Origin of the sequence: Mumia sp. Pv4-285, from assembly GCF_041320275.1 — a bacterium.
Taxonomy (GTDB): domain Bacteria; phylum Actinomycetota; class Actinomycetes; order Propionibacteriales; family Nocardioidaceae; genus Mumia; species Mumia qirimensis.
Genome location: NZ_CP162023.1, coordinates 1,068,167 through 1,125,837, shown reverse-complemented (window position 1 = coordinate 1,125,837; position 57,671 = coordinate 1,068,167). Strand labels below are relative to the sequence as shown.

Genomic DNA, 57,671 nt, shown 5'->3' with positions numbered 1-57,671 from the left:
GATCGTCGAGATCTTCCCGCTCGGGCTGATCCGCTGGATGGTGTTCGCGCCCGCGTCGGCGACGAACGTGTAGCCGAACGGCCCGGGAACGGTCGCGTACGGGTGCGGGTTGAGATCGCCGGTGTACTTCGCCGGCGGGTACTCAGGCCCTTGCGGAACCTGGGCGAGGCACTCGTCGGAGATGTCGCGGAACCCGTACGACACCTTGCGGTCGGGGTTCTTCTTCAGCTCGTACGCCCCGGTGTCGGCCACGACCCGGACCTTGCCGCGCTTGTCGATGGACTTGATCCCGGTGAATCCGCCCGGGTTCTCCGGGTCACCGCTGAAGCCGGTCTCGGCGAAGAGGATCTTGTCGCCCGCGACCGACACGCCGCCGACCTCGGCACCGCCCGAGCTGTAGAGCGTCTTGGTCGCCCCGTTCTTCGACACCTTCGTCAGCTCCCCGGCGAAGTTCTGGGAGACGTACGTGGTGCCGTCGTGGCCGACGGCCAGGCTGAGCGGGCTGAGCAGCCCCTCCGCGATCGTGATCGGCGTCGGTGGCTTCGGCGGCTTGTAGCCGCCGTGCGCCTGGGCGGGCGAGATCGTCAGGGCGGCCGACAACGCTGCCGCAGCCCCGGCGACGAGGACAGGTACTCGTCTCATGGTGTGGTTCCCCCGAAGGTGTTTGGGTCGCCCGAGATCGACCAGTGCGTTGATCACAAACTGCACGACCACGAGGTCACTCCGCGGGACTTTTCACCCTTTGACGGACAACGCGATGAACGTATCGAGACAAAACAGTCCAACCGGCACCCGCAGCGCGGCAGCATGCTGGAGAGAGGTGAGACCCATGCCACGACTTCGTACGCTCATCAGCACGCTCGCTGCGGTCCTACTCGGCGCGACTCTCGTCGCTCCGCTGGGTGCGGCCGGTGCCGCCTCGGCTGCGACGCCCGCGGCCAGCCTGCAGGTCCCGTCATCGACCGGCACCATCGGCCGGTTCGACTCGAGCGCGATCGTCACGGTGAAGCAGAAGTGCGACACCGGACTGGTCGTCCAGGAGCTACAGGTCGACGTCACGCAAGGTGCCGTGACGGGCAGCCGGTCCGGCACCTTCGGCGCCGTGTGCGACGGCGCGTGGCACGCGCTGAAGGTCGAGGTCGGTTCGAGCACCGGCGACGAGTACGTCCCCGGCGCCGTGGCAGTGACGGCCCGGTTCACCGTGCTCGACCCGGTGACGATGGACCCGTTGCCGCAGGCGGTCGCCCAGGGCACCGTCACCCTCCTTCCCCAGGTCGAGCTCAAGCTCGGCGAGGAGGGCAGCGTCGGCCAGTTCGAGACGGTACGGATCCCGATCCTCTACCGGTGCGACAGCCCGTGGATCGTCTCCGAGCTCGCCCTCCACGTCCGCCAGGGCGACCTCCACGGTGACTTCTTCACCGACCAGGGGTTCCGCTGCGACGGCGCCTGGCACCACCGCACGATCGTGATGTCGTCCACCACCGGCGCACCGTTCGAGCCGGGCTATGCCGACATCGAGGCGAGCCTCAACATCCAGGACCCGCAGGAGTTCGACCCGGTCGGTCAGTCGCAGGTCTTCTCGAGGCTGTGGATCGCCCCGGCAGCCCGTGCCGTCGTGAACAGCGCCGTCCGCAATCCCGACTCGTCGGTGACCGTCACCATGTCGTTGCGCTGCCAGCGTCCGTGGATCGTCGGGGACTGGGGCGCCAGCGTCGCCCAGAACGAAGGACGCATCTACGGGTTCGCAGCGCGGACGACGGGTGTCGTCTGCGACCAGACGTGGAAGAAGGTCTCCATCCGGGTCATCGGCTCCAGCCCGTTCGTGAAGGGGCCGGCCGAGGTCAGCGCGAGCATCAGCCTCTACGATCCGGTGCACTTCGACCCGGTCGGAGCAGGTGGCGACACCGCCGTCATCCAGCTCAGATGAGGCCGAAGGCCAGCTGACGGCCGATCACCTGACGGACTGATCAGCTGACCGACTTCGGGAGAGCCGAGCCGTTCTCCTCGACCCACTCGCGGGTGCGGTCCTCCCGCACCGCGCCCCAGAGCTCGCGGCCCTTCGCCCGGTCGAGCCGCACGATGCTCTGCGCGCCCACGCGGCCCGTCCCCTTGACGGGCACGGTGGTGAAGGTGACGTCGCCTGCCCGGAGGTTGCGCAGCGAGAGCACCAGGCTCCGCATGTCGCCGGTGGACCACTCGGAGTCGACCGTCAGGTGCTTCGTGACGGCGCTGAGGACGCCGTACGCCTTGGTGGGGCTGCTCATGGTGTCTCCGGACAGCGTCTGCCGCATGAGGGCCCGGAGGAAGTTCTGCTGTCGCTTGATCCGGTCGAAGTCGCCTCCCGGAAGGCCGTAGCGCTGGCGCACGTAAAGCAGCGCCTCCTCGCCGTCCATCTGGTGCTCGCCGGCCTCCCACGTCTTGCCGCGGGCCGAGTCGCGCACGGTCTCCGGAACGTTGATCGTCACACCGCCGAGCTCGTCGGTGAGCTCCTGGAACCCGTCCCAGTCGACGATCGCGAGGTGGTCGATCCGTAGATCGGTCAGCTCTTCGACGGTCTGGACAGCCAGCGAGGGGCCGGCGAAGGAGAACGCCGCGTTGATCTTGTTGGGGCCGTAGCCCGGGATCGTCACCCACGAGTCACGGGGGATCGAGACGATCGAGGCGCTGTCGCGGTCGCTGTCGATGTGCAGGACCATCAACGAGTCGGAGCGCTGCTCGCCGGGGAGCCAGGTCGGTGCCTCCGCGTCCTCACCCGTCGTCGGCGCGTCGGAGCGACGGTCGGTGCCCATCAGCAGGATGTTGAGCCCGTCGCCGGAGGCCGGGGCGGGACGGTTCTCGAGGCCCGTGAAGGCGTCGTCGACCCGGTCGACCTGGCCGACGAGCCGATCCTGCAGGTACCAGGCGCCACCGGCCGCGACGAGCGCGAGAACGACGAAGCACGCAAGCAGCCCGACGAGCACCCTGCGCAGCGTCCGCCGCTTGCGAGGAGGGGTCGTCGACGCCGGCTCGTCGGTCTCGGTCTCGACCGGCTCGGTCGGCGTGGTGCTCTCGTTCATGGCCTCAACAGCGTACGCGGCCCGCCAAGCTCGACGGACGCGAACGTCAGGATTCGTCGGCGTGCTCGCGCACGAACGACGCCACCTCGTCGGCGTACTCGTGGCGGCACACCAGGAGGTCCGGGAGCCACGGGTTCGTGCGGTTGTAGACGAGCGGGCTGCCGTCGGCGCGACTCGTGAAGAGCCCCGCGCTGCGTGCGACGACGACCGGCGCGGCCGAGTCCCACTCGTACTGGCCGCCGGCGTGCACGTAGACGTCGGCCAGGTCGCGGACCACCGACATGACCTTCACGCCGGCCGATCCCATCGGGACCAGCTCCGCACCGACCTGGTCGGCGAGCGCGTTGACGAAGGCGGGCGGGCGGCTCCTGCTGACAGCGATGCGCATCGGCCCGTCGGTGCGCGGTGGCACTGACGCGGGCGCCGCCGTGCTGAACGTCTCACCGAGTGCGGGCTGAGCGACGGCTCCTGCGACCAGGTCGCCGTCCTCCCACAGCGCGACGTGGACTGCCCAGTCGTCGCGCGGCGGCTCGGAGAACTCCCGCGTCCCGTCGAGCGGGTCGATGATCCACACGCGTCCCGCGTCGACCCGGGCCGAGTCGTCGGCGGCCTCCTCGCTGAGCACGGCGTCGTCGGGGCGGTGCTCGGCGAGCAGGCGCGCCAGCACAGCCTGGCTCGCCTGGTCGCCGGCGTCCTTCAGCTCCTTGCCCTCGAGCCCGCCCTGGCGGACCTCCAGCAGCTCGGCACCGGCCTGCTCGGCCAGCCACACGGCGAGCTCGTGGTCATTCGTCGACGTCATGCCGTCCTTCGGGTCGAGTTCTGCGATCGCGCCGCCATTCTAGGCAGGGGCCTAGGACGCCGGGCGCAGCACGATCGACCAGCTGACGCTCCGGCCGCTGACGGTGTCCGTCGTCGCGGTCGCTCCGGGGACGGTGCCGGTGACCGGACCGCCGGTGTCGCCGACCAGTGTCGAGACGCGCGCGGTTCCCGTGGCGTACGCCGTCGCTCGCGTCGTGACTCCCGCTCCCGGGGCCCACGACGACGTGGCGGTCGACTTCTCCGACCAGAACCACACGACCCATGACCCGGACCCGACGGTCGCGTCCGGTGTCGTGTGCGTCGCCGTGGAGGCCGCCGTGTTCGCGGCGGTGGAGGCGATCGGGCTGGCAGTGTCCACACCGTCGTACGCGGTGATGGCCAGGCCGGTCTTCCCGGCGGCGCTCAGGCCGAGCGACACGGTTGCGCCGACGTCGGCTGCGGTCGCGGTGCGGGTCCAGGCGTACGTCGTGAGGTTGGTCGTCGACTCCGTCGTCACCGGCGTCCAGCCCGCCGGCGGCGTCACCGTCGGCGCGTTGTTCACCGTGGCCGTGAGCAGCATGACGTCGCCGGCCTCGATCCCGCCCGGCACCGGCACGCTCGGAGCGGCGTTGTTGGCCGACGCCGAGGACGCTCCGACGAAGCTGATCTCCTCGAGCGTGGCCGGCGGCCCCTCGACGGTGACGGAGACCGTCTTCGTGGTGGTCGCGCCGACGTTGTCGGTCACCGTGAGCGACACGTCGTACGTGCCGGGCTCGTCGAACGTGTGCGAGATCGACTGACCCGACTTCGCGGTCCCGGCGACGTCCCAGGCGTGCACGGCGATGCTGCCGTCCGGATCCGTGGAGCCGGCTCCGTCGAAGGTGCAGATCAGCTCGACGCAGCTGGACGCGATCGCTGCGGTAGGCAGCTCGTTCGGCGGCGGGTGGATGACGTTCGTGGCGAACAGCGCCCGGCTCCGCCAGTCGATGCCCGACATCGACGGGCCGTCGACGAGCGTCCGGGCACCCGTCGGCATCCCGTCCCCTCCGAGGTCGTAGCGACCGAGCTCACCGGTGCTGCGCGACGCCACGAAGAGCTTGGCGTCCGCGATGAACATGCCGCTCGTGTCGGACCACGTGCGCGTCGTGTCAGCGACGAACTCCTGGGCGCCGATGATGCCGCTGTCGGTGCTGAACCAGCGCCAGAAGAGCGTGTTGGAGCCCGACTTCGTGTAGTAGAGGCGGCCCTTCGCGTACGTCATGCCGGTCACGTTGCCGAGCTGCGCGTAGAGGTCGACCAGCTTGCCGTCGAAGTTGTTGCCGCTGCCGGTCGGGACACCCGCCCAGTTCGGGTCGTTGTACGGATCGACCGCGACCTCCGGACCGAGCTCGAGCCCGTCGACGAACGTCCGCGAGCTGAAGGTGCCGTTGTTCTTGCCGTAGTAGAGCTTGCCGCCCGCCACGAAGCTACCGCGGACCGTGTTCCAGTCGATGCCGGCACCGCTCACGGTGCCACCCGCCTCCGCGCCGTCTGCGTCGACCTCACCTGTCCGGAGGGAGCCGTCGTCGACCGGCGCCGGGATGTCGGTGCGGATGATCTCGATCGCATTGATGAGTGGGTTGTTGGTGCGGTTGACGAAGTCGATGTTGACGGTGCCGTCACTCGTGATGTCGTAGGCCCGCATCGTCCCGCGCTGGTGCCCGACGGACGCGACGATGTCGAAGCGGCTGAGCACCTCGGTGCCATCGATCTTCACGTCGAAGATGCGCTTGCCGGGCGTGTTGGTGGAGCTCGCGCGGTTGGCGAAGTAGAGACGCACCTGGAGCGGTCGACCCTGCTGCACCGGGAACGTCCACTTCATCGAAGTGAGCGAGGAGGACGGTCGGCGCTCGCTGTCGAACACCCCGACCGGGGTCCCGGCCGGCACGGTGGCGTCGACGGTCGCGGAGGGCGAGTACGTCGAGGCGCTCGTGAAGATGCCTCGGTACGGGCTCGACGTGCTGGTGTCGCCTTCCCACGAGGGCCCGCTGTCGATCGACGAGACCGCCGATCCGCCGGCGTTCACCCGGTAGAGCACGTTCTGGGAGGGCGTCTGGTTGCCGCCCAGGAAGGCGGTCGCGCCCAACGACGCCACCGAGTCGGATGCCTTGGCCTTGCCGGTCGCCAGCGGGAAGAACGCGAGGCGCGGACGGCGGTAGCGGTAGTTCGGCCCGACGTACTCGGTGTCGCTGCCCATCCAGAGTCCGTCGGTGGTCGGGTACAGCGCGTAGACCGCGGCGCCACGCGGGTTGCGGCCCGGGTTCCAGGCGAGCGGGACGCCCGTGGTCGGATCGAGCGCGGACAGCCCCGGCCGCGGCACCGAGCCGGCGCCGGAGGAGTCGCTGCCGAGCGAGTTGTTCATCCAGCGCTGGTGACCGCCGACGTACACGGCCTGCTCCGTGACTGCGACTCCCCAGAGGGTGTCGCCGCCGGAGTGGTCGACCCAGGTGGGCTGGATCTCGGCGCCGGTCGCGGCGACCTCGAAACGCGCGGCGGTGTCGCACAGCGTGCCGCCGTTGGGTCCGCCGGTCGTCGCGACGACGAAGTAGGAGCCGTCCGGTGAGACGCTGACCCCGCGCATGTAGGAGTCGAAGGCCCAGTTGTAGCAGTAGGGCTCGTAGCGGCGCGTACGCCAGTCAGCGGTCACCGTCGAGGCGCTCTCGCCGAGGCTGAGCATCACGATCTGGTCGCGCGGGAGCCCGTCGGCGTTCTTGAAGTTGCCGATGGCCACCAGGCGCGAGCCGTCGGGCGTGATGTCCATGTCGCGGACGCCGACCGGTCCGACCGCACCGCTGCCGGAGTCGTTGTGGCGGTCGGTGAGCTGGTGGTTCAGGTACGGCGAGAGAGCGCCTGTCGTCGCGTCGACCGCAGCGATGCCGCCGCGCGGCTCGGTCGCGGCCGTGGTGAAGAAGCCGCCGACGACGAGCTGGTTGCCTCGCAGGAGAAGGCTGTTGACGACACCGTTCGTCGGGGCGGCACGGAAGCCCGACGCGAGGGCGCCGGTGCTCACGTCGAGGAGTGCGACGTGGCTCGCGGGCGAGCCGTTGACGCGCGTGAAGCGACCGGCGATGTAGACCGACGTCGGAGTCGGGCCGGCGATCACCTCGGTGACGTCGCCGTTGAGCTCCGGCGCGAACCCGGGGACGAGCTGCCCGGTCGCCTTGTCGAACGCCATGACGTAGTTGCGGGTCGTTGCCGCCCCACCCACCGGCGTGACGCTCGTGAAGTCACCACCGACGATCACGGTGCTGCCGACCTGCGCGATCGCCTGGACGCTGCCGTCGTTGACGGCGGGAGTCATCGGCAACGCGTCGGAGACGACCTTGTCGTGCTGCGGAGCGGCCGCCGTTGCGGTGGTCTGCGCCGCCTCGACACCGACGGCGATCACGGCTGCGGAGACCAGCAGGCTCAGCACGAGGCGGAGACGACGTGGGGCAGGCATCGAAGCACTCCAAGGAGGTTGGGCGGTGGGGACCGAGCGGCCCGCGAGGACCATCGAATCGCACCCCGTCACGGGATGCAGGAGATTGCGGAACTCTATCGGCGCAGCGTCATCACGAAGCACCCCGAGTCCGGACCGGCGGACACCCGGAAGGTCCAGGCACCGGGATCACGCAGAACCATGTTGGTCGCGTAGTACTTCCACTGCTCGGCCTCGCCGAACGGCTCGCGGTTGACCTTCACGGTTGCCCCCGTCGCCGCGTTCTTGGCCGTCACCGTCACGCCCTTCATGTCGTCGGCGTGCAAGGGGACCCAGTAGAGCATCACGTTGCGCTTCGGCTGACCCGGCTGCGTCGTGCCCCAAGTCGCCGCCGCGGTGTCGAACGGGCCACCGACGATCGAGCCGGACCGCACGTCGCGCTGCTTGCCGACGCGGACGCACTCCCCCGACGCGTTGCCGGGGACGCGGCTGAACACAGCGGTCTGCTTGCCCTTCTTGGTCGGCTGCGACGACTCGGCGGTGCCGTCGGTGGGCTCGGCCGCAGGGTTCGTCGACGGCTCCGGCGTCGGCTCGCTGGCGTCTCCGTCAGCGGTGCCCGAGTCGCCGGACCCGTCCCCCGCGTCGGACGACGCACCGTCGTCCGACGCCGGGGACTCCGAGCTCGTCGCCGTGGTCGACCCGGCCGATGGTTCGTCGTCGCTGCTGCATCCCCCGAGTACGAGCGCTGCGGCAGCGAGCGCGACCAGAGTCGGCGCGAGTCGATTCCTCACGGCGAGCATCTTACGAGCTCGGTTCGAGGACGATCGACCAGCTCACGCCCCGGCTGCTCGCGACGTCGGTCACCGACGTCGTACCGGCGACGTTGCCGCTCCTGGGACCGGCCGTGTCGCCGACGAACGTCGACACCCGACCCGAGCCCGAGGACACGACCTCGGCGCGCTGCGTCACGCCGGCACCCGGCGTCCAGTCGGCGGTGTTCGGGGACTTGTCGGCCCAGAACCAGACGACCCACGACCCGGTGGGCACGGCGATCGACGGAGTCGTGTGCGACGCCGTCGCGGCGTCCGAGCTCGTCGCCGTCGCGCCGACGCCGCCGGCACCTCGGTACGCGGTGATCGCGAGGGTGGTCTTGGCGATGGCGCTGAGTCCGACGGTCACGTTGTTGCCGGCGTCCGAGGCGGTCGCCTCACGGGTCCACACCGACGTCGTGAGTCCGGTGGTCGCCGCGCTGTCGACCAGCGTCCAGCCCGCAGGAGTGCTGATGGCGGGCGCGTTGTTGACGCTCGCCGTGAGCAGCAACGTGTCGCCTGCCTGGACACCCGCCGGAATCGCGACAGACGGGCTGGCCGTGTTGACGGCAGCTGTCGACTCGTTCACGAAGGTGATCGGCCCGGACGGGTTCGGAGTGTCGGTCACCTGGACCTGCCTGGTCCGCTCACCCGTCCCTCCACGGTTGTCGGTGGCGACGACCTTGACGGAGTACGTGCCGGGATCGTCGAAGGTGTGGTTCGCGACCTCGCCGGTCGCGACGTCACCGTCACCGAAGTCCCACGCGTAGCCGGCGATCGTCCCGTCGGAGTCCGTAGCGGCCCCCGTGAAGGTGCAGGTCAGGTCGACGCAGGACGACGTGAAGTCGGCCGTCGGGTTGACGTTCGGCGGGAGCGCGGTCGCACCCGTCAGGTACACCGCACGGCCACGCCAGTTGTTGCCGCTCATCCCCGGACCGTCGACCACGGTGACCGCGCCGCTCGGAGTGCCCGCGGACACCCCGATGCGGTTGAGGTTGCCGTTGGTCGAGACGAAGTAGAGCGCGTCGTTCGCGAAGAACATCCCGCTCGTGCCGTTCCACGACCGGCCGCCGTTGGCCGTGAACGTGTCGGAGCCGATGATCCCGCTGTCGGTGCTGAACCAGCGCCAGTAGAGGTTCGCGTCGCCCGAGCGTGTGTAGTAGAGGCGACCCTGGCTGTAGGCCATGCTCGTCACGCCCGGCAGCTGTGAGTACAGCCCGACCCGGTTGCCGTCGTACGTTCCCGTGTTGTTGCCCGCGGAGACACCGGCCCACAGGGGGTCGTTGTACGGGTCGATCGTGACCTCCGGACCGAGCGTCCCGTTCGCGCTGATGGTGCGGGAGTAGAACAGCGAGTTGGTGCGGCCGTACCAGAGCTTGCCGCCGGCGACGAACGCGCCGCGGACCGCTGACCAGTCCATGCCTTGCGTCGACACCTCGACCGCTGGGCTGGCACCACTCGTCGTCAGCGGGATCGACCTCAGCGAGTTGCCCGCCGGGACCGGCGGTGCCTGGTCGGTGCGGACGATCTCGATCGCGTTGATCAGCGGGTTCTCGACCTCGTGGGAGAAGTCGATGTTGACCGTCCCGTCGCTGGTGATGTTGAAGGCCCGCATCGTGCCGCGCTGGTCACCGACCGCCGCGACGATGTCGAAGTTGTCGAGACGCTTGGTCCCGTCGATCGACACGTCGAAGGCACGCTGCCCTGCACCCGAGGTGCAGCTGCAACGGTTCGAGAAGAACAGCCGGACCTGCAGCGGAGCGCCGTTGGGAGCTGCGAACGCCCAGTTCATCGCCGGATCGTCGGAGGGTGACCACCGCTCCGAGTCGAAGACGGCGTTCGGGGTGGTCGTCGGCACGGTGTTGTCCGTGGTCGAGCCGCTGCCCCAGCCGGCGGCGTTGCTGCCCTCGTTGCGGTACGGGCTCGAGCCCTGGTCGTCGGCTTCCCAGTCGGGCCCGGCGTCGACCGTGCCGACCGTGCTGCCGCCCGCGTTCACGCGGTAGAGAATGTTGCCGTTGGACGTCGCCGTGGAGCCACCGACGTAGGCCGTGCCGGGCAGACCGGCGATCGAGTCCGACGCCTTGACGGCACCGGTCGCATGCGGGAAGAACGCGAGCCGGGGACGACGGTAGGCGTAGTTCGCCCCGACGTACTCGGTGTCGCTGCCCATCCAGAGACCCGCAGGGGTCGCTTCCAACGCGTAGACCGCGGCGCCGCGCGGATTGCGTGCGGCGTTCCACTTCAACGGTGCACCCGTCTCGGTGTCCAGGGCCGCCAGGCCGGGACGCGGCACGGCACCGGGTCCGGCGGAGTCGCCGGCGAGGCTGTTGTTCATCCAGCGCTGGTGGCCGCCGACGTAGACCGCTGACTCGGTGACCTCGACGCCCCAGAGCGTGTCTCCACCGGAGTAGTTGATCCAGGTGGGCTGGATGTCGTCGCCGGTCGAGGCGAACTCGAAGCGTGCTGCGGTGTCGCAGAGCGTGCCGCCACTCGGCCCGCCGGTCGAGGCGACGACGAAGTAGGAGCCGTCCGGCGAGATGCTCACGCCGCGCACGTACGTGTCGAAGGCCCAGTTGAAGCAGTACGGCTCGTAGCGGCGGGTGCGCCAGTCGGGGGCGACCTGCGATGCCGCGCCAGTGGTGTTGATGACGACCGCCTGGTCACGGTTGAGCCCGTCGACCTTCTTGAAGTTGCCGATCGCGACCAGCTTCGACCCGTCGGGCGTGACCTCCAGGTCACGGACTCCGATCGCTCCCTGCGCGCCGCTGCCTGTGTCGTTGTGGCGTTCGGCCACGTCATTGCCGAACGACTGGTCGATGGCGCCCGTCGTGGCGTTGATCATCGCGAGGCCGCCGTGCGTCGTGTTCGCGGCGGCCGTGAAGTTGCCGCCGACGTAGATGCGGTTGCCGTTCTTGGCGATGCTGTTGACGGCACCGTTGATGTTGGGGGGCACGAACGAGGCGACCAGAGATCCGTTGCTGAGGTTCAGGAGTGCGATGCGGCTGCGCGCGGTGCCGTTCACCTGGGTGAAGGACCCGGCGACGTAGACCGTGGTGTCGGTCGGTCCGGGGATCACATCGTTGACAGCGCCGTTGAAGCTGGGGTTGAAGCCGCCCACGAGTCCGCCGGCGGTCGCGTTGAAGGCGACGGCGCCGTTGCGGGCGACGCTGGACCCGCCCGACGGGGTGACACTGGTGAAGTCGCCGATCGCCACCGTCGTCGCCCCGACCTGCGCGATGCCACGGACGGACCCGTTGTTGATCGCCGGGGTCCAGGAAGGAGGCACCTCCGAGACGACTCGCGTGTGGTTCGGGGCGGCAGTCGTTGCCGATCCGAGAGCGAGCTGGACGGTGGCAGCAGCAAGAACTGCGCTGATCACCACGACGGAGGTCCGTCGGAAGGTCGCGAGCATGGCATCTCCAGGAGCTACGGGCGGTGCCCCCGTGGCACCCCGTCCGACCATTCAAACGGCCGCGGGGTCACGCTGTCCGCGAATTGCGGTAGTCCGATCAGATTCCGCGTCCGCGCCGGTTCAGCTGGTCCACGATCCACTGGCCCTTGGCCAGTCGAGCGACCACGAGAAGAGCCAGGACCGTACGCGGTTCGCGCCAGTTGGCACGCACCGCGCGGCGGCTCCAGCCGAGCGCGTCGCGGCGTCGACCCAGCATCGCCGAGCCGAACGCGAGCTTGCCGTACGTCAGTCCGGCACCGACGCGGTCCTCGAGCAGCTCGGGGTGGTGCTCGAGCATCCAGAGGCGTGCCTCGTTGCGGGTCTGCCACTGGTCGGCGAAGTACGAGGTGGGGCCCCACCGCACCCGCACGAGCGGCTCGTCGAGGTGCACGATCGGGTGCTGGCGAGCGGCACGGAGCAGGATGTCCCAGTCCTCGGCCATGCTGCGCGGGATGGTCTCGTCGATCAGCCCGATCGGACCGACGAGAGCATCGCGTCGTGCCACGAACGACGACGAGTGCAGCATCGCGAGCCGCGAGCGCACCAGGTCGGGATGGGTGACCCGCGTCTTGCCGGCGAGACGGACGATCGTCGAGTCCTCGTACTCGATCGCCATGGCGGTCGTCGCGAACTGCGCGGTGGGCTCGGCGGCGAGTGCGCGCACCTGCCGTGACAGCTTGTCGGCGACCCAGTGGTCGTCGTCGTCGAGGAAGGCCACCAGCTCGGACCGGGAGCCGAGGATCCCTGTGTTGCGGGCGCCCGCGAGGCCGGGTGTCCGCGAGTTGCGCACCACCGACACCGGGCGGTCGGCCGCGTCGCTGACGAGCGAGGTGTCCGGATCGGCCTTGTCGAAGACCACCACCACGTCGATGCGGCCCGGGTAGTCCTGCTCGACGACGGAGCGCACGGCCCGCCGCATCATCTCCGGCCGGTCGTGGGTGGGGACGACGACTGTCACCGACGGCCAGACGTCGAGCTCGGCGAGCGCAGACGGACCCGTCGGCGTCGGCTCCGGCACGGGCGCCGGGGGGCGGAGGCGGTAGCCGTACGCCAGGGCCAGCGGTGCGGTGAGCGCGCTGACGACCAGCTGCTGACGCCGCGGCATCGCCCGGCGCCACGACTCGTCGCGGCGTACGGCGACCTCGCCGGTCTGGAACCGGGACGGGTTGCCGCTCGCCGTGTGGACCGTGCCGAGGTCGAGCGTGTGGTCGTCGGCACCGAACACGGCATCGCGGTCCCAGGTCAGCCCGGCGAACTCGGCCACGGCCCGCACCGCCGGCAGCGGCTCGTCGGCGAAGTCCTCGTAGCGCAGGTTCATGGTGGGGACGCCGCGCAGGCGCAGCGCCTCGAGGAGGACGTGGTGGCCGCTGTAGAGGCAGCCCATGTACGCCGGCGAGTAGCGCGGCATGTACGCGGTGGAGCCGGTGATCTCCGGGCGCCTGACGACCTTCGTCCACGCGTACGCGACCGCCCTCGGGTCACGCAGGATGTGGACCATGCGCAGGTCGACGCGCTGGGAACGGTTGAGCAGGTACGCCAAGGAGGTGATCTTGGACGAGTCCACGATCACCTCGCAGCCCGTCACGTCGCGAACACCGGCGTACAGGCGTTCGTAGAAGGAGACGTACTCCTCGGCCGCCTCGGCGAACTGACGACCACCACGGCCGAGGAACATCCTCGGGACGTGCTTCACGTCGTCCACCGTCCGGGCGAGGGTCGCGAGGCGCTCGGCGTCGACGTTCTCCCAGCCACCGAACGCGGCGTCGCCCACCGCGGTCCAGAACCCGCACGCGGAGAACGGCTGGCCGCACCCGCAACGCTCGTCGTTGACGAGGCCGCGCTCCCACATGTAGACGGTCTCCCCGAGGCCGCAGACACCGGGAAGCTGGGCCACCGACCGCTCGAGAAGTGTGGATCCGCTCCTGCCGAGGCCGCCGACGTAGAGCACGGGGATCCGCCCGCCGCCGGTCCTGCGGTCGGCTCGTCGTGAGAACGTCATCGCGCCTCGAGGCGATCCGCTCGAGTCGTCGAGGCGGTCCGTCCGGAGGCGGGGTGCCAGAGGCGACCGAGGACGTAGGCGAAGTAGGCGTGCACGAGGATCCAGCCCCAGTACGCCTCGGACGCGCGCTGGCCGTAGTCGATGCCGTACCGGAACCAGCCCTCCAGGTCCTCTCGCGCCCACGGGGCGGAGGCCATGAAGGCCAGGCCGACGACGGCGAGCACTCCGATCCAGACCACCCTCAGCACCGGGCGGTCGGGCTGGTCCGGCTCGAGGATCGTCCGGTCGAACACGTCCAGGGCGAGCGGCGCGATGAGGAACGGCACGAGGCTCTCGGCCTGGTCGAGGACGAACGCCGTGTCGAAGAAGATCACGATGAACGCCAAGATGGCGAGCGAGACGAGCGGCGCGAACCGGAACGGCCGCGGGATCATGATGTAGAGGAGCACGAAGCCTGCGCCAACGATGGGCTCGTTGAGCGTCACCACCGACGACGTCCAGCCCGTCTGGAGCAGCCCGTACGCTGCCGCGAACAGGATCCCGGCTCCGAGCACCGTCCACAGCCACGCCAATCGACGGCCGAGCGCCCACGGCCGGAAGAACTGGATCTCGGCGCACACGAGCAGGGCGAAGGCGAGTGCTTCGCTGTTGTGCCCGATCTGCGAGGCGATGCCGCTGGGGAGGGCCATCGCGTGCACCTTGGTGACCAGGATGAGCAGCGCGAGACCGACGAGCGAGTACGAGAGAGCTGAGCGGGTGGCGCGACTGGACATGCGCGTCAGCGTAACGAGACGACCGACCACGCCGCTGAAGAATGCGGCAACTCCCCGTCTAGACCCGCCGTGGCCGCAGCCGCCCCGCGATCGACCCGACGAGGCCGTCCAGCTCGAGCACGCCGCGGAGGAACCAGAGCCCGACCGCGTAGAGGACGCCCCCCACCACCGTGAGTCCGACCAGGAGGACCGGATCACCGCCGAGCAGCCATCCGAGGCCGGGCACGGCCGCGAAGCAGAGTGTCGCGAGGCCGGCCACGGCGACCGAACCGCGACCGAACGGGTCGAGACCGAGCGCCCGTCTCACCTGGAACAGCGGGAGCGCGTTGCTCAACGCGATCGCGACCGACCACGCCACCGCCGAGCCGAAGATGCCCCAGACCGGGATCAGGGTGAGGTTGAGCACCAGGTTCGCCGTGAGCGCCACCAGCACGTTGAGAAGGTTCCAGGTCGTCTTCCCCGCCATCACCAGGAGCATCGTCACCATGCCGCAGGACGTCGCGAAGAGCATCGTCAGTGCGAGGACGACGACGACCGACCAGCCGCTGTCGTACCCGGGACCGAAGATCCTGAGGACCACCGGAGCGAGGACGGCGACGACGAGGTGCACCGGCCACGTCACGGCCATCACCCACGCCGTGGTCGTCCGGTAGACCTGTCGGGCGCTGACGCGGTCGTCGTGAGCGAGGAGCTCCGCGAACTTCGGCTGGACCGCGAGCGCGACGGCCTGGCTGCCGAGCTGGCCGAGCACGACGAACCGCGTCGCTGCCGTGTAGATCGCGGCCTCCGCCGGACCGAGGTAGAGCGCGACGAGGACGATGTCGAGCCTCTGCAGGCTCAGCTGGGCGGCGCTCGCGATGCCGCGCGGGGCCGTGTAGCGCCAGAACGCCCCCGTGGTGACGGCTCGGTCGCTCGTGGCGTTCTCGGCGGCAGCGTCGTGGCGGACGAGACGCGCCAGCCAGACAGCGACCAGCACCAGCGCGACGAGGTACGGCGCAGCCCAGGCGTACGGGAGGAGCCAGGCGAGACCGAAGGCTCCCGCGACGGCCAGTGCCCCGAGCTGGATGACAGGGCGGCCCACCTTCTCGAGCGCGACGGTCGGCGTCATCGTGTGGAAGCCCTGCGTGGCCGCGATGAAGACGTCGTAGCAGGTCGCGAACGGGAGGAACACGGCGACGACCCTGATGAACTGGGTGGCCTGCGCTGTCGAGCCACCCGAGCCCAGCTGTTCGGCGAGGGCGGGAGCAGCGAGGAAGAGGCCTGTCCCGGCCAGGACCGAGGCGATCGCGACCGGTCGCACCGCGACCCCGATGAGGGCCCTCACCGCGTCGCCGCGCCCGAGCGCGCGCAGCCGAGCGATGAAGTAGACCATGCCGGTCGCCGTCCCGAGCGCGCACAGGCTCTCGGCGATCACGAACAGCGACGTCGCCGAGAAGAGGTAGCCCGCCGTCTCCTTCCCGAAGCTGCGGGTGACGACGACGATGAGCACGAAGCTGGCGACTGCGCTGACACCGGCGCCGCCGAGGCTCAGCAGACCGCGACGAGCGAGACCGGAGATGTCGGAGCCACCGGACGATGCCTCTTTCGATCCCTGGTCGGTCAGCGGTCGTTCGGTCATCGGCGCCAGCTCGGCGTGCGCCCCCACCACTGCGCCAGCCGACGGTCGTACGGCTCGAAGTGCGCCTCGAGCCGCTCGCGCAGCTCACCCTCCAGCCCGCGGCGCGGCCGAGCGTTGCGCTGCTGGAACGACTCCGGCAGCCAGGCGTTCAACCCGAGGAACTCGGTCACCTCACGGAACTGCGGGGCGAAGTCCGCGAACAGGTCGTCGCTGTCCACCACCAGCATCCGGTCACGTCCGAGCGCCTTCTCGAGTGCTTCCAGCTGGTCGACGTACTGGCCCCGGGCGACGTACGCGTTGTGCTGGTGCGCGAGCGAGTGGTGGAGCGGGTCGCGCTCGAACGCGAGCTCGACCCCGGCCAGGCGCTGGCTCTCGAGGGCGAGGGCCTTCTCGAAGGTCTCGGGCTCGAACCCGCGGGCACGCTCGTGGGTGTACGCCGAGTACGCACGCTCCACCGGGTCGCGGAGCATCACGATCACCCGCGCTTCAGGGAGGTCCTGCGCGATCCGGGCCGGCGCGAGCGGGTGGAACATGTAGTACGGGCTGGCCTCCCCCGTGATGGGCGGAGTGCCGGTGCGACGCTCCTTGCGCCGGGCGGCGTACGTCGTCGGGAAATGGCCGCGGTACCACGACCAGCCTTTGCCGTACGCGGTGTCGAAGTAGTGGATCCCCTTGTGCAGTCCCGCGGGCATGACGTCGGGGTGCTGGACCAGCGTCTTGTACAGCGAGGTGGTGCCGCACCGCTGGGCGCCGACGACGAGGAACTGCGGCGTCATGCGGACGGAGGACGTCATCCTCCCCGCGACGGCGCTGGCGCTGCGCGCACGTCCGTGGATCCACTGGGCGATCGGTCCGCGTTCAGCCATGGGTGGCCTTCCTTCGGTCGAGCAGGTCGATGACGGGGCGGAGCCACTCGACGACGTCGCCGCCCGCGGTCCCCGTCCGGGCCTGGCCGTCGACGGCGAACCGGCCGCCGATCTCGAGCAGATAGAGGAGCGCGACGGTGCGGGCGTCCTCCGGGTCGTCGACGACCCCGCGCAGGAGGCCGGGCGAGTCGTCGAGGAGCGCGGCTCCGGCTCCGGCGCGCGCGGACGGCTCGCCCTTGAGCGACGGGAGGAAGTGGTGGTGCAGGAGATCGAACCCGACCGGGACCCCTGTCGAGAAGCGCTCCCAGTCCCAGACCAGCACCTGGTCGCCGGCGCAGGCGAGGTTCCAGGCGGTCAGGTCGCCGTGCCAGGCCCCGAGGTCGACCTGGCGAGCGCTCTCGAGCACGTGGTCGGCGCCCCGACGGATCAGACCCGCGACCACAGGCTCTGTGATGCGCTCGATGGTCAGGTCGACCGCACGCCGGTGCTCGGAGTCGGACCAGGGAAGCCGGGTCACGCCCTGCGAGGTCGCGATCTCGAGCATCGCCCGCCGTCGCAGTGCGGGGTCGTCCCGCATGCCCTGCTCCCAGATCGGGAGCGGCGACTGGACCATCACGACGAGGTCGTGCCAGGTGTGCAGGCCCAGCAGGGTCGGGACGACGGTGTGGCGCAGCGGTGCCGCTGCCAGGAGTCGGAGCGCCTCGGCCTCTGCCGTCGCCAGCCTCGCCGTGAGCGGGTTGGTGCCGACCTTGGCGATGGCGAGCAGCTCACCGTCGGGGCTGAGGACCTGCAGGACCGGCTTGCGGTTCGCTCGCGGAGGCCCGAGGAAGATCCCGATCCTCACGGGCGATCTGACGACGTCGGCGAGGAGGGTCTCGATCGAGTCCGTGCCGTCGGCCTGGATCCGACCGGGAAGCAGTCTGCCGGCGCCGAGCCTCAGGAGTGCGCTCACGGCCGTGGTCGTGACCCGGCTCCGACGGTTGACCGGGCGACGCGCGCGGTGGAGCGCCACCGCGGCGAGGCGCGGGTCCGCCGGCAGGATCAGGCGGGCGTTCGCCTCGCTCGGGATCGCGACGAAGGACCGGCTCTCCGGGCCACCGGAGGCGGACGCGGGGTCAGTCGCGAGACGGTGCGGGAAGAGTCGCTCGACCGTCGCCCTGCCGCCGGACGGGGACGCCTTCGACTCCACCACGGACACCCTCGACTCCCTCGGAAACGGCTACTGCTGCTGCCCGCTCCTCACGCCACAGGATTCCGAGCGTCGCGAACGGGACCAGCAGCCACGTCGCACCATCGTAGAAGAAGGCATAGAAGCCAGTCATGAGAATGACTGTGCTGCCCGCCACCACGACGGGCGACCATATCGATCGGGTGCGCCACACCTGGAGGGCGCCGAAACCGAAGAACAGAGCCGCACCGACGTACCCGGTCGTCACGATCAGCATGTAGAAGTAGCCGTTCATGCCGATGGAGGCGTTGCCGCATGCCGGACACTGTGCGGACTTGCCGACCGCGATCGACGAGGACGACCCGAACGTCGAACGCGTGGTGCCGAAGCCGGCCACCGGGGACTGCGCCGAGAGCTCGAACGCCTTCTCGGTCGTGAACGCACGGATGTTGTCGCTCTTGCCGTTCTCGAGCCGCGCACTCACCACCTCGCCGAGCGGCGTGGCCAGCACGGCACCACCGGCGATCGCGCCGATGAACACCAGCGAGGCGACCATCACCAGGCGTCCGCGGAGCGCGAGCCTGATGGCGACGTACGCGACGGCGACCGCGACCCCCATCCACGCCGCACGGTTCAGCGAGTAGACGAGGACGACCAAGCCCGCCACGAGCACGAACAGCGAGAACAGCTTGGCCCGGGAACCCTTCAGGAAGAACCTCGCCACCACGAACCAGACGCCGAGCAGCGTGAGGTGGAAACCCCACGCGTTCGTGTAGCTGAACGGCGCGGCAGGGCGCGGGGTCGCGTCGGTCAGGAGCTCCTGAACCTGCGCCGCGCGCGGATGGACGAGGCTCTGGACGAAGTCGTTGGAACGGATCGACCCTGGCAGGAACATCTCGAAGAGCGACGTGAACTGGAGCTGGGGCACCAGCATCCCCAGGAGACCACCGGCCACGACCGTCACGAAGAACACCCCGAGGAGGCGTACGAGCCTGCTCTGCGGAAGCTCCTTCTCGGACAGGTTCCCGATGAAGAGCAGCAGGATGGTGACCGAGAAGTAGGAGAGCTCGCGCATCCCGAACCCGAACAGCCGCCCGCCCGCGGCGCCAGGCACGAAACCCTGGGGATTGATCCCCAGGAGGAACACTCCGAACACGCTCCAGACGAGGAAGAGCGCCCACAGGGCGAAGCCGCGCGGGAGCTTGAGCGGGCGCCGACGATAGAGGATGACCGCCATGGGGACAGCCATCACCGGGAGCGCGAAGGCCGACAGCCCGGCCACCCAGAACAATGGGTAGCCGGCGAGAAGCACGATCAGCGGCCAGGCGGGGCCCAGCCGGCGCGGCCGTGGGGGCGGGAGCGCCGCGGTCTGCCCCGCGGGAACGGCCCCGGTCACGCTCATGTCGGTGAGGTCAGCCGTTGTCGCGCCCCGGCGGGGACGCTGCGCCCGACCGTGACAACGAGTAGCGGCTCTTCTTGGTCGGGCGCTCGGCGTCCGTGCGGTGGATGTACACGGGACGCTGCTCGTCCTCGTCGTCCTCGAGCTCGTCGTCGACCCCGTCCGCCCCCTCGACCGCAGGGGCACCGGTCGCCACAGGGTCGCCCAGGTCGGTCTCGCGGATCGCGGGTACGTCGACCAGCGTCGTCACGAGCAGCGACTCGTCGGCTCCCTCGTCCTCCCGCTCGACGCGCTCGTGCGCGCCGTGCGCGTGGTCGTCCTCGTCGACGGTGATCGTCGCGAGGCCACCGACGCTGGCCTCTCGCTCGGGCTGGACAGCCGCGACGACGGCACCCAGCATCGACGCCGAGACGTGCCGGAGCTGATCGATCGCGTCGACGACCTCGGCGCGGTTCGTGCGCTGAGCGCTCGCCACCACCAGCACACCTGCGCCCATCGCGGCGAGCGACTGTGCGTCGGCGTTGGCTCCGGTCGGTGCGACGTCGACCACCAGAACCGACGCCTGGTCTGCCAGGTCGCCGAGGACGGTCTTGACGTGGTGGCTCTGCAGGAGCTCGGAGTACAAGGAGCCGTCGGAACCCGCGGACATCGCCCGCAGACCCGGGACCTGCGGCACGTCGACGATCGCGCTCGGCGCGTCGACCCTGCCGTGCAGGATGTCGGCGAGGCCGGGACGATCGGTGTCTCCGAGGACGTCGGTGACCGCGCAGTGGACGGAGTTGGCGGAGACGAGCAGCGCGTCGACGCCGCTGCGCGCGAGCGTCGCAGCGAGGCTCACGGCCACGGCTGACCCGGTCGAGTCGTTGGACGCTCCCGCGACGAGGACGACGGCTCGTTGCTCCGGGATGCGTGCGAGCAGCGCGTTGCGGAGCTGGCGGAGCGACTCCGTGCCGCGGCCGGTCCCGACCACGCCCCCGACGTCGCGCGCGGCAGGCACCTCGACGAGGGCGACCAGCGAGTCGAGGCCGAGACGCTCGAGGTCACGACGGTCACGGACCCGCTTGTCGGCCCGGTCGACCACCACGGCGATCAGCAGGCCGGCGAGCAACCCGGCGAGCACTCCGCTCGCGCCCAGGATCTTGATGTTGGGACTCGTCGGCGTCGTCGGTGTCTGCGCCTCGGTGATCACGTCGCCAGGCATGATCTCGGTCGACGTGAGCCGGACCAGCTCGGAGTTGAGTGCCGCGATCTGGTCGACCAGCAGGTCGCGCTGGGAGATCTCGTACACGCGCTCGGGAGAGTTCTCGGGCAGTCGCGCGATCCGCTGGGACTGCGCCTTGAGCCTCGCCTGCAAGGTGTCGAGCTGGGCCTGGATCGACCGGGCCTCGGCATCGATGCGGCTCTCCGCCTCAGCCTTGCGGCTCGCGAGGTACGTCTCGGCGTACTGCTCGGCGCCCGCCTGGGCGTCCTCCGGCGTGGACGCCGAGAACGAGATGTTGAGGACGGACGTGTTCGGAGGCACGGTGACCATGACGTGCTTGGCGAGGGCACGCGGGTCGGTCTCGATCGGGTTCTCCTGCGCGTCGATCACCTGCTGCGAGACGACCGTCGACTTGACGATCTGTGCCTCGGTGTCGAGGTTGATCGGGGTGGACGTGCGCCCGTTGGCCACGGTGCCGTCCTGGCCGGTGGGCTGCACCATGACGGACGCGGTCGACGTGTAGGTCTTCGGGATGAGGGCGATCGCGAGAACCGCGACAGCCACACCGGCGACCAGGCCGAGAACCACGAGAACCCACCGACGACGGATGATGGATCCGTAGTCGGAGAACTCGACGTCGGCGTCGGTGCGGGGAACGCTCACGCTGGAACCTTCCTGGTGTGAGGCCAGCTCTCAGGATAGACCCCGGGTGGTCATCCCGAGGTTTCCCGGCTCGATTGCCGGTCAGGCCGCCGTGCCGCCGTCGAGGGCGGCGTCGACGGCAGCCGAGGTCGGTACGACGCCCACGCCGCGGAGCCCGACGCCGGTGTAGAGAAGACCCGCGGCTGCCGCGGCGGGCGCGTCGAGGACGTTGCGGCAGTCGACGACGACGTCCCCTGCCAGGGCGCTGGCGACCTCGCTGAGGTCGACTTCGGAGAACTCCGGCCACTCCGTGCCGATCGCCAGGACGTCCGCGTCCTCGCACGCCGCGAGCGCGGAACGAGCGACGTCGATCCCGTCGACGTCGGTCGTGACCGTCGGGTCGTACGCACGGACCTGGGCGCCGAGGGCGACGAGGTCGTGAGCCAGCTCGAGCGCGGGCGAGTCGCGGAGGTCGTCGGTGCCCGCCTTGAAGGTGAGTCCCCACAGGGCCACCCGCCTGCCGCGCACGTCGCCTCCGACGGCCCCCACGATCTTGCCGAGCAGCCAGCGCCGGTGCTGTGCGTTCGCGTCGACCGCCGCGCGGAGCAGGCTGAAGTCGAAGCCGTGCTCCTCCGAGGTTCGTACGAGGGCGGCCGTGTCCTTGGGGAAGCACGAGCCACCCCAGCCGGGACCCGGCTTGAGGAACGCGGTGCCGATCCGGCGGTCGGCACCCATCCCCTCGGTGACCGCGCGGATGTCCGCCCCGGACGCCTCGCACACGGCGGCCATCGAGTTGACGAAGGTCAGTCGGATGGCGAGGTAGGCGTTGGACGCGTACTTGATCGTCTCGGCACTGGCGACGTCGGTCACGACGGTGCGCGCGTCGAGCGGGGCGTACAGCGCGGCGACGCGCTCCGCCGCGGAGGCGTCGTCAGACCCCACGACCACGCGGTCGGGGTTGAGGAAGTCACGCACGGCCGATCCCTCGGCGAGGAACTCCGGGTTCGACACGACATGGACGTCAGGTCGCCCGAGCGCCTCCGCCACCCGGGCTGCCGTACCGACCGGGACCGTCGACTTGTTGACGACGACGGCGCCCTCCTTGAGGGAGGCGCCGATCTCTGCGGCAACAGCCAGGACTCGGCTGAGGTCGGCGCTGCCGTCGGCGTCCTGCGGGGTGGGGAGGCACAGGAAGACCACGTCGGCGTCGTGGACCGCGTCGAGGTTGCTGGTCACGAACGACAGCCGACCTGATGACGCGCCAGCCTCGACGAGCTCGTCGAGCCCCGCCTCGTAGATCGGGATCGTCCCGCGCCGCAGCGCCGCGACACGGTCCGCCGACGCGTCGGCGCACGTGACGCGGTGGCCGAGGTACGCGAGGCAGGCGCCGGCGGTGAGACCGACGTAGCCGGTGCCGATGACACAGACCTGGACACCCGAGTCGGGGTGGTCTGACGAGGTGCGACTCATGATGGACTCCTGTGGCCCGTCAGTCGACGAGCGCGAACGGTTCTGGACGGGTGCCGACGCGGACACGCCCGCGTGCGGCGGTACGGAGATCGTCGGCGGTGAGCTCGTCCGCCTCGCGCGAGATCGCGAGGTCGCGCGCTCCCAGCTCGCCGGCGATCAAGGCCTGGTGGTCGTCGACGTGCTCGCCGAAGGCAGGGCGGCGGGGCACGAGGACCGGTCGCTTGCCGAGCTCGAGCGCGGTGATCGCCGAGCCGATGCCCGAGTGCGCCACGACGAGGTCCGCGTCCTCGATCGCTGCGCGAAGATCGGCGTTGGGGACGTTGGCGTGGACCTCGCCGAACGGCGGCTTCGCGTCGGTGACGCCGACCTGCCAGAGGACCTGGGCGTCACCGTCGACGACCTCGGGCAGCACCGTCACGAGCCGGTCGACGAGGCGGCGGAACTCGTACGTCCTCATGGTGCCGAGCGTCACGACGACCTTGCTGATGGGCTCGTCTGCCTTCTCGACCACCTCGAAGGCGTCGAACAACGAGCCGCGGTAGTTCCAGCGGCCCCCGGACCAGCTTTCGTACTGGCTGTAGAGACGCACCCCCGGGAGGCGGGACACGAGGCGTCCGGTCAGGCTCGGCCCGTCCGCGCGCGCTGCGCTCTCGATGTAGTGGCACGGGACGCCCTGGGCGCGGGCGGCGAGGAAGAACGGCAGCGCGACGCCGGCCCCGGTCGAGACGACGCGGTCGAAGCGGCCGCGCCTGATGATCGACCACGCGTGCGGGGCGATCCGGGCGATCGTGGCGTAGCCGCGCGGCGGGACGTAGTCGACCAGCTCCACCTGCCGGCCAGCCAGCAGCGATCGCGACTGAGGATCGTCGTGCGTGACCCAGGTGACGTCCCCCGACTCCGGCACGATCCGCTCGTGGATCCGGTAGAGCTGTTCGAGGTGGCCGCCGGTCGCAGCGACGAGCAACGTGCGCGGCTTCGCCATCGACCTCGCCCTCCTCTGGTCAGCGGGCTCCGCTCGGCGACGCCCCGATTCGTCTCTGACCAGCATTGAAGCAGAGCAGAAGGCCCCGGGAGACCGATTCTCGATCTTTCCCGGGGCCCTCTCAGCCACGGTCCGTCAGGAGACGGGCAGCAGCGGTGTCCCGCGGAGCACGTCGACGAACTGGTCCTGCCGGTCCGACGTGTCGAGCAGCCAGTCGCCGGTCGCGTTCAGCGAGCTGCTGAAGTACGACATCGCGATGCCGTCGAGATCGACGAGCTGGTCGTACGTCTTCTGGAGCCAGTCCGAGTCGGCCTTCGCCGTGGCGTCCGTGTAGCCGGTCTCACCGATGGCCCACGGGATCCCGTTCGCCTTCGACCACTTCGCGAGGGGTTCGAAGAACTCCTTGCCGAGGTCGTACGGAGCGTCTCGGTTCGAGCGGTCGGTGCCGAACCGGTTGTAGACGTCGAAACCGACCACGTCGATCTTGGTCCCCGTGGGCCAGATGCGGTCGAGGCCGTACGACGCGGTGTCGCCCTGCCCCTCGACCTGGTGCCAGCCGGTGAGGATGATCGTGTAGGCGACGTTCGGTGCGGTGCTGCGCACGATCGGCGCGAGCCGGCGCTGGATCTGCGTCCACTGGGCCATGTCGCCGTCGGTCTCGGGCTCGTGGTGGAACGCCACCCACACGGGGCCGTCCAGTCCGCCGAGGCGATCGGCGATGTCGCGGGCCCAGGCGTCACCCGCGCCGGAGGCCATGGCCTCCCACGACGTCGGCAGCTTGAAGCTGATCCAGGGCAGCCGTCCGAGGGCGAGGTCCTGCTCGGCCGTCCTGACGGCGGCGTCGACCTGCGAGGCCTGCCAGAAGGTGCGGTGGATGCCGAACCGCTGGCCCGCCTTCTTCTCGAGCGGGGTCGGGTCGTCGTTGCTCCCGAGCGCCGCGCCGAAGTAGGCACCGCACTCGGGGATGCCGCGTGCGGAGTACTTGCAGCCGTTCGTCAGGACGCCGCCGCCCGGCTCCGGCTTCGGAGGCTCGGTCGTCGGCGGAGGCGTCGTGGGTGCCGTCGTCGGCGTGGGCGTCGGCGGCGTGCCCTCGGGATCCGTGGGCGTCGTCGGCTCAGCCGTGGGGGTGGGCTCGGGCGACGGAGTCGGGGCCGTGGTGGGGTCCGTCGTCGGAGTCGGCTCCGGGGTGGGTTCCGTGGTGGGCTCGGTCGGCGGCGGGTTCGTGCCCTCCTGGATCATCTGCACCATCGAGACGTCCTCGACGTACAGGTTCTCGCCGGGGCGCGCGTCCCACGTGATGACGTTCAGGTCGAGGCTCGAGCCGTTGCGTTCCACGGTCAGCTCCAGGCTGACGCGCTGCCAGTCGGCGCCCGCTTCGAGGCGGAAGCGCTCGCGGTTGAGCGTCACGACCTTCTGGGTCACCTCGCGGACGCGGAGCTCACCCGAGGTCACGTTGTCCGACCGCACGAGCGCCGAGACGCGGAAGCGCGTCTCAGCATCGGTGTCGCGAACCGTGTTCTTGGCGTCGTTCAGCACGAGGTTGCGACGAGCGGAGGCCGAGATGAGCGCGGAGTTCGCGCTGTCGACACCGGGACGGGCCTGGACGAGCGGGGTCTCACGACCACCGTTCGTCTTCCAACCCGTCGTGCCGTCCTCGAACGATCCGTTGACGACGAGCTCGGGACCGGGGATCCATTCTCCGGAAGCAGGCGTCGAGGTCGTGAGGACGACGAATCCTGCGACGAGCGAAGCCGCGCCGGCTGCGGCGATCGTCGAGCGCCGGCGGCGGGGCCCTCGATGGTCGCCTCCACGGCGCGGTGTTCGGTTCTTGGGGGAGGTGGACTGGTGGCTGCTGAAAGGATCAGTCATCAGTATCAGTGCGGCGGCAAGAGAGGGTGCGTACCGAGAATCCGCCGCGAACGGCACGCGTCTTTACCCGAGGTGGGGAACGGTATCCGAGGCCCTAGGTGAAGACCAGAGATCGTCAGAACTCGGACAACTGACGCAAACCTGCCAGGTATCGCGGTGGCCCTCGCGCATCCGAGCGCCATGCTCTCGTCAGCGTCTCATCGTCGGAGTTCCGGAGACCACGTCGGCGAACTGCCGGGCCTTCCGCGCGTCGTCGAGGAGCCAGTCGCCGGTGGCGCTCGCGGGAGCGCTGTCGAAGTACGCCAGCGCCACGCCGCCCCTGGCGACGAGCCCCGCGTACGTCCGGCGCAGCCACGTCGGATCCTTGGCGGCGGTGGCGTCGGTGTAGCCGGTCTCGGCGATCCCCCACGCCACCCCTCGTGAGCGGGCCCAGGCCGAGAGAGGGTCGAAGTACTCGGACACGAGATCGGCGGGCTTGGTCTGGCTGGAGTCCGGTGTGCCGTACCGGTTGTAGACGTCGAACCCGACGACGTCCACTGCGGTGCGCCTGGGCCAGATCGCGGGGAGCGAGTACGCAGCGCTCCCGTAGAGCTGGTTCCAGCCGGTCAGGATGATGGTGAAGGCGACGTTGGACGCCGTACGCCGCACGATCGGGGAGAGTCGCTCCTGGATGGCTCTCCAGCTCGCGATGGCGCCGTCCTTCTCCGGCTCGTGGTGGAAGGCGATCCAGACCGGCCCGTCGAGCTTGCTCAGCCGGGCCGCGATGTCACGGGCCCACGCATCGCCTGCGCCGGCCGCCATGGCCGTCCACGAGTAGGGGAGCTTGAAGCTCATCCACGGCACCCGTCGTCGGGCGAGGTCGGCGCGCGCCGTCGCGACCGCAGCCGCGACGTCGTCGGCCTTCCAGAACGTGCGGTGCACGCCGAGCGGTTGACCGGCGCGTGACTCGTGCCCCGCCGGGCTCGCGTTGTCGCCCACGGCAGCACCGGCGTACGCGCCGCACTCCGGGACCCCACGGGCGGAGTAGTGGCACCCGTTGGTCAGGGTCCCGCCTCCCTCGGGAACCCCACGGACGGGAACCCGGACCGACCTCAGTCGCCGCAGCGAGACCTGGTCCACGTACAGGACCTGCCCAGGGCGGGCGTTCCAGGCCACGACGTTCAGGTCGAGCGCCGACCGCTTCCGCTTCACCTTGAAGGTGAGGCTCACGTGGACCCAGTGTCGGTGGGTCAGCCGGTAGCGCGCGCGATGGATCGACACGCGCGTCCTCCTTGGCTTGCCACGCACGGTGCGAACGACCCGCACGCGCAGGTCACCTGCGAGCCGGTCGGGGGACCTGACGTAGGCGCTCAGCCGGTAGCGCGCGCCCTTCGGGGCCTTGCGAACCGTGTTCTTGCGGTCGTTGAGCACGATGTTGCGGCGGCCCTTCACAGCACGCAGCCGTACGGCGCGCTTGCCCTTGATCGCGCGACGGACCTGGCGGAGCTTCGTCATCCGGCGGTCGTTCGTACGCCATCCGCGGAGGCCGCGCTCGAACGACCCGTTCTTGACCAGCTCGGCACCCGCTGCGTCACGGACGCGGACCTCGCCCGACGCGGGCGCCGTGAAGGCACCGAGGAGCAGCGCCGCCGCGACGGTGGCGACACTCGACGCACGCCTTCCGCCGGCCCACGGCCGTGCTGACGATGCGGTCTCGTGCGAGGCCCCCATGTTCCCCCTGTGCTCGCCAGGCCCTCCACCGCGTGTCGCCGCCGAGCGGCGCTCGTGAAGGCCCGAGAGCTTCAACGTAAGCGAGCCCTACGGAGCGCGCACCACGAAGGCCGCGACACGGTCGTGGTCGTCAGTCCGGAAGGTGGGGCCGTCGGGCCGCGCTCAGTGCGCTCCGTCGCCCTTGATCACTGCGCGAGCCGTCTTGGCGGCGATCGCGAAGTCGCTGCGGATCGTCCAGTTGTCGACGTAGTCGATGTCGAGGCGGACCGAGTCCTGCCAGCTGAGGTTCGAGCGTCCACTGACCTGCCACAGGCCAGTGATGCCGGGCTTCACGTGGAGCCGCCGGCGGATCCAGTCGTCGTACGTCTCGACCTCCGACGGCAGGCCGGGTCGCGGCCCGATCATGGACATCTCACCGAGCAGCACGTTGATCAGCTGGGGAAGCTCGTCGAGCGACGTCTTGCGGAGGAACTTGCCGATCGGTGTCACACGGGGGTCGTCGCGGAGCTTGAACAACGGACCCGACCCCTCGTTGAGGTCCATCAGTGCCCCGAGGCGGTCCTCGGCATCCACCACCATGGTCCGGAACTTGAGCATGTCGAACGGTGAACCGCCGATCCCGGTCCTGGTCTGACGGAAGAAGACCGGCCCTGTCGTCGTGAGCTTCACCCCGAGGGCGATCGCCACGAACACCGGCGAGAGGAGCAGCAGCAGGACGAGGGCTCCGACGCGGTCGATCGCGCCCTTCAGCCACAGCGCCAGCGCGGGGCGGCGCGGCGAGCGCACAGACAGCATCAGCCTGCGACCCAGGACGCGCGGCTGGACACGGCGCGGCATCGCACCGTGGACCTCGGTCGCCACGGTCAGCTCGACGAGCGAGTGGTCGAGCGCCCAGGTGAGCCGACGGACGTCGTACGCGCTGAGGCTCGGGCCGGGAGACACGACGACCTCGTCGACGGCGAGCTGCTCGGCCGCGGCCGTCACGTCGGCCAGCGCGCCCACCACCGGGACACCTCCGAGCGCGCGCGGCACGACCTCGTCAGCTGCGAGGCCGACGAGACAGATGCCCTTCATCTCGATGTCGGTGCGCCCACCCCACTGGGCGATGAAGTGGCCGACGCCCGTGCGGTCGCCGACGAGCAGGGTGGACCGCGGGGCGGCGACGAAGTGGCGAAGGACCACGGCGGCGGCACACAGGAACGCCGCCGTGAGGATCAGGATCATGCTGGTGCGCGCGGTGCTCGGCCGGATCACCTCGACGATCGTCAGCGCGAGCACCACGATGCTGCCGGCGACGACGAGGTGCTTGGACGGACGAAGGGACCGGGTGCGCTCGTAGGCAGGGATCGTGAAGTATTCGACGACGAGCGTGACAGCGATGGCACCCACGACGAGCCACACGTAGTGTCCGACCTGGGGTGCGATCACCGCCGCAACCAGGGCTGAGCCCAGCGTCGACAGCAGGAACGCGAGGGCAGCCATCCTGGAGCGGTTGCGCATCTTGCGTGCGAGGTTCGAGGAGACTCGATCCGTCAGCACCGGGACGGTCCGCCCGAGCGCCGGCTCCCTCGCGATGTCCATCTCCGTCAAGCCTTTCACCCCGATTGATCGATACATCAGCCATGAGTGAAGCACGGTGGAAGGGTCGCTCGTGCCGCTTTTCCACAAAGCAGCCGAAAGGTTAACGAATGGGGTGTGGGCTCCCCCACACCGCCTCAGGAATTGAACTCGCGCTGGGCGATCTCGAGCCCACGAGCCACGAGTGTGTGGACGGCGTCGGCCGCGGTCTCCACGACCAGCGGGAGCTCTTTCCGCTCGGTGCTGCTGAACGGTTTGAGCACGTAGTCGGCGGGGTCCTGACGTCCCGGCGGCCGCCCGATGCCGACCCGGACCTTGAAGTAGTCGCCGGTGCCCAGAGACGACCGGATGGACTTCAGTCCGTTGTGGCCGTTGTCTCCGCCGCCGAACTTCACGCGCATGGTCTCGTACGGGAGGTCCAGCTCGTCGTAGACCACGACGAGCTGCGTGGGCGGGACCTTGTAGAACGTCGAGAGCGCTCGGACACCGCCGCCGCTCTCGTTCATGTAGCCGCGGGAGCGCCCGAGCACGACACGGACGCCGGAAGGACCGCCGAGGCGGCCCTCCACGACGTCCGTGCGCGTGGGCTTGTGCGACTTCCAGCGGCCACCGACCATCTCAGCGAGACGGTCGGCGACCAGGTAGCCGATGTTGTGACGCGTCGAGGCATAGGCGGGGCCGGGGTTGCCCAGGCCCACCACGAGCCACGGCGACTCCGTCATGGCGTCGTTCTCCTGATCGCGTCGTCAGCGGGAGCCGGCGGTCCAGGAGGACCGCCGGAGATCACTCGGAGTCGGTGTCCTCGGACTCGGCGTCAGCCTCGGTGGCCTCGACCTGCGGCTCGTCACGCTCGACGCCGGCCTCGGCCTCGGCCGTCTCGAGCTCGGCCTCCACCTGCTCGGCGGTCGGCGCCGCAACGATGTTCACGATCAGCGTCTCGGCATCGATGGCGAGCGACGAGCCCTTGGCGAGCTTGAGGTCGGACGCGTGGATCTGCGCGCCGGCGTCGAGACCCTCGACGTCGACCTCGATCGTCTCGGGCAGGTGCGTCGCCTCGGCCTCGATCGCGACGGAGGCGTTCTCGGTGACGATCATCGCGCCGCTGATGACCTCACCGGTCACGACGATCGGGATGTCGACGGTGACCTTCTCGCCGCGCCGCACGACCAGGAGGTCGGCGTGCTCGATGAAGCCCTTGATGGGGTCGCGCTGGACCTGCTTGGGAAGCACGAGCTGCGCGTCGCCCTCGACATCGACCGACAGCAGAGCGTTGGGCTGCTTGAGGGCGAGCATCAGGTCGTGGCCCGGCAGCATGACGTGGATGGGGTCGATGCCGTGACCGTAGAGAACCGCGGGAACCTTGTTCTCGCGACGGATACGGCGAGCGGCGCCCTTGCCGAACTCGGTACGCGCCTCAGCCTTGATCTTGATCTCGGACACGGGGTACTGCTCCTTCTGGATTCTGGACGATCATTCAGAGGTCGCACCCCGACGACGGTGGTCTTTCGGACGGCCGCATCGCGCATGCTGTCGAAGACACCGAGCGTCCCAGACACCAAGTCGATCACGGCTGACGGAAAGCCAACCCTCGCCGAGGCAACTTCCCCATCCTACAAGGCGGGGCGAAGGCTGTCGAAACCGGCTCTACGCCTTGCCGTCGAACAGGCTCGTGACCGAGCCGTCCTCGAAGACCTCACGGATCGCGCGGGCCAGGAGCGGAGCGATCGAGAGCTCGGTGAGCTTGTCGAAGCGCTTCTCGTCGGGCAGCGGCAGGGTGTTCGTGATGATGACCTCGGTCGCCGAGCACGAGTCGAGACGCTCGATGGCCGGCCCGGAGAAGACGGCGTGGGTCGCGGCGATGATGACGTCGGCGGCGCCGGCCTCCATGAGCGCCTCGCACGCCTGCACGATCGTGCCGCCGGTGTCGATGAGGTCGTCGACCAGGACGCAGGTACGACCGGCGATCTCGCCGACGACGCGGTTCGCGACCGACTCGTTGGGCCGGTCGATGTCGCGGGTCTTGTGGATGAACGCCAGCGGCACGCCGCCGAGCTTCTCGGCCCAGTTCTCGGCGACCTTGATCCGGCCGGCGTCCGGCGAGACGACGGCGAGCCGCTTGTCGCCGTACCGCTCGAGCACGTGGTCGGTGAGGATCGGCATCGCCATCAGGTGGTCGACGGGTCCGTCGAAGAACCCCTGGATCTGCGCGGTGTGGAGGTCGACGACCATGAGCCGGTCGGCGCCCGCCGTGAGGAAGAGGTCAGCCATGAGCCGCGCCGAGATGGGCTCCCGACCACGGTGCTTCTTGTCCTGGCGGGCGTATCCGTAGAACGGCTGGATCACGGTGATCCGCTTCGCCGAGGCCCGCTTCAGCGCGTCGACCATGAGCAGCTGCTCCATGATCGCCTCGTTGATGGGTGCGGCGTGGCTCTGGATCACGAAGGCGTCGGAGCCGCGTACCGACTCCTGGTAGCGCACGTAGATCTCGCCGTTCGCGAAGTCGTAGACCGAGGTCGGCACGAGCGCCGTCCCGACCTCCTTCGCGACTTCCTCGGCGAGCGCAGGATGGGCTCGACCCGAGAAGAGCATGAGGTTCTTCTCGGTGGTCCGCTTGATTCCGGTCACGGCGTGGTCTCCTGGACGTCGTCGTCGCTGTCGTGCTCTGCGAGGGCGCGTGCGGCGGCCTCCGCCGACGGGGTGCCCGGACGTTTCCGGGCGACCCACCCTTCCATGGTGCGCTGTGATCCGGCCGACACCGCGAGCGCCCCTGGCGGGACGTCCTCGCGGATCGTGGCGCCGGCACCGGTGAAGGCTCCGTCGCCGACCGACACAGGGGCCACGAAGGTGTTGTTGGACGAGGTGCGCGCGTGCGCGCCGATCCTCGTACGGTTCTTGTTCACGCCGTCGTAGTTGGCGAAGATCGTGCCTGCGCCCACGTTGGCGCCGTCGCCGATGTCGCCGTCGCCCACGTAGGAGAGGTGGGGCACCTTCGCGCCGGCGCCGAGGCGGGTGTTCTTCGCCTCCACGAACGCGCCGAGCTTGCCGCCGGACCCCACGGTGGTGCCGGGTCGCAGGTAGGTGAAGGGGCCGGTCGTGGCCCCGGCCTCGATCACCGACAGCGACGCGTGCGTGCGTACGACGCTGGCACCGTCGCCGACCTCCATGTCGAGCAGCGTCGAGTCGGGGCCGATCACGGCGTCCTCGCCGATGGTGGTCGCTCCCAGGATCTGGGTGCCCGGAAGCAGGGTGGTGTCCGCACCGATCGAGACGTCTGCGTCGATCCACGTCGTGGCCGGGTCGACGACCGTCACACCGGCGAGCATGTGCCGCTCGACGATGCGACGGTTGGCCTCGGTCGCCAGTCGCGCGAGCTGGACGCGGGTGTTGACGCCCTCGGTCTGCAGGGCGTCGTCGACCTGGAAGGCGCCGACGGCCCGCCCCTCGGCGACCGCCACGCCGACGAGGTCGGTGAGGTAGTACTCGCCCTGGGCGTTGTCGTTGCCGATGCCGCGCAACGCCTCCTGGGCCCAGGCGAGGTCGAACGCCAGGATCCCCGAGTTGATCTCGTCGACCGCGCGCTGCTCGTCGGTCGCGTCGCGCTCCTCGACGATCGCGGTCACCGAGCCGTCCGTGCCGCGCAGGACGCGGCCGTAGCCGGTGGGCTGCTCCACCCGTGCCGTGAGGACGCTGAGCGTACGACCGTGCTCGCGGTGGTCGGCCACGAACGCCGCCAGGGTCTCGGGCTCGAGCAACGGGACGTCGCCGTACAGGACGACCGCGGTCCCGCCGGCGCTGTCGCCGAGCGCTGCGAGGCCGACCGCGACCGCGTGCCCGGTGCCGAGCTGCTCGTCCTGCACCGCCTGGACGACGTCGGGGTCGACCTGAGCGAGGTGCTCGGCGACCTGCTCCCGCTGGTTGCCGATCACCGCGACGACGTGCTCGGGCGAGATGCCTCGCGCGGCGTGCAGCGCGTGCCCGAGCAACGTGCGCCCCGCCAGCGGGTGCAGCACCTTCATGGTCTTGGACCGCATCCGTGTGCCGCCTCCGGCGGCCAGCACGATCACGGTGGTCGCAGCCTGCTCGCTCACGCGTCCCTCTCTGCAGCCGTCAAGGTCGGACGAGCTCCCCGGGTAGGAGTCGAACCTACGTCGCTTTATCCGCATTCAAAGTGCGGCGGGCCCTGCCGACAGACCAACCGGGGATCATCCGCCCCCAGCGTACGGAATCCGCGACCGCGCGCCTACATCGCGTCCATGCCACCTGGACCGTGACGCGGGACGCGCCAGCAAGGCTTGCCGCGTCGCGACCGACCGGAGACACTGAACCTACGCAACCGTAGGTCTTGGATACTTCTGAGGTCGCCCGAGGAAGAGGAGATCCCGATGTCCACCCGAGTCGAGGCCCCGATGCGCAACGAAGCCGGCTACGGCGCCGAGGGGGCGCCACCCGGCAAGGCGGAGCAGCTGATGCTCGCTGTCTTCGTCGGCGTCCCCTTCATCGCGCTGCTGGCTGCGATCCCCGTGGCGTGGGGCGGCTGGCTCGGCCCCGTCGACCTCGCCCTCCTGGTCGTCTTCTACCTGATCGGCTCGCTCGGTGTGACGGTCGGCCTGCACCGCTACTTCACCCACAAGTCGTTCAAGCCCAACCGGCCGGTCAAGATCGCGCTCGGCGTCGCCGGCAGTCTCGCGATCCAGGGCCCCGTCACCCGCTGGGTCGCCGACCACCGCAAGCACCACAAGTTCTCCGACCGCGAGGGCGACCCGCACTCGCCGTGGCGGTACGGCGAGACGATCCCGGCGCTGACCAAGGGCTTCGCGTACGCGCACCTCGGCTGGATGTTCAACGCCGAGCAGACCCCGCAGCGCCAGTACGCGCCCGATCTCCTGAAGGACCGCGACATCGTCCGGCTGTCGAAGCAGTTCCCCCTCTGGGTCTTCGTCTCGCTCGCCGCACCGGCGGTCATCGGCGGGCTCGCCACCTGGTCGTGGCAGGGCGCGGTGACCGGCTTCTTCTGGGGCTCGCTGGTGCGCGTCTTCCTCGTGCACCACGTGACGTGGTCGATCAACTCGATCTGCCACACGATGGGCGAGGCGCCGTTCAAGTCGCGCGACCGCTCCGGCAACGTGTGGTGGCTGGCGATCCCTTCGATGGGCGAGTCGTGGCACAACCTCCACCACGCCGACCCGACCTGCGCTCGCCACGGCGTGCTGCCCGGTCAGGTCGACATCTCGGCACGCCTGATCTGGCTCATGGAGAAGGCCGGCTGGGTTCGCGACGTCCGCTGGCCCGTCGCGTCGCGGCTCGAGTCCAAGCGGGTCGAAGCCCCCTCCGCCGCGTGAGGCGGTACGCCCTCTCTGCCGTCATCGCGGCCGCTCTGCTGCTCTGCCTCCTCGAGATCTGGCTGCACTGGGACTGGATCATCCACTCCGAGGACCAGTGCGACTTCCCCGAGGCGTGCCTCGGAGACTTCTACCCGAAGGCCTTCACGGCGGCGCGTTGGCTGTGGTTCTTCGGGGTGCTGACTGCGGGCGCCGGCCTTGTGATCGCCGCGCTGGTGTCCGCGAGACGATCGACCGTGCTGCAGCTGGGGGTCGCCGGTGCGGCAACCTTCGTCTTCCACTTCCTGACGCCGGTGCACCGCGGCCGCAACGCCTTCGGCCGGCTGAACGGCGGGCAGCCGATCGGCGTCGACGGGCAGTACGCCGTGGCGCTCCTGCTGCTCGCGCTGGCCGCGGCGCTCTACGCCCTGGCGCTGCGCGCCGTGGTCCGCGACGCACGAGCGGCACTCGCGTCGGCGTCAGCGCCGATCGCGGGCATGCCGGGTTCCTGACTCAGCGCGGGGCAGCGTCCCGCTTGGTCTTGTGGGTGCCGATGTCGGCCTCGGCGATCCCGACGATCAGCGCGGTGACCGCACCGAAGATGGCGAGCGCGGTACCCACCGGCTCCCACGGCTCACCGTCGAGCACACCGCTGCGCGCGAGCGACAGGATGGTCAGGCCTGAGATCACGAAGCTCGCGACGACCACGACGACCGCGGTCCATTTGGCGAGTGGGCTGATGTGCATGGCGACCTCCTCGGAGTTGGTCTCCTCCCAGAGTCGACCCGGTCGGCCAGTCGCGCAATCACGACCTGTGCTTGTACGTGATTGCGTAATTCCGTAATCTCGTTCACATGGAATCTTCCACGGACGCTCGGCTCGAGGCGCTCGAACAGCGTGTGGCCGCCCTCGAAGCAGCACGCCCGGGTGGGGAGGCACAGCCCGCGGCGCCATCGGCGCACGACCCCGAGGTCTTCTGGGTGCTCGAAGGGCTCGCGGCGCGCAGGCCGGGCGCGGGAACGGTCGTGTACGCCGGCTCGCTCACCGTGCCTGATGGCGGAGAGGTCGTCTGGCAGTACGGCGCCGACACCGACGAGCTGCTCGACCGGCCGTGGGACGATGTCGCCCCCACCCTCGCGGCGCTGGGCAGCCCGGTCCGGATGCAGATCCTTCGTGCCGTCCTCAACGGGGCGCGCACCGCCTCCGACCTGCTGACCGAGCTCGGTGGAGGAACGACCGGCCAGATCTACCACCACCTCAACCAGCTCACGGCCGGCGGGTGGCTCACCACGGCGGCACGCGGCCAGTACGTGGTCCCTGCCGATCGCGTCGTCCCGCTGCTGGCGGTGGTGACCGCCGCAGGAGGGACGCGATGACCCGCGCGACAACAATCGCCGGGGCGGTCACGGCGGCGGTCGTCGTCGCCCTTGGCGCACTGCTCGCTCCACATCCCGCAACGCTCGGGGACGCGTCCGGCGACGACGCCCTCGCCGCCAGGACACGTGACGCGTTGGGGCGCGGCCACCACGCGGTGAGCGTGGCGCTCGTCGAGCCCGACGGCGTCCGCTACGCCGGCTTCGGCGCGAACGAGCACACCCCGTACGAGATCGGTTCCGTCGCCAAGGTGATGACGTCGATGCTGCTCTCCGACGCGGTCGCCCGCGGGGAGGTGACGCTCGAGGAACCGCTCGGCGACCACCTGGATCTCGGAGACAGCCCGGCGGCCGACGTGACCCTCGCCGAGCTCGCAAGCCACCGCAGCGGACTCCCCCGCATGGGTGGCGGGCTCTGGGGCACGGCCGGCGCCGCCGTCGCGACGTTGCGGCACCGCAATCCGTACTACGAGAGCGTCGACGACCTTGTCGCCGAAGCCCGCGAGGCGTCGGTGGGCGATGAGCGAGGTTCCGTGTCGTACTCCAACCTCGGCGGCGCCCTGCTCGGCCAGGCGCTCGCGGCACGCAGCGGGCTCGACTACGCAGCGCTCCTGCGCACCCGTCTGCTCGAACCACTCGGACTGACCGACACGACCGTCCCCGAGGACGACGCGGACGCTACGACCCACGGCCGGGCGGCGAGCGGCCTGGCAGAGGAGCCCTGGGTGCAGGACGGCTACGCGCCGGCCGGCGGCATCCGGTCCACCACCGCCGACCTCGCCGTCCTGATCGGCGCCGTGCTCGACAGGAGCGCACCGGGCGCCGACGCCGTCGAACCGCGCTGGGACGCCGCGGACGGCGACCGGATCGGACTCGCCTGGTTCACGTCCGCCGATGGGACGACCTGGCACAACGGAGGCACCGGCGGATACCGCGCGATGGTCGCGCTCGACCGCACCCGAGGACGAGGCGTGGTCGTCCTCGCGGACACCGCGATCGACGTGGACGACGCCGCGCTCGACATCTTGGAGGGCACCCGATGACCGACCTCGCCCGCTATCTCGTGCTTCCCGTCGCCCTGGTGCTCCTCGCGGCGGGGGCGTACACGGCCTGGCGGCGTCCACCGAACAAGCCAGGCGCAGACCGGCTCGCGCTGCTCTCGGCGACCGCTCAGGGCATCGCGCTGCTGGCCGTCGCTCGATCCTTGGTCCCCTGGAGCGAGCTGCCCGCCGTTGTCGCCTACGGGGCGTGGGGCACGTGCGTCGCGCTGCTGGCGGCAGGCGTGGCCGGCGTCGTCGTGCGCTGGCCGGAGCTGCGCATCCTCCCCGACCAGCACCCGCGCCGCTCGGCAGTCGGTTCGGGCCTGGGGATCGGGGTGTCCGTGGTCGCCGTCGCCCTGCTGGTCTGAGGTCGTACGGCACAATGCCCAGAGTGGCCAAGAACCCGGATCCGGAGACGAAGCGCAGCAGCAAGCGGATGACGGCGGCCGAGCGGCGTGAGCAGCTCATCGCGACCGCCCGGACCCTCTTCGCGGACCGCGGGGTCGACGGCACCACCGTCGAGGAGATCGCGGCCCGTGCCTCCGTCTCGAAACCGGTCGTCTACGAGCACTTCGGCGGCAAGGAAGGCCTGTACGCCGTGGTGGTCGACCGCGAGGTCCGCACGCTGCTCGACATGATGCGCGGCGCCCTCACCAGCGGCGGCCCGCGCGAGCTCCTGCAGCAGGCCGCGTTCGCGCTGCTCACCTACGTCGAGACCAGCTCGGACGGGTTCCGGATCCTGGTCCGCGACGCCCCCGTCGGCGGCTCCCCCAACGGTTCGTACGTCAGCATCATCGGCGACGTCGCCAGCCGCGTCGAGGACATCCTCGTCGGGGAGTTCAAACGACGCGGCTACGAGTCGAAGCTTGCACCGATGTACGCCCAGATGCTCGTCGGCATGGTCTCGACCACCGGCCAGTGGTGGCTGCACGCCCGCAAGCCCAGCAAGGACGTCGTCACCGCCCACCTCGTCAACCTCGCGTGGAACGGCCTCTCCAACCTCGAGGTCAAGCCCGTCCTGACACCGCCGCACGACGAAGACTGACGCGCCGCTTCGCGACTCCGTCAGACGCGCCGCTTCGCGACTCCGTCAGACGCGCCGCTTCGCGACGACGAACGTCCTCGGAAACGGCAGCACCGTCCCGTACTCCCGCCGGGGGTACGCCTCGCGGAGCGCCGCCTTGTAGTTCTCGACGAACTCGGCCCGCAGCTCGTGCGGCAGCGCCTGGAGGACCGGACGGGCACCCGTGCCCGAGATCCACCGGAAGACGGGGTCGTCTCCCGGGAGCACATGGAAGTACGTCGTTCCCCAAACGTCGAGGTCCCACCCGTCGTCGACCAGGACGTCGAGGTACGCCGCCGGCGAGACCCCGCGCGCCGTCGCGAGGCCAGCAGCGTGCTCGGCGTACGGCGCACGTCCCGCGAGCTCTCGGAGCAGCACGTGGTTCGGCTCGTCGTGGTTGTCCGGCACCTGGAAGGCGAGCACGCCCCCCGGCGCGACGTGGCGACGCAGTCGGGGCACGACCTCCAGCTGCTCCGGGACCCACTGGAACGCCGCGTTGGACACGACCAGGTCGACCGGCGCCGGCGGACTCCACGACGCGATGTCACCGAGCTCGTACGAGATCCCCTCGCCGTCGCCCTCACGGCGAGCCTGCTCGATCATCTCCGGTGACGAGTCGACACCGGTGATGCGTGCCTGCGGCCAGCGCTGGCGGAGCACTGCACTGAGGTGACCCGGCCCGCACCCGAGATCGACGATCGTGCGCGGCTCCGTCGGCACGCGGACCACCAGGTCGAGGAACGGGCGCGCTCGCTCGGACTCGTAGGTGAGATAGAGCCCCGGGTCCCAGGACGGCACTCAGGCCGCCTCTCCCGAGACCGCCCGCGCGACCTCGGCCCGCAGCGTGTCGGGGTCGTCGCACACGGCACCGAGCACGGCCGCCGTTCGCGCGTCGTCGACGGCGAGGACACCGGCGAGGAGCTGTGGCGCGCCGATCTCCCGGCCCGGGCCCGCGACCGTGACGCGGAGCGCCTGCTCGAGCGCAGCCTTGCTCGCGCGCACGAACCGGAGGTGCCCCCGGCGGCGCCCCGCCCGGTCGAGGGCGCCAGGCCCGAACGTCGCGTCGGCCTGCTCACGGACGCTCTCGAGGTCGACACCCAGCGAGGCGAGAGCCGCGGCGTCGAGAGCACCGTCCCCGCTGCGTACGATCTCCGCACGCAGCGCCTCGTACGTGATGCCGTGCCGCGCGAGCACTCCGCCGGACGGCTCCTGCTTCGAGAGCGCACCCAGAACATGGACCGGCTCGATCCGCCGGTCTCCCGCGTCACGGGCCTCTGCCTGCGCCTCGACGACCGCGGCGCGCGCGGTCGCGGTGAACTTCTCGAACATGTCAGTCCTCTCCTCGTCGCTCGGACCCGCCGTGCTTCTTGTGGGCGGCCTGGCGCGACACCCCGAGCGCGTCGGCGATCTGCTGCCACGACCATCCGAGCTCTCGAGCGCGTTCGACCTGGAGCCGCTCGAGGCGCTCGGCGAGATCGCCGAGTGCGCGAACGGCACGGAGGCCGATGGCGGGGTCCCGGTCCGTGGTGTCTGTCAGATCGGCCATGCCGTCAACGATAGTTGACACATGCGAAGTCGTCAACATCTATTGACAGCGGATCGCCGACTGCGGAGTCTCGACGTCGAGAATCTTGACGGTACGCTGGCGAGGTGCGAGAGGCTGAGTGGGAACGAGACGAGGTGGACCGCTTGGTCGCCGCGTGGCGTCGTGAGCGCCCCGACCTCGACGTCGACCCGATGGAGATCCTGAGCCGGGTCTCACGGCTGTCGAGGCATCTCGACCTCGCTCGGCGCGAAGCCTTCGCCGACCAGCATCTCGACGGCTGGGAGTTCGACGTGCTGTCCGCCCTGCGGCGTGCGGGAGAGCCGTACCAGCTCTCGCCCGGCCAGCTCCTGCGCGAGACCCTCGTCACCAGCGGGACGATGACGAACCGCATCGACCGGCTCACGACGCGCGGGTTCGTGGAGCGTCTGCCCGACCCCGCTGACCGGCGCGGAGTCCAGGTCCGGCTCACCGACGAGGGCCGCTCCGTCGTCGACGCAGCGCTTGAAGCGCTCCTGTCACGAGAGCGGGAGCTGCTCGCCGCACTCGGTGAGGACGACGCCGCCCGGCTCTCCGAGCTGCTGCGCGGCCTGCTCCTCCCCTTCGACGCCTCTGACGGCTCGTGAGCGAAGCCGCCGACCGCTGACCGCTGACCGCTGACCGCTGACCGGAGCCTCGGTCAGCGCCGGCGCTGGAGGCTGCTCGGCCACCAGATGCGCGAGCCGATGTCGTACGACAGCGCGGGCACGAGCAGCGAGCGCACCAGGAGTGCGTCGAGGAGGACGCCGAACGCGACCAGGAACGCGATCTGCGCCAGGAACAGGATCGGGATCACCGCGAGGGCCGAGAACGTGGCAGCGAGGACCACGCCGGCGGACGTGATCACGCCACCGGTCACCACCAGCCCGTGGAGGATGCCCTCGTGGGTCCCCCGCTTCGCCGACTCCTCACGCACCCGCGTCATCAGGAAGATGTTGTAGTCGATGCCGAGCGCGACGAGGAAGACGAACGCGTACAGCGGCACCGACGGGTCTGCTCCCGGCCAGCCGAAACCGTGCTCGAACACCAGCGCCGCGACCCCGAGGGTCGAGAAGAAGCTCAGCACGGTGGTCGCGACGAGGAGGACGGGCGCGAGCACCGACCGGAGCAGCACGATGAGCACGAGCAGGATGACGATGAGCACCACGGGGATGATGAGCGTACGGTCGTGCTCCGCGACGTCGTTGCCGTCGACCTGCTGCGCCGTCTCGCCACCGACGAGAACCTCGTCGCCGAGCCCGTGGAGCTCGTCTCGCAGCGCGCGCACGGTCTCCTCCGCGGCGTGGCTGTCGGCCGGATCCTCCAGCGTCACCTCGATCATCACGAGGCCGTCGATCACCTTCGGGGACTCGTCCGCGCCTTCGCCTGCGGGCATCGCCGCCACGGTGGCGACGCCGTCGGCCTGATCGACGATGCGCACGACCTCGTCGAGGTCGTCCTCCGGCGCGATGACGACCGCAGGAGAGCCGGACCCTCCGGGGAAGTGGCGGGTGAGCGCCTCCTGCCCGCTCACCGCCTCGGACTCACCGAGCAGGATGTCGCTCTGCGAGACACCAGACGCGCTGAACGTCGGCGCGAACGCCGCAGCCAGGGCGAGGGCCAGCGTGGCGCCGACCCACAGCCGACGCGGGCGGTGCTTCACGAGCGAGGCGACCCGGCCCCAGATGCCCGACTCCTCCGGCTTGGCGCTGCCGACGTTCGGGCGGAACGGCCAGAAGGCCGTGCGCCCGAGGAGCACCAGGACCGCCGGAAGGAACGTGAGTGCGGAGAGCATCGCGGCCGCGATGCCGAGGGCAGCGACCGGGCCGAGGCTTCGGTTCGAGGTGAGGTCGGACAGGAGCAGGCACAGCAGACCGAGGATCACGGTGCTGCCGGAGGCGATCACCGGTCGCAGCGCACGACGCCACGCGACCTTCATCGCCGTGAACCGGTCGTCGTGGACCCGCAGCTCCTCGCGGTAGCGCGCGACGAGGAGCAGGGCGTAGTCGGTGGCCGCGCCGACCACCAGGATCGACATGATCCCCTGGCTCTGCCCGTTGAGGTCGAGGACGCCGGCGACAGCGAGCTGGTAGACCACGAACGCGGCGAGACCGAGCCCGAGGACGGAGGTGAGCAGGACCGCGAAGGGCAGCAGGGGGCTCCGATAGACCACCAGCAGGATCACCAGGACGACGACCAGTGCGACACCGAGCAGCAGCCCGTCGATGCCCCCGAACGCGGAGCCGATGTCGGCGGCGAACCCGCCCGGCCCGGTGACATAGGGGGTCGCGCCGTCCACCTCGCTGACCGCGGCGCGGACGTCGTCGACGACCGTCTCGACCTCACCGGCCGCCGGATCGATCTGGGCGTACCCCGCGAGCGCCGCGCCGTCCTCCGACGGGACGGGCCCTCTCGCAGGACCGTCGATCCCCTCGATCCGGGAGACGGCCTCGAGCTGCTCTGCCACGTCGGCTCGGGCAGCGTCCGAGAGCGGCTGGTCCGACTCCCACACGATGACGAGCGGGACCGTGTCCGGCGCGAACTGCGCCTGGATCGCTGCAACCTCGGTCGACTCCGCGCTCTCGGGCAGGAAGGCCGCCGTGTCGTTCTCCGACACCTCCGACAGCTTCCCGGCGAACGGGCCGGCCAGACCACCGAGAACCAGCCAGACGAGGACGAGTGCGATCGGGATGACCCACCGGGCCCGCGTGTGCGAGGACTCGGCAGATTCGGGTCGGGCCACGCTCACTCCGATACAGGTCGCTGACAGCCGGGCCCGGTCAACCTAACACCTCTGCGAGCTCCAACCAGATTGACTCCAGATCGCCCTTCTCGCCTGTGATCTCGGTCAGCCTGGCCTGCAGATCGGACAGCTTCCCGACGTCCGTCGGGTGGTCTGCCATCTGCTTCTCGATGCCTGCCGAGAGCTCCGAGAGCTTGGCCAGACGACGGTCGATGCGCGCCATCTCCTTCTGCGCCGCGCGCTCCTCGGCACCCGACAGTCCCGCGTCCGCCGAGGCCGTCGTGGCGGCGACCACGTCGACGGGTGTCCGTCCGGCCGACATGGCCAGGCGCGTGGCGACGTCGCGAGGCTGGTACGCGTCGACCCCGCCGACGAGCATGCGTACGGACCCGTCTCCCGGCAGCTCGTAGACCGTGTCCGTGACGCGCTCGAGGAAGTAGCGGTCGTGCGAGACCACGACGAGCGTGCCGGGCCACCGGTCGAGGTAGTCCTCGATCACGGTCAGCGTGTCGATGTCGAGGTCGTTGGTCGGCTCGTCGAGCAGGAGGACGTTCGGCTCCGACAGCAGCAGCCGCATCACCTGGAGGCGGCGGCGCTCACCGCCGGACAGGTCGCCGATCCGTGAGGTGAGGAGGTCGCCCGTGAAGCCGAACCCCTCGAGCAACGAGGTCGCCCGCAGCTCCGGCCCGCTCACCGCGTCGAGCACGCGCTCCTGCGGGTCGAGCTCGTCGAGGGCCTGCGAGAGGTACGCGACGGAGATGGTCTTGCCGCGCTTCACCCGTCCGCGGTCGGGCTCGAGGGTGCCCGCGACCAACCGCATCACCGAGGTCTTGCCGGTGCCGTTGGGACCGACGAGCCCGACACGGTCGCCGGGGCCGAGCCGCCAGGTCGCGTGGTCGAGGATCCGCGCCGTACCGCGGGTGAGGCTGACGTCCTCGAGGTCGACGACGTCCTTGCCGAGCCGCTGTGTCGCGAAGCGCTCGAGCTCGAGCCGGTCCCGCGGCGGCGGCTCGTCGGCGATCAGCGCGTTCGCGGCGTCGATCCGGAACTTCGGCTTCGACGTCCGCGCGGGCGCACCCCGCCGGAGCCAGGCGAGCTCCTTGCGCGCCAGGTTGGCCCGCCGGCTCTCCGTCGCCGCCGCCTGGCGATCACGCTCCGCACGCGCCAGCACGTACGCCGCGTAGCCGCCGTCGTACTGGTCGACGACGCCGTCATGGACCTCCCACGTGCGAGTCGCGACCTCGTCGAGGAACCAACGGTCGTGGGTCACGACCACGATCGCGCACTCGCGGATGCGCAGGTGACGTGCGAGCCACGCGATGGCGTCGATGTCGAGGTGGTTCGTCGGCTCGTCGAGAACGAGGAGGTCGTGCTGGCCGAGAAGGAGCCTCGCCAGGGACGCGCGCCGCCTCTCGCCGCCGGACATGCCTTCGACGATGCGGTCGAGGGAGATGCCGGCGAGGAGGACCGTCACGACCTCGCGCGTGGTCGGGTCGGACGCCCACTCGTGGTCGGCCTTGCCTCCGAGGACGGCCTCCCGGAGCGTGTGCGCCTCGTGGAGCTCGTCGGCCTGGGTGAGGAACCCGACCTCCAGGCCCCGCGTGTGCGTGACCCGGCCCGCGTCGGGCGGCTCGATCCGGGAGAGGACCCGCAGGAGCGTGGTCTTGCCGCCGCCGTTGCGGCCGACGACCCCGATCCGGTCGGTCACGGCGACGCCGAGGCTCACCGAGTCCAGCAGCGTACGGGTGCCGTGGGACTTGTCGACACCGTCCAGGTTCACGAGGTTCTGCGGCGGAGTCACCCTGCCAGCCTACGAGGCGGACCACGTGTCCCCGATCCCGACTCCAATCCGGACACGTGGTGTCCGGGTACGCCCGTAGCGTCGAGACATGACCGAGATCGCACTGCACAGTCCGTCAGGCCTGGTCCAGAGCCCGGCCTTCAGCCACGTCGCCGTCATCCCGCCGGGGGCGACCACCATCCTCGTCGGAGGCCAGAACGGCGTCGACGAGTCCGGGACGATCGTCTCCGACGAGCCCGCCGCCCAGGTCACGAGAGCCCTCGACAACGTCGAGACGGCACTCGCCGAGGCGGGAGCCACGTTCGACGACGTCGTCGCCTGGACGATCCTGTTCGCCGAGGCGATCGACGTCCAGGCGGCGTACGCCGTGGCGGGGCCGCGGCTCGCCCGCGACGGTGCCCCTCCGCTGGTCACGGCGGCGATCGTGTCCGGGCTCGCGGTCCCGGGGGCGCTGATCGAGCTCAGCGTGACCGCCGCCGTGGTGCGGTGAAGGTCGCGCTCAGCGCGCGTGGGTGACGCCGCCGTCGACCACGAGCGTCTCGCCGACCACGTAGTCGCCGGCGCGAGACGCCAAGTAGATCGCCGCACCTGCCATGTCGTCCGAGGTCCCGATCCGGCCGGCCGGGACGCGGGCGGCAACGGCGTCGGAGTGGTCACGCGCCGTTCGGTTCATCTCCGAAGCGAACGCGCCCGGCGCGATCCCGCTGACCACGATGTTGTCCGGCGCCAGGGTGACCCCGAGCTTGCGGGTGAGGTGGACGAGCCCGGCCTTGCTCGCGTGGTACGAGTAGGTCTCGTCCGCGTTCAGCGACAGGCCGTCGATCGAGGCGATGTTGATGACCTTCGCCGGGTGGTCCGTCGCGGCCTTCGCCAGCAGCGGGGTGAGCGCCTGGGTCAGGAAGAAGGGCGCCTTGACGTTGACGTCCATGACCTTGTCCCAGCCGCTCTCCGGGAACTCCGCGTACGGCGCACCCCACGCTGCGCCCGCGTTGTTCACGAGGATGTCCAGCGAGTCCTCGAGCTCGCCGAAGCGCGCCACGAGCTCACGCACCCCGTCCACGGTCGAGACGTCGGACGGCAGCGAGACGCAGGTCCCGAGGTCGGACATCTCGGCCGCTGCGCGGTCGCACGCCTCGGCCTTCCGGGCGGTGATGTAGACGCGCGCACCCTGGGTGAGGAAGCCCTCGGCGATCATGCGGCCGATGCCGCGCGACCCTCCGGTGACGAGTGCGGTGCGGCCTTCGAGAGAGAACAGGTCAGTCGACATGGGCCGATACTAAGCGAGCGCTTAGCCGGGGTCCACGTGGCGTACGCGTCAGATGAGATGCGCCCCGGCCTCCGGGCCCGATGCCTGCACGGCGTCGGCGCAGACTCCGGACGCCAGCAGCAGGCGGGCCAGCTCCTCGGAGTGGACGGCGTCCTCGGCGAGGACCATCACCGTCGGCCCCGAACCGGACACCAGGGCGCCGAGGGCGTCGCCCTCCTCGGCTACGTCGAAGACCTGCTGGAGCTCCGGACGCAGACGGAGCGCTGGAGCCTGGAGGTCGTTCGACAACGCGCGGCCGAGCGCGGCGGCGTCGCCGGATGCCAGTGCGGTGAGGAGCTCCTGCGGCACCTCGGGCATCGGGAGCGGCGTGTCGGCGTGCAGCACGTCGTACTCGCCGTAGACCTGCGCGGTCGAAAGCCCGTGGTCGGCGATCGCGAACACCCAGTGGAACCGGCCGCGCGCCAGGACCGGACTGACCTCCTCGCCGCGCCCGCCGCCGAGAGCAGTGCCGCCGTGCAGCAGGAAGGGGACGTCGGAGCCGAGCTTCGCGGCGATCTCCTCGAGCTCACGGCGGGTCGCCTGGGTGCCCCACAGCGCGTCGCAGGCGACCAGCGCGGCGGCGGCGTCGGCAGAGCCTCCCGCCATGCCGCCCATCACGGGGATCGCCTTGCGGATGGCGAGCGACACGCCCGCATCGACGGCGTACGCGTCACGCAGCGCGAGCGCGGCGCGTACGGCGAGGTTGTCGGGACCGGTCGGCACCGGAGCCTGCTCGCGCGTGCCGTCACCCGCGAACAGCGTGCGCACAGTCACGGCGTCGTCGTCGACCTCGGTCGCGCGGACCTCGTCGCACAGGTCGACCGCCTGGTAGACCGTCGCCAAGGGGTGGTAGCCGTCGTCGCGTCGAGGGCCGACGCCGAGGCAGAGGTTGATCTTCGCGGGCACCCGCGCGGTCGTCGTACGCACCGGCTCAACCTACCGTCCGGCGGTCGCTCACTCCGGGAGCGCGTCGGGCTGAGCTCACTCCGGGAGCGCGTCGGGCTGAGCTCACTCCGGGAGCGCGTCGGGCTGGGTGGCCTCCGCGGCCGCTGCGTCGAGCGCTGCGGCGATCCGGACGTACGCCGCGAGGTCCAGCTGCTCGCCTCGTGCCTGCGGCGACACGTCGGCCGCCACGAGCGCGGCCTCGGACCGGTCGGGGCCGCCGGCGATCCCGGCCAGTGCCGCCCTCAGGGTCTTGCGCCGCTGGGCGAAGGCGGCGTCCACGACCGCGAACACGCGCGAGCGGTCGGCGTCCGCAGGAGGGTCGTGGCGCGTCCACGCGACGAGACCGGAGTCGACATTCGGGGCCGGCCAGAACACGTTCCGGCCCACCCGACCCGCGGGACGGACGTCGGCGTACCAGGACGACTTCAGGCTCGGCACGCCGTACGTCCGCGAGCCGGGCCCCGCCGCCAACCGGTCGGCGACCTCGGCCTGGACCATGACCAGCCCCCGCTCGATGGTCGGGACGAGCTCGAAGAAGTGCAGCAGGACCGGGACCGAGATGTTGTACGGCAGGTTCGCGACCAGCGCCGTCGGCGCCGGCCCCGGGAGCTCCGTCACCTGGAGGGCGTCGGCGTGGAGCACGTCGACGTCGCCGCCGCGGGTCGGTGCGAACGTCTCGATGGTCGCCGGGAGCGCCGTCGCGAGCCGCTCGTCGACCTCGACCGCGACCACGTGCCGCACCTGGTCGAGCAGGGCCAGGGTCAGCGACCCCAGCCCGGGGCCGATCTCGAGCACGACGTCGTCCGGACCCACTCCGGCAGCGCGCACGATCCTGCGGACCGTGTTGGCGTCGATGACGAAGTTCTGCCCACGCTTCTTCGTCGGGACGACGTCGAGCTCCGCGGCGAGAGAACGGATGTCGCCGGGGCCCAGGAGGCGTACGTCGCCGGTCAGGTCGGGAGCCCCAGCTGGGCGGCGCAGTGCGGCCAGCTGCCGTAGCTGCCGCCGTTGGCGTCACGCAGCTTGGTCGCGACGGCGATCTGCTGCTCGCGCGAGTTCTCGTGCGGGTAGCCCTGGCCGCCGTACGCACGCCACGTCCCGAGGTTGAACTGCAGCCCGCCGTAGTAGCCGTTGCCCGTGTTGATGCTCCAGTTGCCGCCCGACTCGCACTTGGCGAGGCGGTCCCAGACCGAGCCGTCACCCGCGTCGATCGACGGGGTCGACGGCTTGGTGCCGTGACGCTCGATCTGTGCCGTGGCCGGCGTGACGACGACCGTCTTGACGACCTTGCGGCTACGGACCTTGCCGTCCGCGCGCACGATCTCGTACGTCACCTTGGCCGTGCCAGGCTTGCCCTTGCGGACGACCTTGACCTCGCCGGCGTCCATCGAGTCGACCTCGCGAACCTTCGTCTTGAAGTCGATCTCCTCGGTCTTCGTACGGACCGTCTTCGCCACCCGGACGACCTTGACGCGCATCCCGTCCTTGATGGCCGTGGCCGGACGGGGGTCGACCTCGTCCAGGGCGCCGAGCGTGATGCCGAGGCTCGCGAGCGCGTCGGCCACGGTGTCGCCCGCGCTGAAGACGTTCTTGCGGTCACCGTCGGCGATCAGCCGGATCTTGTTCGGGCTCGTGATCGTCAGCGCGAGACCCGCGCGCGGCACGCTCGCAGAACGGCTCGTCGAGAGCTCGGCCGCGGAGTGCGGGCGGATCCCGAGCTGGGTGAGGGCGTCGTCGACCTGCAGGGCCGTCGTCCAGTACGTGGTGGCCTTGCCGTCCACGGTCAGGACGAGCTTGCGCGCGTAGCGGACGGCGACCTTCGTGCCGTCCTTGATGTCGGCACCAGCCGAAGGAGCGACGACGTCGCGGTCACCGAGCTCGATGCCCTCGGCGTCGAGGACGTCGGAGACGGTGCCGCCGAACGTGCGGACCTCCGTCTCCTTGCCGTCGACGCTGAGGGTGACGGTCTTGCTGAGCATGGTGAAGGCGAGGACACCGGCCACGATGGCGGCGACGACGACCGAGCTCACGGCTGTGAGGGCGATGCGGGTACGCACGGGGCTCCCTGGGGGTGGGGACAAAAACTCTCGGCAGAGTAACCAGTTCGTGACCTAAAACCCAAGCCCGTGACCTGGCTCACGCAGCGATTCGGGAACTTACGGCGGTGTGGTTCTGCGAGGTTTCTCGCCGGACCGCACACCACTCTGCGTTGGCCCCACCGCAGAGTTGCGGCCCCACCTGAACGTTCCGGTGGGGCCGCACGTCTGCGTTGGGCCCAACGCAGAGTTTGGCGCGGCTCAACCAGCGGAAGCGGGGCCCTCAACCCCAGGCGCCGCCGAACGCCGCGTCCGAGTTGGCGTCGATCGCCGCGCACAGCTCGGCGAGGTCGGCGTCCAGGACCTGCGCCATGGCCCGCACCGTCGTCGGCACCAGGTAGGACGCGTTGGGCTTGCCCCGGTGGGGCGTCGGCGTCAGGAACGGCGCATCCGTCTCGACCAGGACCTGGTCCAGCGGGGTGACCGCCAGTGCGTCGCGCACGGGCTGGGCGTTCTTGAACGTCACCGTGCCGGCGTACGAGAGCCAGAACCCGCGCTCGACACAGGCCCTCGCGAAGTCGGCGTGGCCCGAGAAGCAGTGCATGACGGTGCGCTCGGGAGCGCCGACCTCGTCCAGCACGGCCAGGACGTCCGCGTGGGCGTCGCGGTCGTGGATGACCAGTGTCTTGTCGTGCTTCTTCGCCATCTCGATGTGGGCCCGGAACGACTCGTGCTGTGCAGCCAGACCGTCCTCGCCCGTACGGAAGTAGTCGAGGCCGGTCTCGCCGACGGCACGCACACGTGGGCTGGAGGCGACCAGCGACTCGATCTCGGCCAGTGCTGCGTCGAGCTCGCCGTCGGCCGCCAACCGCGGCGCTTCGTTGGGGTGCAGCGCCACCCCGGCGACGATCGCCTCGTGCGCATCCGCTGCGGCGACCGCCCACCGCGCTCCGGGCAGGTCACAGCCGATCTGGACGATCCTCGTCACGTTGACCTGGCGCGCCCGGTCGAGCGCGTCGATCACCGAGAGCTGCTCGGCGGAGTCGTCCATGTCGAGGTGGCAGTGGTTGTCGACCACCGGGCCGGGCAGTGCGTCCGGGAGCGGCGGCCGGTCTCCGTCGCGGCTCACGCCGAAGCGTCCTCTACGGGCTCGACGGCGACCTCCCGGACGATCGGCGCCCACTCCGGGCCGGTCTCGCCGAGGGACGGGTCGAGCTTGGCGAACAACGGGGACGGCTTCGACAACGGGGTGCCGGCAACGATCTCCGTACGACGCCAGGCCGCCAGCTCTGCGCCGTAGTCGCCCGTGATCACCGGGTACGAGCGACCCATCTCCGGGATGCCGACACCGATCGGGTCCGCCGGAAGGTCGTCGACGACCTCGCGGGCCACGGGCTGCGCGGCCCACACGCCGGTGCCGCCGAGGGTCTCGAAGACGCGCTGCGCGGCGTGCGGGAGGAACGGCGTGAGCAGCGTGTTGGCGTCCGCGACGACCTGGAGCGCCGTGTGCAGGACGGTCGCCTGGCGCTCGGCGTCGTCCTTGAGCTTCCAGGGCTCCATGTCGGAGAGGTAGCGGTTGGCGGCGGTCACGACACGCATCGCCTCGCCGATGCCCTGCTTGAAACGGCTGCGCGCGAGGTGCCCGCCGACCACGTCGAACGCGGCCGCGGCCGTGTCGAGCAGCGCCTGGTCGGCATCGGTGAGCGCCGCGGGCGTCGGGATCTCGCCGAAGTTCTTGTGCGCCATCGACACCGAGCGGTTCACGAGGTTGCCCCACTCGTTCGCGAGCTCGAAGTTGGTCCTGCGGACGAACTCCTCCCACGTGAAGTCGGCGTCCTGGTTCTCGGGACCAGCGACCGCGATGAAGTAGCGCAGCGCGTCGGGACCGAACTCGCGGAGGAAGTCGCCGACGTAGATGACCGTGCCGCGACTCGTGGAGAACTTGGACCCGCTCATCGTGAGGTACTCGCTGGAGACCACCTCGGTCGGAAGCTCGAGCTCGCCGAGCGGGCCTGCCTCGCCGCCCTTGCTGCCGAGACCCCGGTAGCCGAGCAGCAGCGCCGGCCAGATCTGGGAGTGGAACGTGATGTTGTCCTTGCCCATGAAGTAGGCGGACTCGGCATCCGGGTTGGTCCACCACTCGCGCCAGGCCTCGGGGTCGCCCGAGCGGACGGCCCACTCGACCGAGGCGGACAGGTAGCCGATCACCGCGTCGAACCAGACGTAGAGCTTCTTGTCCGTACGGTTGTCCCACCCCTGGAGAGGAACGGGAACGCCCCAGTCGATGTCACGGGTGACCGCACGGGGGCGCAGGTTCTCGACGAGGTTGAGGCTGAAGCGCAGCACGTTGGGGCGCCAGTCGTTGCGCGACTTCAGCCACTCGGTCAGCGCCTCCGCGAGTGCGGGCAGGTCGAGGAAGAAGTGCTCGGTCTCGACGAACTTCGGCGTCTCGCCGTTGATCCGGCTACGTGGGTTGATCAGGTCGGCGGGGTCGAGCTGGTTGCCGCAGTTGTCGCACTGGTCGCCGCGAGCACCGTCGTAACCGCAGATCGGGCAGGTTCCCTCGATATAGCGGTCCGGGAGCGTGCGCCCGGTCGACGGCGAGATCGCCCCCGTCGTGACCTTCGGGACGACGTAGCCGTTGCGGTACAGACCGGCGAAGATCTCCTGCGCGATCGCGTAGTGGTTGCGCGTCGACGTGCGGGTGAAGAGGTCGTACGAGACACCGAGGCCCACCAGGTCGTCGACGATGACCCGGTTGTAGCGGTCGGCGAGCTCGCGCGCCGTGGACCCCTCGGCATCCGCCTGGACGAGGATCGGTGTGCCGTGCTCGTCCGTCCCCGAGATCATCAGCACGCGGTTGCCCATCATGCGGTGGTACCGGGAGAAGATGTCGGACGGAACGCCGAACCCGGACACGTGACCGATGTGGCGCGGGCCGTTGGCGTAGGGCCAGGCGACCGCGGTGAGGACAGACTTCGACATGGCGCCCATCCTACGGACGGCCCACCGTCGTCAGCCGCGCCGCCCGCGTGGCAGGACCCGACCGACGATCTCCGACGGCGGCATCTCACGGACGCGGCGAAGCATCGGCTTCAAGCCCGACTGCGGCACGACCGCGGCTTCGATCGCCCCTGCGACAGCACGAGCGGCGACGTCGGCGGGGATCTCGGCCGACCGGGCGGTGTTCTCAGGCCCCGCGGACCCCGGTGCTCCCACCACGAGCGAGTCGAGGTCGCCGACCACGCGGACCCCGCTCGCACGGATGCCGGCGACGACGTCCTGGCTCACGTCGTGCAGGCGCGCGACCGCCCACCGCGGCAGCACCACGCGCGCTGCCCCCGGCTGCGGCGGCACGCTCTTGAGCGCGCGGCTCACCCCGAGGCGTACGTATCGTCGATAGTCACGTGGGTCCCAGCCTCGGGCGCGGAACTCCCGGTTCAGCGCTCGGACGAGCTCGACCTCCGGCATCGTCATCGACCGGTTGAGGCGATCCTGCTCGGGCTCGAGGACGCCGTCGGGGAGCCCCACCATCGCCTCGAACACGCGCAGGAGCGACGACCTGTCCGTCTCGTCCACGACCACGACCGTCACGCGGTCCGGTCCGACGACGTCCGCCCAGCGGCGTACGAGAGCGTCGTGACGATGGCGCCGCCAGAACCCCGACCGACTCGGTACGCGGTCGAGGAGGATCCCACGCAGCCACCGCCGCAGCGACGAGCGCTTGCCGTTCTGGACGTACTGCTGCCACTGCGACGGCGCGATGCGGTCGAGCGCGCGCAGCGTGACGACGACGTGGACGCGATCCGGACCCAGGTCGGAGACGACCCGCTCCACGGCGGCGCCCTCCGCGTCGGCGAAGAACTCGCTCGACACGACGACGCGACCTCGGCGCGGGACGGAGGCGACGAAGCGCTCCCAGTCGCGGAGGGATCCCTCCGGGTCTCCTGTCATCGGCGGGTTGCCGACGACCCCCGCCACGGCCTGGACCGGTGTGCGGGAGCGTCCGGGATAGGTGACTCCGTGCTTGCGGAGCACCCGGCGTCCACGGAAGAACGCACTCTGGACCGCTGTCGTGCCGGTCTTGTGGGGTCCGACGTGGAGGAGAAGGCCGTCCTCCGGCAGCAGCAGGTCACTCATGTCAACCGGCTCCGCGTCAGCCCTCGCCGCGCCGCTTCAGCCGGCGTCGGAGCAGGCCCGCGAGCTCGCGGGTCGTGTGGTCGTCGACCGGCCGCCAGCTGCGGAGCCGGCGCGCGTCGGTCTTCGGCTCCCCCGTCTGGGCCATCGCGCCGATCATCGCGAGCGACGCGACCTCTGCGGACACGCGACGCGCAGAGTCGGCCTGCTCGACAGCACCGGCCGGCGCAGGCGTCGCCACCAGCGTGTCCAGGTCGCCGACGACGCGTACGCCGGACTTCCGTAGGTTCGCGACCATCGTCCCGGTCAGCTCAGCGATCTTGTCCTGCGCCCACGGAGGCGTCACGATCTTGGCCTCGTCCTTGCCGGGCTGGCGGGTGCGCAGCTCGTTGACCACCCCGTTGCGCAGGTAACGGAAGTGCGCCGAGGACGGCCAGCCCGCCTGCCTGTACAGCCGGTTGAGCTCGCGGACGATCTCGATCTCCGCGAGCGTCAACGAGCGGTTGGAAAGATCCTCCTGGAGCTCCAGGAGTCCGTCGGGAAGGCCGACCAGCTGCTCGAAAACGCGGAGCACGAGCTCGTGGTCACGCGGATCGAGGACGACGACGGTGACGTTGTCCGGGCCGACGACGTCCGCCCACCTGGTCGCCAGCTCGTCGTGGCGGTGACGGACCCAGAACGTCGGGGTCAGGCCCTTGGGCGGCGGATCGCTGAACATCTCGCGGAGCCAGGCGTCGTACGAGATGTCATAACCGGTCTGGACGTACTGCTGCCACTGCGAGGGGATGAGACGGTCGAGGGGCCGCAGCGTGAGCACGACATGGATCTGGTCGTGCCCGATCTCGTCGACGATGCGGCGGACCTTCGGCTTCCGCGCCTGCGCGAGGTACTCGCTGCTGAGGACGACGCGCCGGCTGCCGGCCGCTTCCATGTCGGCGAGCAGCGCCTTCCACTCGGTCAGGTCCGGCTCCGGTCCGCCGAGGAACCCCTTGCCTCCGACTGCGGCGACCACCGCGAGCATCTCGTGACGCCGAGTGCCCGCGTAGTGGACGCCGTGCTCCTCGAGCGCGGGACGGGCTGCATGGAACGAGGCCTGGAGCGACGTCGTCGCGGTCTTGGGTGGCCCGACGTGAACCAGCCGGACGCCTTCGGGCAGCAGCAGGTCGCTCATCGCCGGCCTCCGCCGAGCATGCGGCGGACGACCACGCCCGACAGCTGGGCCACGCTGAGCTGCGACGGAGGACGCCGCCCGACGGGCAGGTCGGCAGCATCCTCGGACCGGGCGTCGGCGGGGTCGGGTACGAGAGGCGCACGCTCCTCCTGGAGCGCCTGGGCGACCACAGCAGCAATCGCGCCGGCGACCTTCTCGGGCGAGACGGTCACCGCGTCGTCCGGGGAGGTCGCGTCGTCATCGGCCGTCACGTCGTGAGACCCGCGCCAGGCTGCGGCGACCCGACGACGCGCGTGCCGACTCCAGTGACGCCGCTGCGCCTCGGCGTCGACCCGGCGCAGCACCTCGGCATCCGCCGCCGTGGCGGGCCCCGTACCGGCAGGCCCCATCGTGTCCAGCTCCTCGCTCGCTCGCGGCCCGGGTCGTCCTCGGCGTCGGCCGCGCGCTGTCTTATCGGTCGGGATGAACGAAACCACAGGCTACACGCACGTCGCCGTGGCCCTGGACGGCGTCGTCAGGGGCTCACCCGCGACGAACGACGTGTCTCATCCGGCGCCGGCCGCGACGGATCACCTCGCGCACCAGCGCCGAGGTGGGAAGCGTCTTGAGAATGCGGCCGGAGTTGATGGCCGCCGCCTGCTCCACCTCGGTCGCCCGCTGATGCGCCTTGAGGACGCCCAGCGCCAGCCGCCCTGCGATGTCGGGTGGCAGGTCCGGCTCCGGGACCTCGTCCGACGCGGAGCCGCGCACCGACAGCACGCTGAGGTCGCCGATGACCCGTACGCCGGAGGCCGCGATGTTCGCCGCCGTCTCGGCGCCGATCTCAGCGGCTCTCGCGAGGGCCCAGCCGGGAGTGGGAACGGGCACCTCGGAGTCCGTCGGCGTGCGTTCTTTCACGACGGCCCCGACGGTGGTGCGCGCCATCCGGGCGTGGAGCGCACGGTCCTGACCGTCGGCCAGGTACGCCTTGTTGTAGGCGCGCAGGGCCTCGGCCTCCTGGAAGGTGAAGGAACGGTTCTCTCCACCGGCGTCGACGAGGGTGCCTTCGGGCAGACCGAGCATCTGCTCGAACGTACGGTTCAGCATCCCGCGGTCCGACGGGTCGAGGACGATGACGGTCACGTTCTCGCGGCCCGCCGCCGCGGCCCAGCGCTCGACGAGCTCGTCGTGGCGGTGACGCTTCCAGAACGACGGGTTGACGCGCGAGGCGACCGCCCGGTCATCGGCAAGGATCTTGCGCAACCACTGGTCGTACGGCATGCGGAGGCCGCGGAGAACGTACTGCTGCCACTGCGACGGCAGGATCTTCGCGAGAGGACGCAGGGTGATGACGATGTGCGTCTCCGGGCCGAATGCGTCGACGACCTTGGCCGCGGCCGCAGCGTCGGCGTCGGAGAAGTACTCGCTGCTGACGACGACGCGGCTTCCCGTCGCGGAGCGGGCGTCGGCGACCAGTCGCTCCCACGCGCGCCGGCCCGCGCGAGGCTTGGCGTAGGGAAGCATGTGGTCGACCGCGTAGCCGACGCCCAGCGCTGGGTGCCGCGCCTTGCCTGCACGCGTGACGCCATGAGCAGCCAGCGTGGGAAGCGCAGCGTGGAGCGACGTCTGGATCGCAGTCGTCCCGGTCTTGTGCGGGCCGATGTGAACCAGCCGCACGCCTTCGGGCAGCAGCAGGTCGTCGGTGTCGCTCATCAAAAGGGGCTCCTGTGTCATCGGACGACGTCAAAGGCTACACGCGACACCTCGTCCGCCCGCGCCCACGGACACCTCGTACGACCGTCCGTGCCGATCTCTGCCGCCCATCCGCTCGGACCCTCCGATGTGCCATGCTTTGGCCCACCTACGAGGCAAGGAGCCGCCATGGCCGCGTCCGCCACCTTCCGCCGATCGCGGACGACGTCCGTGGTCCTGGTCGCCGTCGCGCTGGTCGCTGGCCTGCTGCTGGCCGCTCAGCCCGCGAGCGCAGCCTCGAAGGGCAGGTCCACGATCAGCGGGAAGGTCTCGACAGCGAGTGCCGACAAGCGCGCGCGAGACGGTGTCACGGTGGTCGCCTACCGCCGCAGCGCGTCCAACCGGTGGGTGCGCCAGAAGTCCGTCCGCACGACCCGCTCGGGCGCGTTCACCATCAAGCGGGTCCCCGCAGGCACGTACCGGCTTCTGGCCAGATCAAACAGCTGGAAGGCCGTGGACCGCTGGTTCGGCGGCGGGACGATGTGGGACGGCGGGCCAAGAGGTCGCACGCTGACCACGGCCGGCGGGAAGTCGTTCAAGGTGAAGGCCGGGAAGACGTCGAAGCGGCATCACACGAAGCTCGCAGTCGCGGGCGAGGTCAGAGTCACGTTCGTCGACGACCGAGGCGTCAAGCCGGTGATGGGCACGGTCGTGTTCCGGCGGCATGCCGACCGGGAGGGCGACTGGCGGTGGCGCTCGAACCCGCGTGACGACACCACAAGGCTGCGCGCCCTCGAGCCCGGCCGCCACATCCTGGAGTACTGGGGCGCCGCCGGTCCAGCGCGCAGGTCCTACGTCGTCGTGAAGGCCGACGCGAGGACGTCCGTCACCCTCCAGGTTCCAGCGATCATCCGGACGCTGGGAGTTGCTCCCTCGCTCCGCGTCCTGCCGACCGCGTGGGGCGCTGACAAGATCACCGTGGATCGCTCGAGCCGCACCTTCAACTATCCGAACGACAAGCTTTCCTTCACCTACCAGTGGTACAGATCGGGAGTCGCGATCGCTGGGGCGACCGGACCGGAGTACGTCAGCTCCGCCGCGGATCGGTCGCAACGCCTCTGGGTCCGCATGACCGCCTCGCGCCCGGGATATGCGCCGGTCAGCGTCGAGTCGAAGAGCACCGCTGTCTCCAGGAGCACCACCACGACTGCACTGACGCTGTCGAAGAGCACGGCACGCTTCGGCGAGACCGACACGATCATTGCGACGGCGAAGGTCACGGCGGCCGACGGCGGACCCGTCGCAGGTGAGGTGCGGTTCAGCGCAGGGCCGCCGGGCTGCGCAGCAGAGAGCACCTGTTCCAATCTCCGTTGGACCGCGTACGCCGACGTGAACGACTCCGGCGTCGCGACGCTGCGGCTCCCTCGCAGGCTCAGTGTCGTGAAGCAGATCGAGGCGTCGTTCTGGCCGCTCGTACACCCCACCGGTTTCGTGTCGCCGTCGACCGCACGGGCAGTGCCGATCACCGTCGTCCCCCGCGCTTCGCGCACGAAGGTGTCGCTGCAATCCAAGTCCGTACGGCGCGGCGCGCGGCCGAAGGTCACGGTGAGAGTGACCGTGCCGGGAGGCATCTCGCCCCACCAGATCGTCGGCTCGATCGTCGTCACGGCCAACGGCAAGAAGGTCGGTTCGTGGAAGCGGTCCACGTTCCCGCCCACCAACAAGGTGAAGATCACGCTGAAGCGGTTCTCCCGCAAGGGCGCCTACAAGATCCGCGCCCACTTCGTGGCCGCCTCGACGCCGCAGACACGTCACCAGCTGCTCAGCGCCGCGAAGCCCAGCACGAGCAAGCCGGTGAAGCTGCGCGTGCGCTGACCGGCCGCTGAGTGAGCGGAGTCGCGACTTCGCTCACTCAGCGGTGCACGAGGTCGAACACCGCGCGACGGCGCACGCCGGTGCGTCGGGCCACGTCGGCGATGGCGTCCTTGCGCGACATGCCCGTACGCTCGCCGGCGGCGACCATCTCGAGCAGGGTCGCCTCGTCGTACTCGCGGGCTGGCGCGCCGTCGACCACGATCGTGATCTCGCCCCGGACCCGCTCGTCGTCGCCGTCCGGGCGAGCCCACACCGCGAGGTCCTCGAGGGACCCGCGACGGACCTCTTCGTACGTCTTGGTCAGCTCGCGGCACACCGCGCCGCGCCGCTGGGGCCCGAACGCTGCCGCCATCGCGTCGAGCGCGTCGGCCGTACGGTGCGGCGACTCGAAGAAGACCATCGTCCGCCCCTCCTCGGCGAGGGCAGCGAGCGCGCGGTCACGCTCGCCGGTCTTGCGGGGCAGGAAGCCCTCGAAGGTGAAGCGGTCGACGGGAAGTCCCGACAGCGCGAGCGCGGCGAGCGCCGCCGACGGGCCCGGGGCGACCGTCACCTCGAGTCCAGCCTCGACCGCGGCGGCGACGAGGCGGTAGCCAGGGTCGGACACGCTCGGCATCCCGGCGTCGGTGACGAGGACGACCGTCCGGCCGGCCTCGAGGTCGGCGACCAGCTCCGGCGTGCGTCGGGACTCGTTGCCCTCGAAGTACGAGACGATCCGCCCGCCGATGCGGACGTCCAGGTCGGACGCCAGGCGGTGCAGGCGGCGGGTGTCCTCGGCGGCGACC

49 protein-coding genes and 1 tRNA gene (2 of these 50 running past the window's edge) are annotated in these 57,671 nt (G+C 70.4%); 10 read left to right on the top strand and 40 right to left on the bottom strand.

Annotated elements, in window-relative coordinates:
• Nucleotides 1-642: the 5' portion of a ScyD/ScyE family protein gene (locus AB3M34_RS05415; RefSeq protein WP_370618066.1), read on the bottom strand. It extends 513 nt beyond the left edge of the window; 642 of the gene's 1,155 nt are visible here — the first part of the coding sequence; the start codon lies at nt 640-642; its stop codon lies beyond the left edge, outside the window.
• A 187-nt stretch (nt 643-829) separates the two neighbouring features.
• On the opposite strand from AB3M34_RS05415, the gene AB3M34_RS05410 reads away from it, so the two are divergent.
• Entirely contained in the window at nt 830-1,927 is a 1,098-nt protein-coding gene (locus tag AB3M34_RS05410) for a hypothetical protein (protein WP_370618065.1), read from the top strand.
• A 40-nt stretch (nt 1,928-1,967) separates the two neighbouring features.
• On the opposite strand, the gene AB3M34_RS05405 is transcribed toward AB3M34_RS05410, so the two are convergent.
• The 22 genes from AB3M34_RS05405 to AB3M34_RS05300 form a co-directional block, all read right to left on the bottom strand.
• Complete coding sequence (locus AB3M34_RS05405; RefSeq protein WP_370618064.1) at nt 1,968-3,056, bottom strand: LCP family protein; 1,089 nt, start codon at nt 3,054-3,056, stop codon at nt 1,968-1,970.
• Nucleotides 3,057-3,102: 46 nt separating this feature from the next.
• The gene (locus tag AB3M34_RS05400) at nt 3,103-3,855 is read right to left on the bottom strand and encodes a 3'(2'),5'-bisphosphate nucleotidase CysQ (protein WP_370618063.1); all 753 of its coding nucleotides are present in this window, start codon (nt 3,853-3,855) and stop codon (nt 3,103-3,105) included.
• 51 nt (nt 3,856-3,906) lie between these two features.
• Nucleotides 3,907-7,335 (bottom strand): PKD domain-containing protein, encoded by a 3,429-nt coding sequence (locus AB3M34_RS05395; protein ID WP_370618062.1) that lies wholly within the window; start codon nt 7,333-7,335, stop codon nt 3,907-3,909.
• Between the two features lie 95 nt (nt 7,336-7,430).
• Nucleotides 7,431-8,105: a hypothetical protein gene (locus AB3M34_RS05390; protein WP_370618061.1), complete on the bottom strand. Its 675-nt coding sequence runs from the start codon at nt 8,103-8,105 to the stop codon at nt 7,431-7,433.
• Between the two features lie 10 nt (nt 8,106-8,115).
• On the bottom strand, nt 8,116-11,535 hold the full coding sequence (locus AB3M34_RS05385; RefSeq protein ID WP_370618060.1) for a PKD domain-containing protein: 3,420 nt from the start codon (nt 11,533-11,535) through the stop codon (nt 8,116-8,118).
• Nucleotides 11,536-11,632: 97 nt separating this feature from the next.
• On the bottom strand, nt 11,633-13,573 hold the full coding sequence (locus AB3M34_RS05380; RefSeq protein ID WP_370618059.1) for a glycosyltransferase: 1,941 nt from the start codon (nt 13,571-13,573) through the stop codon (nt 11,633-11,635).
• A complete protein-coding gene (locus AB3M34_RS05375) occupies nt 13,570-14,346 on the bottom strand; it encodes a hypothetical protein (RefSeq protein WP_370618058.1) in 777 nt (258 codons plus the stop codon). The genes AB3M34_RS05380 and AB3M34_RS05375 overlap by 4 nt, the downstream gene beginning before the upstream one ends.
• Before the next feature lie 58 nt (nt 14,347-14,404).
• A complete protein-coding gene (locus AB3M34_RS05370) occupies nt 14,405-15,964 on the bottom strand; it encodes a polysaccharide biosynthesis C-terminal domain-containing protein (protein WP_370618057.1) in 1,560 nt (519 codons plus the stop codon).
• On the bottom strand, nt 15,961-16,830 hold the full coding sequence (locus tag AB3M34_RS05365; RefSeq protein ID WP_370618056.1) for a sulfotransferase family protein: 870 nt from the start codon (nt 16,828-16,830) through the stop codon (nt 15,961-15,963). Before AB3M34_RS05365 ends, AB3M34_RS05370 begins: the two co-directional genes overlap by 4 nt.
• Nucleotides 16,823-18,028: a hypothetical protein gene (locus AB3M34_RS05360; protein ID WP_370618055.1), complete on the bottom strand. Its 1,206-nt coding sequence runs from the start codon at nt 18,026-18,028 to the stop codon at nt 16,823-16,825. Before AB3M34_RS05360 ends, AB3M34_RS05365 begins: the two co-directional genes overlap by 8 nt.
• The gene (locus tag AB3M34_RS05355; RefSeq protein WP_370618054.1) at nt 17,946-19,400 is read right to left on the bottom strand and encodes a hypothetical protein; all 1,455 of its coding nucleotides are present in this window, start codon (nt 19,398-19,400) and stop codon (nt 17,946-17,948) included. Before AB3M34_RS05355 ends, AB3M34_RS05360 begins: the two co-directional genes overlap by 83 nt.
• 10 nt (nt 19,401-19,410) lie before the next feature.
• Nucleotides 19,411-21,261, bottom strand: coding sequence for a Wzz/FepE/Etk N-terminal domain-containing protein (locus tag AB3M34_RS05350; RefSeq protein WP_370618053.1), 1,851 nt, complete (start codon nt 21,259-21,261; stop codon nt 19,411-19,413).
• An 81-nt stretch (nt 21,262-21,342) separates the two neighbouring features.
• The gene (locus AB3M34_RS05345) at nt 21,343-22,710 is read right to left on the bottom strand and encodes a UDP-glucose dehydrogenase family protein (protein WP_370618052.1); all 1,368 of its coding nucleotides are present in this window, start codon (nt 22,708-22,710) and stop codon (nt 21,343-21,345) included.
• Between the two features lie 19 nt (nt 22,711-22,729).
• The gene (locus AB3M34_RS05340) at nt 22,730-23,692 is read right to left on the bottom strand and encodes a glycosyltransferase (RefSeq protein ID WP_370618051.1); all 963 of its coding nucleotides are present in this window, start codon (nt 23,690-23,692) and stop codon (nt 22,730-22,732) included.
• A gap of 135 nt (nt 23,693-23,827) precedes the next feature.
• Nucleotides 23,828-25,561, bottom strand: a complete 1,734-nt coding sequence (locus AB3M34_RS05335; RefSeq protein WP_370618050.1) for a cellulase family glycosylhydrolase — start codon at nt 25,559-25,561, stop codon at nt 23,828-23,830.
• Nucleotides 25,562-25,750: 189 nt separating this feature from the next.
• On the bottom strand, nt 25,751-27,271 hold the full coding sequence (locus AB3M34_RS05330) for a carbohydrate binding domain-containing protein (RefSeq protein WP_370618049.1): 1,521 nt from the start codon (nt 27,269-27,271) through the stop codon (nt 25,751-25,753).
• A 162-nt stretch (nt 27,272-27,433) separates the two neighbouring features.
• A complete protein-coding gene (locus AB3M34_RS05325) occupies nt 27,434-28,852 on the bottom strand; it encodes a sugar transferase (protein ID WP_370618048.1) in 1,419 nt (472 codons plus the stop codon).
• Between the two features lie 134 nt (nt 28,853-28,986).
• On the bottom strand, nt 28,987-29,571 hold the full coding sequence (gene pth, locus AB3M34_RS05320) for an aminoacyl-tRNA hydrolase (RefSeq protein WP_370618047.1): 585 nt from the start codon (nt 29,569-29,571) through the stop codon (nt 28,987-28,989).
• A 61-nt stretch (nt 29,572-29,632) separates the two neighbouring features.
• On the bottom strand, nt 29,633-30,289 hold the full coding sequence (locus AB3M34_RS05315) for a 50S ribosomal protein L25/general stress protein Ctc (RefSeq protein ID WP_370618046.1): 657 nt from the start codon (nt 30,287-30,289) through the stop codon (nt 29,633-29,635).
• A 204-nt stretch (nt 30,290-30,493) separates the two neighbouring features.
• The gene (locus AB3M34_RS05310) at nt 30,494-31,474 is read right to left on the bottom strand and encodes a ribose-phosphate diphosphokinase (RefSeq protein WP_370618045.1); all 981 of its coding nucleotides are present in this window, start codon (nt 31,472-31,474) and stop codon (nt 30,494-30,496) included.
• Nucleotides 31,471-32,937 carry a bifunctional UDP-N-acetylglucosamine diphosphorylase/glucosamine-1-phosphate N-acetyltransferase GlmU gene (gene glmU / locus AB3M34_RS05305; RefSeq protein ID WP_370618044.1) on the bottom strand — a complete coding sequence of 489 codons (1,467 nt, stop codon included), beginning with the start codon at nt 32,935-32,937 and terminating at the stop codon, nt 31,471-31,473. Before glmU ends, AB3M34_RS05310 begins: the two co-directional genes overlap by 4 nt.
• A gap of 34 nt (nt 32,938-32,971) precedes the next feature.
• A tRNA-Gln gene (locus AB3M34_RS05300) sits at nt 32,972-33,051 on the bottom strand.
• A 180-nt stretch (nt 33,052-33,231) separates the two neighbouring features.
• Between AB3M34_RS05300 and AB3M34_RS05295 the strand changes: the two genes are divergently transcribed.
• Entirely contained in the window at nt 33,232-34,188 is a 957-nt protein-coding gene (locus AB3M34_RS05295; RefSeq protein ID WP_370618043.1) for an acyl-CoA desaturase, read from the top strand.
• Nucleotides 34,185-34,679: a hypothetical protein gene (locus tag AB3M34_RS05290; protein ID WP_370618042.1), complete on the top strand. Its 495-nt coding sequence runs from the start codon at nt 34,185-34,187 to the stop codon at nt 34,677-34,679. The genes AB3M34_RS05295 and AB3M34_RS05290 overlap by 4 nt, the downstream gene beginning before the upstream one ends.
• A gap of 1 nt (nt 34,680) precedes the next feature.
• Here AB3M34_RS05290 and AB3M34_RS05285 read toward each other — a convergent pair whose 3' ends face one another.
• Nucleotides 34,681-34,914 carry a hypothetical protein gene (locus tag AB3M34_RS05285; protein WP_370618041.1) on the bottom strand — a complete coding sequence of 78 codons (234 nt, stop codon included), beginning with the start codon at nt 34,912-34,914 and terminating at the stop codon, nt 34,681-34,683.
• Nucleotides 34,915-35,021: 107 nt separating this feature from the next.
• On the opposite strand from AB3M34_RS05285, the gene AB3M34_RS05280 reads away from it, so the two are divergent.
• Genes AB3M34_RS05280 through AB3M34_RS05265 form a run of 4 tightly spaced genes read left to right on the top strand, consistent with a single transcriptional unit; the run spans nt 35,022 to nt 37,625 of the window.
• Entirely contained in the window at nt 35,022-35,543 is a 522-nt protein-coding gene (locus tag AB3M34_RS05280) for a helix-turn-helix domain-containing protein (RefSeq protein WP_370618040.1), read from the top strand.
• Nucleotides 35,540-36,583, top strand: coding sequence for a serine hydrolase domain-containing protein (locus AB3M34_RS05275; protein WP_370618039.1), 1,044 nt, complete (start codon nt 35,540-35,542; stop codon nt 36,581-36,583). Before AB3M34_RS05280 ends, AB3M34_RS05275 begins: the two co-directional genes overlap by 4 nt.
• Nucleotides 36,580-36,948 carry a hypothetical protein gene (locus AB3M34_RS05270; protein ID WP_370618038.1) on the top strand — a complete coding sequence of 123 codons (369 nt, stop codon included), beginning with the start codon at nt 36,580-36,582 and terminating at the stop codon, nt 36,946-36,948. The genes AB3M34_RS05275 and AB3M34_RS05270 overlap by 4 nt, the downstream gene beginning before the upstream one ends.
• Nucleotides 36,949-36,962: 14 nt before the next feature.
• Complete coding sequence (locus AB3M34_RS05265; RefSeq protein ID WP_370618037.1) at nt 36,963-37,625, top strand: TetR family transcriptional regulator; 663 nt, start codon at nt 36,963-36,965, stop codon at nt 37,623-37,625.
• A gap of 45 nt (nt 37,626-37,670) precedes the next feature.
• Here AB3M34_RS05265 and AB3M34_RS05260 read toward each other — a convergent pair whose 3' ends face one another.
• From AB3M34_RS05260 to AB3M34_RS05250, 3 genes are read right to left on the bottom strand one after another with little or no spacing between them, the layout of a single operon-like run.
• The gene (locus AB3M34_RS05260; protein WP_370618036.1) at nt 37,671-38,441 is read right to left on the bottom strand and encodes a methyltransferase domain-containing protein; all 771 of its coding nucleotides are present in this window, start codon (nt 38,439-38,441) and stop codon (nt 37,671-37,673) included.
• Entirely contained in the window at nt 38,442-38,972 is a 531-nt protein-coding gene (locus AB3M34_RS05255) for a Clp protease N-terminal domain-containing protein (protein WP_370618035.1), read from the bottom strand.
• A gap of 1 nt (nt 38,973) precedes the next feature.
• Entirely contained in the window at nt 38,974-39,189 is a 216-nt protein-coding gene (locus AB3M34_RS05250; RefSeq protein WP_370618034.1) for a helix-turn-helix domain-containing protein, read from the bottom strand.
• A gap of 104 nt (nt 39,190-39,293) precedes the next feature.
• Here AB3M34_RS05250 and AB3M34_RS05245 point away from each other — a divergent pair, with 104 nt between their 5' ends.
• Entirely contained in the window at nt 39,294-39,812 is a 519-nt protein-coding gene (locus tag AB3M34_RS05245; protein ID WP_370618033.1) for a MarR family winged helix-turn-helix transcriptional regulator, read from the top strand.
• 53 nt (nt 39,813-39,865) lie between these two features.
• Here AB3M34_RS05245 and AB3M34_RS05240 read toward each other — a convergent pair whose 3' ends face one another.
• Nucleotides 39,866-41,947, bottom strand: a complete 2,082-nt coding sequence (locus AB3M34_RS05240) for an MMPL family transporter (RefSeq protein WP_370618032.1) — start codon at nt 41,945-41,947, stop codon at nt 39,866-39,868.
• Nucleotides 41,948-41,984: 37 nt separating this feature from the next.
• Nucleotides 41,985-43,748 (bottom strand): ABC-F family ATP-binding cassette domain-containing protein, encoded by a 1,764-nt coding sequence (locus AB3M34_RS05235; protein WP_370618031.1) that lies wholly within the window; start codon nt 43,746-43,748, stop codon nt 41,985-41,987.
• A gap of 88 nt (nt 43,749-43,836) precedes the next feature.
• On the opposite strand from AB3M34_RS05235, the gene AB3M34_RS05230 reads away from it, so the two are divergent.
• Nucleotides 43,837-44,238, top strand: a complete 402-nt coding sequence (locus AB3M34_RS05230; RefSeq protein WP_370618030.1) for a RidA family protein — start codon at nt 43,837-43,839, stop codon at nt 44,236-44,238.
• Nucleotides 44,239-44,247: 9 nt separating this feature from the next.
• On the opposite strand, the gene AB3M34_RS05225 is transcribed toward AB3M34_RS05230, so the two are convergent.
• From AB3M34_RS05225 to AB3M34_RS05180, 10 genes are all read right to left on the bottom strand, one after another.
• Nucleotides 44,248-45,015, bottom strand: coding sequence for an SDR family oxidoreductase (locus AB3M34_RS05225; protein WP_370618029.1), 768 nt, complete (start codon nt 45,013-45,015; stop codon nt 44,248-44,250).
• Between the two features lie 48 nt (nt 45,016-45,063).
• Nucleotides 45,064-45,981, bottom strand: a complete 918-nt coding sequence (locus AB3M34_RS05220) for a 4-(cytidine 5'-diphospho)-2-C-methyl-D-erythritol kinase (RefSeq protein WP_370618028.1) — start codon at nt 45,979-45,981, stop codon at nt 45,064-45,066.
• Nucleotides 45,982-46,062: 81 nt separating this feature from the next.
• Nucleotides 46,063-46,953 carry a 16S rRNA (adenine(1518)-N(6)/adenine(1519)-N(6))-dimethyltransferase RsmA gene (gene rsmA, locus AB3M34_RS05215; protein WP_370619946.1) on the bottom strand — a complete coding sequence of 297 codons (891 nt, stop codon included), beginning with the start codon at nt 46,951-46,953 and terminating at the stop codon, nt 46,063-46,065.
• Complete coding sequence (locus AB3M34_RS05210) at nt 46,950-48,056, bottom strand: ubiquitin-like domain-containing protein (RefSeq protein WP_370618027.1); 1,107 nt, start codon at nt 48,054-48,056, stop codon at nt 46,950-46,952. Before AB3M34_RS05210 ends, rsmA begins: the two co-directional genes overlap by 4 nt.
• 262 nt (nt 48,057-48,318) lie before the next feature.
• Complete coding sequence (locus tag AB3M34_RS05205) at nt 48,319-49,164, bottom strand: TatD family hydrolase (RefSeq protein WP_370618026.1); 846 nt, start codon at nt 49,162-49,164, stop codon at nt 48,319-48,321.
• Complete coding sequence (gene metG / locus AB3M34_RS05200) at nt 49,161-51,020, bottom strand: methionine--tRNA ligase (RefSeq protein ID WP_370618025.1); 1,860 nt, start codon at nt 51,018-51,020, stop codon at nt 49,161-49,163. The genes AB3M34_RS05205 and metG overlap by 4 nt, the downstream gene beginning before the upstream one ends.
• 30 nt (nt 51,021-51,050) lie before the next feature.
• A complete protein-coding gene (locus AB3M34_RS05195; RefSeq protein WP_370618024.1) occupies nt 51,051-52,175 on the bottom strand; it encodes a hypothetical protein in 1,125 nt (374 codons plus the stop codon).
• Between the two features lie 16 nt (nt 52,176-52,191).
• Complete coding sequence (locus tag AB3M34_RS05190; RefSeq protein ID WP_370618023.1) at nt 52,192-53,343, bottom strand: hypothetical protein; 1,152 nt, start codon at nt 53,341-53,343, stop codon at nt 52,192-52,194.
• Nucleotides 53,340-53,732 carry a hypothetical protein gene (locus AB3M34_RS05185; RefSeq protein ID WP_370618022.1) on the bottom strand — a complete coding sequence of 131 codons (393 nt, stop codon included), beginning with the start codon at nt 53,730-53,732 and terminating at the stop codon, nt 53,340-53,342. Before AB3M34_RS05185 ends, AB3M34_RS05190 begins: the two co-directional genes overlap by 4 nt.
• Nucleotides 53,733-53,865: 133 nt before the next feature.
• The gene (locus AB3M34_RS05180; RefSeq protein ID WP_370618021.1) at nt 53,866-55,035 is read right to left on the bottom strand and encodes a hypothetical protein; all 1,170 of its coding nucleotides are present in this window, start codon (nt 55,033-55,035) and stop codon (nt 53,866-53,868) included.
• A gap of 168 nt (nt 55,036-55,203) precedes the next feature.
• Here AB3M34_RS05180 and AB3M34_RS05175 point away from each other — a divergent pair, with 168 nt between their 5' ends.
• Entirely contained in the window at nt 55,204-56,889 is a 1,686-nt protein-coding gene (locus tag AB3M34_RS05175; protein ID WP_370618020.1) for a hypothetical protein, read from the top strand.
• Nucleotides 56,890-56,926: 37 nt separating this feature from the next.
• Here the strand turns inward: AB3M34_RS05175 and rsmI are convergent, their stop codons facing one another.
• A protein-coding gene (gene rsmI / locus AB3M34_RS05170; protein ID WP_370618019.1) for a 16S rRNA (cytidine(1402)-2'-O)-methyltransferase crosses the window boundary here: on the bottom strand, nt 56,927-57,671 show its 3' portion. 83 nt of this gene lie beyond the right edge of the window; the window shows 745 of its 828 coding nt (coding positions 84-828); its start codon lies off the right edge, out of view — the gene reads right to left on this strand; the stop codon is at nt 56,927-56,929.

What these genes read in the sequence shown, in the direction of transcription:
- AB3M34_RS05280 (WP_370618040.1), top strand. Translation starts at nt 35,022, where the DNA reads ATGGAATCTTCCACGGACGCTCGGCTCGAGGCGCTCGAACAGCGTGTG.
- AB3M34_RS05185 (WP_370618022.1), bottom strand. Translation starts at nt 53,732, where the DNA reads ATGGGGCCTGCCGGTACGGGGCCCGCCACGGCGGCGGATGCCGAGGTG.
- AB3M34_RS05230 (WP_370618030.1), top strand. Translation starts at nt 43,837, where the DNA reads ATGACCGAGATCGCACTGCACAGTCCGTCAGGCCTGGTCCAGAGCCCG.
- AB3M34_RS05400 (WP_370618063.1), bottom strand. Translation starts at nt 3,855, where the DNA reads ATGACGTCGACGAATGACCACGAGCTCGCCGTGTGGCTGGCCGAGCAG.
- AB3M34_RS05330 (WP_370618049.1), bottom strand. Translation starts at nt 27,271, where the DNA reads ATGGGGGCCTCGCACGAGACCGCATCGTCAGCACGGCCGTGGGCCGGC.
- AB3M34_RS05275 (WP_370618039.1), top strand. Translation starts at nt 35,540, where the DNA reads ATGACCCGCGCGACAACAATCGCCGGGGCGGTCACGGCGGCGGTCGTC.
- AB3M34_RS05365 (WP_370618056.1), bottom strand. Translation starts at nt 16,830, where the DNA reads ATGGCTGAACGCGGACCGATCGCCCAGTGGATCCACGGACGTGCGCGC.
- AB3M34_RS05180 (WP_370618021.1), bottom strand. Translation starts at nt 55,035, where the DNA reads ATGAGCGACACCGACGACCTGCTGCTGCCCGAAGGCGTGCGGCTGGTT.
- AB3M34_RS05395 (WP_370618062.1), bottom strand. Translation starts at nt 7,335, where the DNA reads ATGCCTGCCCCACGTCGTCTCCGCCTCGTGCTGAGCCTGCTGGTCTCC.
- metG (WP_370618025.1), bottom strand. Translation starts at nt 51,020, where the DNA reads ATGTCGAAGTCTGTCCTCACCGCGGTCGCCTGGCCCTACGCCAACGGC.
- AB3M34_RS05175 (WP_370618020.1), top strand. Translation starts at nt 55,204, where the DNA reads ATGGCCGCGTCCGCCACCTTCCGCCGATCGCGGACGACGTCCGTGGTC.
- AB3M34_RS05190 (WP_370618023.1), bottom strand. Translation starts at nt 53,343, where the DNA reads ATGAGCGACCTGCTGCTGCCCGAAGGCGTCCGGCTGGTTCACGTCGGG.
- AB3M34_RS05405 (WP_370618064.1), bottom strand. Translation starts at nt 3,056, where the DNA reads ATGAACGAGAGCACCACGCCGACCGAGCCGGTCGAGACCGAGACCGAC.
- AB3M34_RS05250 (WP_370618034.1), bottom strand. Translation starts at nt 39,189, where the DNA reads ATGGCCGATCTGACAGACACCACGGACCGGGACCCCGCCATCGGCCTC.
- AB3M34_RS05285 (WP_370618041.1), bottom strand. Translation starts at nt 34,914, where the DNA reads ATGCACATCAGCCCACTCGCCAAATGGACCGCGGTCGTCGTGGTCGTC.
- pth (WP_370618047.1), bottom strand. Translation starts at nt 29,571, where the DNA reads ATGACGGAGTCGCCGTGGCTCGTGGTGGGCCTGGGCAACCCCGGCCCC.
- AB3M34_RS05375 (WP_370618058.1), bottom strand. Translation starts at nt 14,346, where the DNA reads ATGTCCAGTCGCGCCACCCGCTCAGCTCTCTCGTACTCGCTCGTCGGT.
- AB3M34_RS05195 (WP_370618024.1), bottom strand. Translation starts at nt 52,175, where the DNA reads ATGAGTGACCTGCTGCTGCCGGAGGACGGCCTTCTCCTCCACGTCGGA.
- AB3M34_RS05355 (WP_370618054.1), bottom strand. Translation starts at nt 19,400, where the DNA reads ATGAGCGTGACCGGGGCCGTTCCCGCGGGGCAGACCGCGGCGCTCCCG.
- AB3M34_RS05380 (WP_370618059.1), bottom strand. Translation starts at nt 13,573, where the DNA reads ATGACGTTCTCACGACGAGCCGACCGCAGGACCGGCGGCGGGCGGATC.
- AB3M34_RS05410 (WP_370618065.1), top strand. Translation starts at nt 830, where the DNA reads ATGCCACGACTTCGTACGCTCATCAGCACGCTCGCTGCGGTCCTACTC.
- AB3M34_RS05270 (WP_370618038.1), top strand. Translation starts at nt 36,580, where the DNA reads ATGACCGACCTCGCCCGCTATCTCGTGCTTCCCGTCGCCCTGGTGCTC.
- AB3M34_RS05225 (WP_370618029.1), bottom strand. Translation starts at nt 45,015, where the DNA reads ATGTCGACTGACCTGTTCTCTCTCGAAGGCCGCACCGCACTCGTCACC.
- AB3M34_RS05265 (WP_370618037.1), top strand. Translation starts at nt 36,963, where the DNA reads ATGCCCAGAGTGGCCAAGAACCCGGATCCGGAGACGAAGCGCAGCAGC.
- AB3M34_RS05370 (WP_370618057.1), bottom strand. Translation starts at nt 15,964, where the DNA reads ATGACCGAACGACCGCTGACCGACCAGGGATCGAAAGAGGCATCGTCC.
- AB3M34_RS05345 (WP_370618052.1), bottom strand. Translation starts at nt 22,710, where the DNA reads ATGAGTCGCACCTCGTCAGACCACCCCGACTCGGGTGTCCAGGTCTGT.
- AB3M34_RS05385 (WP_370618060.1), bottom strand. Translation starts at nt 11,535, where the DNA reads ATGCTCGCGACCTTCCGACGGACCTCCGTCGTGGTGATCAGCGCAGTT.
- AB3M34_RS05325 (WP_370618048.1), bottom strand. Translation starts at nt 28,852, where the DNA reads ATGGACATCGCGAGGGAGCCGGCGCTCGGGCGGACCGTCCCGGTGCTG.
- AB3M34_RS05295 (WP_370618043.1), top strand. Translation starts at nt 33,232, where the DNA reads ATGTCCACCCGAGTCGAGGCCCCGATGCGCAACGAAGCCGGCTACGGC.
- AB3M34_RS05335 (WP_370618050.1), bottom strand. Translation starts at nt 25,561, where the DNA reads ATGACTGATCCTTTCAGCAGCCACCAGTCCACCTCCCCCAAGAACCGA.
- AB3M34_RS05340 (WP_370618051.1), bottom strand. Translation starts at nt 23,692, where the DNA reads ATGGCGAAGCCGCGCACGTTGCTCGTCGCTGCGACCGGCGGCCACCTC.
- AB3M34_RS05255 (WP_370618035.1), bottom strand. Translation starts at nt 38,972, where the DNA reads ATGTTCGAGAAGTTCACCGCGACCGCGCGCGCCGCGGTCGTCGAGGCG.